The 56,828-nt window shown below is 37.8% G+C and carries 60 protein-coding genes (2 of these 60 cut by a window edge); 27 read left to right on the top strand and 33 right to left on the bottom strand.

What is annotated here, in order from left to right; all coding sequences use genetic code 11:
* Positions 1-1,456: the 5' portion of an excinuclease ABC subunit UvrC gene (gene uvrC, locus EG346_RS02755; RefSeq protein WP_123876931.1), read on the bottom strand. The gene continues 338 nt to the left of window position 1, outside the view; only the first 1,456 of its 1,794 coding nucleotides appear in the window; the start codon lies at positions 1,454-1,456; its stop codon lies off the left edge, out of view.
* Positions 1,457-1,544: 88 nt separating this feature from the next.
* Positions 1,545-1,835: a hypothetical protein gene (locus tag EG346_RS02750; RefSeq protein WP_181876110.1), complete on the bottom strand. Its 291-nt coding sequence runs from the start codon at positions 1,833-1,835 to the stop codon at positions 1,545-1,547.
* A 92-nt stretch (positions 1,836-1,927) separates the two neighbouring features.
* On the opposite strand from EG346_RS02750, the gene hutH reads away from it, so the two are divergent.
* The 4 genes from hutH (at position 1,928) to EG346_RS02730 (ending at position 6,041) form a co-directional block, all read left to right on the top strand.
* The gene (gene hutH / locus EG346_RS02745) at positions 1,928-3,418 is read left to right on the top strand and encodes a histidine ammonia-lyase (RefSeq protein ID WP_123876930.1); all 1,491 of its coding nucleotides are present in this window, start codon (positions 1,928-1,930) and stop codon (positions 3,416-3,418) included.
* A 10-nt stretch (positions 3,419-3,428) separates the two neighbouring features.
* Entirely contained in the window at positions 3,429-3,890 is a 462-nt protein-coding gene (locus EG346_RS02740) for a DUF2059 domain-containing protein (RefSeq protein WP_123876929.1), read from the top strand.
* 91 nt (positions 3,891-3,981) lie between these two features.
* Positions 3,982-4,428: a GNAT family N-acetyltransferase gene (locus EG346_RS02735; protein WP_123876928.1), complete on the top strand. Its 447-nt coding sequence runs from the start codon at positions 3,982-3,984 to the stop codon at positions 4,426-4,428.
* A 116-nt stretch (positions 4,429-4,544) separates the two neighbouring features.
* Entirely contained in the window at positions 4,545-6,041 is a 1,497-nt protein-coding gene (locus EG346_RS02730; protein WP_123876927.1) for a S8 family peptidase, read from the top strand.
* Between the two features lie 31 nt (positions 6,042-6,072).
* Here the strand turns inward: EG346_RS02730 and EG346_RS02725 are convergent, their stop codons facing one another.
* The 3 genes from EG346_RS02725 to EG346_RS02715 all read right to left on the bottom strand — a co-directional run bounded on the left by EG346_RS02725 (position 6,073) and on the right by EG346_RS02715 (position 8,773).
* Positions 6,073-7,242, bottom strand: coding sequence for a carboxypeptidase-like regulatory domain-containing protein (locus tag EG346_RS02725; protein WP_123876926.1), 1,170 nt, complete (start codon positions 7,240-7,242; stop codon positions 6,073-6,075).
* 49 nt (positions 7,243-7,291) lie between these two features.
* A complete protein-coding gene (ygiD, locus tag EG346_RS02720) occupies positions 7,292-8,119 on the bottom strand; it encodes a 4,5-DOPA-extradiol-dioxygenase (protein ID WP_123876925.1) in 828 nt (275 codons plus the stop codon).
* A 141-nt stretch (positions 8,120-8,260) separates the two neighbouring features.
* Positions 8,261-8,773: a YceI family protein gene (locus EG346_RS02715; RefSeq protein ID WP_073332078.1), complete on the bottom strand. Its 513-nt coding sequence runs from the start codon at positions 8,771-8,773 to the stop codon at positions 8,261-8,263.
* 526 nt (positions 8,774-9,299) lie between these two features.
* Here EG346_RS02715 and EG346_RS02710 point away from each other — a divergent pair.
* Together EG346_RS02710 and EG346_RS02705 are read left to right on the top strand one after the other, a co-directional pair.
* On the top strand, positions 9,300-11,441 hold the full coding sequence (locus EG346_RS02710) for a S9 family peptidase (protein ID WP_123876924.1): 2,142 nt from the start codon (positions 9,300-9,302) through the stop codon (positions 11,439-11,441).
* A gap of 248 nt (positions 11,442-11,689) precedes the next feature.
* A complete protein-coding gene (locus EG346_RS02705) occupies positions 11,690-12,715 on the top strand; it encodes an LLM class flavin-dependent oxidoreductase (protein WP_123876923.1) in 1,026 nt (341 codons plus the stop codon).
* A 35-nt stretch (positions 12,716-12,750) separates the two neighbouring features.
* On the opposite strand, the gene EG346_RS02700 is transcribed toward EG346_RS02705, so the two are convergent.
* A complete protein-coding gene (locus EG346_RS02700; RefSeq protein WP_123876922.1) occupies positions 12,751-13,002 on the bottom strand; it encodes a hypothetical protein in 252 nt (83 codons plus the stop codon).
* Between the two features lie 7 nt (positions 13,003-13,009).
* The gene (locus EG346_RS25290; RefSeq protein WP_262511631.1) at positions 13,010-13,144 is read right to left on the bottom strand and encodes a hypothetical protein; all 135 of its coding nucleotides are present in this window, start codon (positions 13,142-13,144) and stop codon (positions 13,010-13,012) included.
* An 83-nt stretch (positions 13,145-13,227) separates the two neighbouring features.
* Here EG346_RS25290 and EG346_RS02695 point away from each other — a divergent pair, with 83 nt between their 5' ends.
* Complete coding sequence (locus EG346_RS02695; protein ID WP_073332069.1) at positions 13,228-13,479, top strand: VF530 family protein; 252 nt, start codon at positions 13,228-13,230, stop codon at positions 13,477-13,479.
* A gap of 115 nt (positions 13,480-13,594) precedes the next feature.
* Positions 13,595-14,095, top strand: a complete 501-nt coding sequence (locus EG346_RS02690; RefSeq protein WP_073332067.1) for an FKBP-type peptidyl-prolyl cis-trans isomerase — start codon at positions 13,595-13,597, stop codon at positions 14,093-14,095.
* A 40-nt stretch (positions 14,096-14,135) separates the two neighbouring features.
* Here the strand turns inward: EG346_RS02690 and EG346_RS02685 are convergent, their stop codons facing one another.
* Entirely contained in the window at positions 14,136-14,513 is a 378-nt protein-coding gene (locus EG346_RS02685) for a YchJ family protein (protein ID WP_073332066.1), read from the bottom strand.
* A gap of 111 nt (positions 14,514-14,624) precedes the next feature.
* On the bottom strand, positions 14,625-16,766 hold the full coding sequence (locus EG346_RS02680) for a M3 family metallopeptidase (protein WP_123876921.1): 2,142 nt from the start codon (positions 16,764-16,766) through the stop codon (positions 14,625-14,627).
* A 59-nt stretch (positions 16,767-16,825) separates the two neighbouring features.
* Here EG346_RS02680 and EG346_RS02675 point away from each other — a divergent pair, with 59 nt between their 5' ends.
* Complete coding sequence (locus tag EG346_RS02675; protein ID WP_123876920.1) at positions 16,826-17,650, top strand: head GIN domain-containing protein; 825 nt, start codon at positions 16,826-16,828, stop codon at positions 17,648-17,650.
* Position 17,651: 1 nt separating this feature from the next.
* On the opposite strand, the gene EG346_RS02670 is transcribed toward EG346_RS02675, so the two are convergent.
* The 5 genes from EG346_RS02670 to EG346_RS02650 all read right to left on the bottom strand — a co-directional run bounded on the left by EG346_RS02670 (position 17,652) and on the right by EG346_RS02650 (position 22,080).
* Positions 17,652-19,538, bottom strand: a complete 1,887-nt coding sequence (locus EG346_RS02670) for a monovalent cation:proton antiporter-2 (CPA2) family protein (RefSeq protein WP_073332060.1) — start codon at positions 19,536-19,538, stop codon at positions 17,652-17,654.
* A 3-nt stretch (positions 19,539-19,541) separates the two neighbouring features.
* Positions 19,542-20,063: an NAD(P)H-dependent oxidoreductase gene (locus tag EG346_RS02665; RefSeq protein WP_123876919.1), complete on the bottom strand. Its 522-nt coding sequence runs from the start codon at positions 20,061-20,063 to the stop codon at positions 19,542-19,544.
* Positions 20,064-20,250: 187 nt separating this feature from the next.
* The gene (locus tag EG346_RS02660; RefSeq protein ID WP_123876918.1) at positions 20,251-21,066 is read right to left on the bottom strand and encodes a TPM domain-containing protein; all 816 of its coding nucleotides are present in this window, start codon (positions 21,064-21,066) and stop codon (positions 20,251-20,253) included.
* Positions 21,047-21,475: a TPM domain-containing protein gene (locus tag EG346_RS02655; RefSeq protein ID WP_181876109.1), complete on the bottom strand. Its 429-nt coding sequence runs from the start codon at positions 21,473-21,475 to the stop codon at positions 21,047-21,049. Before EG346_RS02655 ends, EG346_RS02660 begins: the two co-directional genes overlap by 20 nt.
* Positions 21,475-22,080 carry a LemA family protein gene (locus tag EG346_RS02650; RefSeq protein WP_073332050.1) on the bottom strand — a complete coding sequence of 202 codons (606 nt, stop codon included), beginning with the start codon at positions 22,078-22,080 and terminating at the stop codon, positions 21,475-21,477. The genes EG346_RS02655 and EG346_RS02650 overlap by 1 nt, the downstream gene beginning before the upstream one ends.
* Before the next feature lie 73 nt (positions 22,081-22,153).
* On the opposite strand from EG346_RS02650, the gene EG346_RS02645 reads away from it, so the two are divergent.
* Positions 22,154-22,648, top strand: coding sequence for a dihydrofolate reductase (locus EG346_RS02645; protein WP_123876916.1), 495 nt, complete (start codon positions 22,154-22,156; stop codon positions 22,646-22,648).
* A 75-nt stretch (positions 22,649-22,723) separates the two neighbouring features.
* A complete protein-coding gene (locus EG346_RS02640; protein WP_073332045.1) occupies positions 22,724-23,293 on the top strand; it encodes a hypothetical protein in 570 nt (189 codons plus the stop codon).
* A 71-nt stretch (positions 23,294-23,364) separates the two neighbouring features.
* On the opposite strand, the gene EG346_RS02635 is transcribed toward EG346_RS02640, so the two are convergent.
* From EG346_RS02635 to EG346_RS02615, 5 genes are all read right to left on the bottom strand, one after another.
* A complete protein-coding gene (locus EG346_RS02635; protein ID WP_073332042.1) occupies positions 23,365-23,997 on the bottom strand; it encodes a trimeric intracellular cation channel family protein in 633 nt (210 codons plus the stop codon).
* Between the two features lie 50 nt (positions 23,998-24,047).
* Positions 24,048-24,287 carry a four helix bundle protein gene (locus EG346_RS02630; RefSeq protein ID WP_262511666.1) on the bottom strand — a complete coding sequence of 80 codons (240 nt, stop codon included), beginning with the start codon at positions 24,285-24,287 and terminating at the stop codon, positions 24,048-24,050.
* A gap of 118 nt (positions 24,288-24,405) precedes the next feature.
* Positions 24,406-24,870 carry a pantetheine-phosphate adenylyltransferase gene (gene coaD, locus EG346_RS02625; protein ID WP_073332040.1) on the bottom strand — a complete coding sequence of 155 codons (465 nt, stop codon included), beginning with the start codon at positions 24,868-24,870 and terminating at the stop codon, positions 24,406-24,408.
* 3 nt (positions 24,871-24,873) lie between these two features.
* Positions 24,874-25,329 (bottom strand): hypothetical protein, encoded by a 456-nt coding sequence (locus tag EG346_RS02620; RefSeq protein WP_123876915.1) that lies wholly within the window; start codon positions 25,327-25,329, stop codon positions 24,874-24,876.
* A complete protein-coding gene (locus EG346_RS02615; protein ID WP_123876914.1) occupies positions 25,329-26,312 on the bottom strand; it encodes a D-alanine--D-alanine ligase in 984 nt (327 codons plus the stop codon). The genes EG346_RS02620 and EG346_RS02615 overlap by 1 nt, the downstream gene beginning before the upstream one ends.
* A gap of 155 nt (positions 26,313-26,467) precedes the next feature.
* Here EG346_RS02615 and EG346_RS02610 point away from each other — a divergent pair, with 155 nt between their 5' ends.
* From EG346_RS02610 to murI, 6 genes are all read left to right on the top strand, one after another.
* The gene (locus EG346_RS02610) at positions 26,468-27,565 is read left to right on the top strand and encodes a PASTA domain-containing protein (RefSeq protein WP_123876913.1); all 1,098 of its coding nucleotides are present in this window, start codon (positions 26,468-26,470) and stop codon (positions 27,563-27,565) included.
* A 72-nt stretch (positions 27,566-27,637) separates the two neighbouring features.
* Positions 27,638-28,711 carry an RluA family pseudouridine synthase gene (locus EG346_RS02605; protein WP_181876108.1) on the top strand — a complete coding sequence of 358 codons (1,074 nt, stop codon included), beginning with the start codon at positions 27,638-27,640 and terminating at the stop codon, positions 28,709-28,711.
* 51 nt (positions 28,712-28,762) lie between these two features.
* Complete coding sequence (locus EG346_RS02600; RefSeq protein WP_073332030.1) at positions 28,763-29,713, top strand: PorP/SprF family type IX secretion system membrane protein; 951 nt, start codon at positions 28,763-28,765, stop codon at positions 29,711-29,713.
* A 51-nt stretch (positions 29,714-29,764) separates the two neighbouring features.
* Positions 29,765-30,889, top strand: coding sequence for a radical SAM family heme chaperone HemW (hemW, locus tag EG346_RS02595; RefSeq protein ID WP_123876912.1), 1,125 nt, complete (start codon positions 29,765-29,767; stop codon positions 30,887-30,889).
* A 51-nt stretch (positions 30,890-30,940) separates the two neighbouring features.
* On the top strand, positions 30,941-32,530 hold the full coding sequence (locus EG346_RS02590) for a DUF4139 domain-containing protein (protein WP_123876911.1): 1,590 nt from the start codon (positions 30,941-30,943) through the stop codon (positions 32,528-32,530).
* Between the two features lie 42 nt (positions 32,531-32,572).
* Positions 32,573-33,403 (top strand): glutamate racemase, encoded by an 831-nt coding sequence (murI, locus tag EG346_RS02585; RefSeq protein ID WP_073332022.1) that lies wholly within the window; start codon positions 32,573-32,575, stop codon positions 33,401-33,403.
* Positions 33,404-33,459: 56 nt separating this feature from the next.
* Here the strand turns inward: murI and EG346_RS02580 are convergent, their stop codons facing one another.
* Positions 33,460-34,059: a nitroreductase family protein gene (locus EG346_RS02580; protein ID WP_073332018.1), complete on the bottom strand. Its 600-nt coding sequence runs from the start codon at positions 34,057-34,059 to the stop codon at positions 33,460-33,462.
* 85 nt (positions 34,060-34,144) lie between these two features.
* On the opposite strand from EG346_RS02580, the gene EG346_RS02575 reads away from it, so the two are divergent.
* Complete coding sequence (locus tag EG346_RS02575; RefSeq protein ID WP_073332015.1) at positions 34,145-34,495, top strand: winged helix-turn-helix transcriptional regulator; 351 nt, start codon at positions 34,145-34,147, stop codon at positions 34,493-34,495.
* On the opposite strand, the gene EG346_RS02570 is transcribed toward EG346_RS02575, so the two are convergent.
* From EG346_RS02570 to EG346_RS02555, 4 genes are all read right to left on the bottom strand, one after another.
* Positions 34,492-35,064 carry an RsmD family RNA methyltransferase gene (locus EG346_RS02570; RefSeq protein WP_073332011.1) on the bottom strand — a complete coding sequence of 191 codons (573 nt, stop codon included), beginning with the start codon at positions 35,062-35,064 and terminating at the stop codon, positions 34,492-34,494. The two genes, EG346_RS02575 and EG346_RS02570, sit on opposite strands and share 4 nt — an antisense overlap.
* 83 nt (positions 35,065-35,147) lie before the next feature.
* Positions 35,148-35,864 carry a DUF3822 family protein gene (locus EG346_RS02565; RefSeq protein WP_073332008.1) on the bottom strand — a complete coding sequence of 239 codons (717 nt, stop codon included), beginning with the start codon at positions 35,862-35,864 and terminating at the stop codon, positions 35,148-35,150.
* A gap of 18 nt (positions 35,865-35,882) precedes the next feature.
* Positions 35,883-36,377 carry a DUF8465 domain-containing protein gene (locus EG346_RS02560; RefSeq protein ID WP_073332006.1) on the bottom strand — a complete coding sequence of 165 codons (495 nt, stop codon included), beginning with the start codon at positions 36,375-36,377 and terminating at the stop codon, positions 35,883-35,885.
* A 31-nt stretch (positions 36,378-36,408) separates the two neighbouring features.
* Positions 36,409-36,906 (bottom strand): metallophosphoesterase family protein, encoded by a 498-nt coding sequence (locus EG346_RS02555; RefSeq protein ID WP_123876910.1) that lies wholly within the window; start codon positions 36,904-36,906, stop codon positions 36,409-36,411.
* A 135-nt stretch (positions 36,907-37,041) separates the two neighbouring features.
* On the opposite strand from EG346_RS02555, the gene EG346_RS02550 reads away from it, so the two are divergent.
* A complete protein-coding gene (locus EG346_RS02550) occupies positions 37,042-38,592 on the top strand; it encodes a serine hydrolase (protein ID WP_123876909.1) in 1,551 nt (516 codons plus the stop codon).
* 79 nt (positions 38,593-38,671) lie between these two features.
* Here EG346_RS02550 and EG346_RS02545 read toward each other — a convergent pair whose 3' ends face one another.
* From EG346_RS02545 to EG346_RS02535, 3 genes are read right to left on the bottom strand one after another with little or no spacing between them, the layout of a single operon-like run.
* The gene (locus EG346_RS02545; protein WP_123876908.1) at positions 38,672-38,932 is read right to left on the bottom strand and encodes a T9SS type A sorting domain-containing protein; all 261 of its coding nucleotides are present in this window, start codon (positions 38,930-38,932) and stop codon (positions 38,672-38,674) included.
* Between the two features lie 25 nt (positions 38,933-38,957).
* Entirely contained in the window at positions 38,958-39,842 is an 885-nt protein-coding gene (locus EG346_RS02540; protein ID WP_123876907.1) for an archaemetzincin, read from the bottom strand.
* Positions 39,823-40,299 carry a SixA phosphatase family protein gene (locus EG346_RS02535; RefSeq protein ID WP_123876906.1) on the bottom strand — a complete coding sequence of 159 codons (477 nt, stop codon included), beginning with the start codon at positions 40,297-40,299 and terminating at the stop codon, positions 39,823-39,825. Before EG346_RS02535 ends, EG346_RS02540 begins: the two co-directional genes overlap by 20 nt.
* 115 nt (positions 40,300-40,414) lie before the next feature.
* On the opposite strand from EG346_RS02535, the gene ruvX reads away from it, so the two are divergent.
* The 6 genes from ruvX to EG346_RS02505 all read left to right on the top strand — a co-directional run bounded on the left by ruvX (position 40,415) and on the right by EG346_RS02505 (position 44,933).
* Entirely contained in the window at positions 40,415-40,831 is a 417-nt protein-coding gene (gene ruvX / locus EG346_RS02530; protein WP_123876905.1) for a Holliday junction resolvase RuvX, read from the top strand.
* Positions 40,828-41,400: a peptide deformylase gene (gene def, locus EG346_RS02525; RefSeq protein WP_073331991.1), complete on the top strand. Its 573-nt coding sequence runs from the start codon at positions 40,828-40,830 to the stop codon at positions 41,398-41,400. The genes ruvX and def overlap by 4 nt, the downstream gene beginning before the upstream one ends.
* 79 nt (positions 41,401-41,479) lie before the next feature.
* On the top strand, positions 41,480-42,037 hold the full coding sequence (locus EG346_RS02520) for a DUF5606 family protein (protein ID WP_073331988.1): 558 nt from the start codon (positions 41,480-41,482) through the stop codon (positions 42,035-42,037).
* Positions 42,038-42,194: 157 nt separating this feature from the next.
* Positions 42,195-42,962 (top strand): nucleoside triphosphate pyrophosphohydrolase, encoded by a 768-nt coding sequence (mazG, locus tag EG346_RS02515; RefSeq protein ID WP_123876904.1) that lies wholly within the window; start codon positions 42,195-42,197, stop codon positions 42,960-42,962.
* Between the two features lies 1 nt (position 42,963).
* Positions 42,964-44,046, top strand: coding sequence for an FUSC family protein (locus EG346_RS02510; protein ID WP_123876903.1), 1,083 nt, complete (start codon positions 42,964-42,966; stop codon positions 44,044-44,046).
* Positions 44,047-44,048: 2 nt separating this feature from the next.
* Positions 44,049-44,933, top strand: a complete 885-nt coding sequence (locus EG346_RS02505; protein WP_123876902.1) for a YjiK family protein — start codon at positions 44,049-44,051, stop codon at positions 44,931-44,933.
* Between the two features lie 29 nt (positions 44,934-44,962).
* On the opposite strand, the gene EG346_RS02500 is transcribed toward EG346_RS02505, so the two are convergent.
* Positions 44,963-45,682, bottom strand: coding sequence for a hypothetical protein (locus tag EG346_RS02500; RefSeq protein ID WP_123876901.1), 720 nt, complete (start codon positions 45,680-45,682; stop codon positions 44,963-44,965).
* Positions 45,683-45,967: 285 nt separating this feature from the next.
* Positions 45,968-49,681: a metallophosphoesterase gene (locus EG346_RS02495; protein ID WP_123876900.1), complete on the bottom strand. Its 3,714-nt coding sequence runs from the start codon at positions 49,679-49,681 to the stop codon at positions 45,968-45,970.
* A gap of 26 nt (positions 49,682-49,707) precedes the next feature.
* Between EG346_RS02495 and EG346_RS02490 the strand changes: the two genes are divergently transcribed.
* Both EG346_RS02490 and EG346_RS02485 read left to right on the top strand, forming a co-directional pair.
* Positions 49,708-50,889, top strand: coding sequence for a Pycsar system effector family protein (locus EG346_RS02490; protein ID WP_073331972.1), 1,182 nt, complete (start codon positions 49,708-49,710; stop codon positions 50,887-50,889).
* Between the two features lie 15 nt (positions 50,890-50,904).
* Positions 50,905-51,828 (top strand): bestrophin family protein, encoded by a 924-nt coding sequence (locus EG346_RS02485; protein WP_073331969.1) that lies wholly within the window; start codon positions 50,905-50,907, stop codon positions 51,826-51,828.
* Between the two features lie 124 nt (positions 51,829-51,952).
* Here the strand turns inward: EG346_RS02485 and EG346_RS02480 are convergent, their stop codons facing one another.
* From EG346_RS02480 to EG346_RS02465, 4 genes are all read right to left on the bottom strand, one after another.
* Entirely contained in the window at positions 51,953-54,262 is a 2,310-nt protein-coding gene (locus EG346_RS02480) for a GAF domain-containing protein (protein ID WP_123876899.1), read from the bottom strand.
* A 128-nt stretch (positions 54,263-54,390) separates the two neighbouring features.
* Positions 54,391-54,642 (bottom strand): hypothetical protein, encoded by a 252-nt coding sequence (locus tag EG346_RS02475; protein WP_123876898.1) that lies wholly within the window; start codon positions 54,640-54,642, stop codon positions 54,391-54,393.
* 240 nt (positions 54,643-54,882) lie between these two features.
* On the bottom strand, positions 54,883-56,268 hold the full coding sequence (locus EG346_RS02470; protein WP_073331962.1) for an NADH-quinone oxidoreductase subunit N: 1,386 nt from the start codon (positions 56,266-56,268) through the stop codon (positions 54,883-54,885).
* 99 nt (positions 56,269-56,367) lie between these two features.
* Positions 56,368-56,828: the end of a complex I subunit 4 family protein gene (locus EG346_RS02465; protein WP_123876897.1), read on the bottom strand. The gene runs 1,033 nt beyond the window's last position; 461 of the gene's 1,494 nt are visible here — the last part of the coding sequence; its start codon lies off the right edge, out of view — the gene reads right to left on this strand; its stop codon occupies positions 56,368-56,370.

Here is a 56,828-nt window from a genome sequence, read left to right as displayed (position 1 = left end):
TAATTTTTCCGTAAAGCCCTAAAAGTTTTAAACTTTTTACAGCAGAAGAAAGCTGTCCTTTACCTCCATCGATCAGAATCAGCTGGGGAAGATCCTCTCCTTCGTCCAGTAACCTTTTATAACGCCGGTAGATCACTTCTTCCATCGTAGCAAAATCATTGGCGCCTTCTACCGTTTTTGGGTGAAAAATTCTGTAATCCGCTTTGCTGGGCTTTCCGTCTTTAAAAACAACGCAGGCAGAAACAGGATTCGTACCCTGAATATTCGAGTTATCAAAACCTTCAATATGTCTTGGTTCTATAGGCATTCTAAGCAGTTTCTGCATTTCAGCCATAATTCTGTTCGTATGTCTTTCCGGATCTACGATCTGTACCTGTTTTAATTTTTCTAAACGATATTCTTTGGCATTTTTTTCTGACAGTTCCACAATCCTTTTTTTATCACCCACCTTGGGAACGATCAGTTTTACATTAGGGATTTCTACAGACAAATGGAACGGAAGCAGGACTTCTTTGGAATCAGAGCTGAACTTCTGCCGGATTTCAATCAATGCTTCTTCCATAATATCCTCATCAGTCTCCTCAAGAATTTTTTTAATTTCTGTGGTAAAACTCTGGATAATATTTCCGTTTCTGATTTTAAAGAAATTCACATAAGCAGCCGTTTCATCACTCGTCATTCCAAAAACATCCACATCGTCAATATTAGGGTTGACAACCGTGTTTTTAGCCTGATAATCTTCTAAGATATCCAGTCTTTCCTTGATGATCTGTGCCTCTTCAAACTTAAGATTTTCTGCCTGTTTCATCATCTGATTCACAAGATATTCTTTTGCTTTCCGGAAATCCCCTTTAATAATTCCCCGGATGGCATCTATCTTTTCATCATAATCTTCTTTGCTTTCCAGATCCTCACAAGGTCCTTCACAGTTTTTTATATGATACTCCAGACAGACTTTATATTTTCCTTCCTCTATTTTGTTAGGTGAAAGATTAAGGTTGCAAGTTCTGAGCTTATAAATATGTTTAATAGTATCAAGTAAAATCTTTGCGGGACGCACTTTAGCATAGGGTCCGTAATATTCAGATCCGTCTTTGACCACATTCCGGGTCAGGAAAATTCTTGGAAAGTTTTCGTTTTTAATGCAGATCCAAGGATAGGTTTTATCATCCTTCAACAATACATTGTAAAAAGGGCGGTGTTCCTTGATCAGGTTATTTTCAAGTAAAAGCGCGTCGTATTCACTGTTAACGATCGTTGTTTCCAAGCGTACAATCTTTCCGACCATTATTTTGATACGGTAGCCGGGAAGATTTTTATTGAAGTAGGAGAGAACCCTTTTCTTTAAGTGTTTGGCCTTTCCTACATACAGCAATTGATCGTTTTTATCATAATAACGATAAACGCCTGGCTCTGATGGTAAAGTTTTAAGCTGTAATTCTAAAGAAGGATTCATATAACAAAATTACGGAATCCATCCGGGATTTAAAAGAACAAAAAAATTACAGAATTTTCTGCAGTTGTAGTGATATGATTAAAATATTTTATCCGTTGCTCATTGCCGTGTATTTGTTGATCAGGAAGCTTAAATAATCTCTTTCAACAGCGTTTTTAGGATATTTTTTCATGAATTCAGCATTGTCGACAAAAAGGAAATCGTAATGATCGTCAAAGTCATCCTTGTGAAGCCACATGACCTTGTCTCCTTTTTTTACATAATAAGATTTGATACCACCACCACCAAGCTGTGGATAGCCCATCATAGAAATAACTCCCGTTTCTTTAGCTCTCAGATTATTGATAATAGTTTTTAATTTTGGCTTTAAGAATAGCAAATTTGTTGGCGTAACGGGATAAAAATAGAAGACTGTGAAATTTAGCTTTTACAATTATTGTTAAATGCGTAATTTTAAGGAAATTTTTAGAAATGATATACGGTGTAGATGTTTTCACTTTCCATGATGTTCTGGAAATCTGTAAAAAGCCAAATAAAGCTAAACTTAATAAAGCAGCCAAAGAACAGATCCTAAAATCTCAGAAAAACGTTCAGAAAATAGTAGAGTCCGATAGATGTGTCTATGGCATCAATACAGGTTTCGGACCACTTTGCGATACTAAAATATCAGCTGACGAAACTGCCCAGCTGCAGTATAACCTTATTATTTCCCATGCAGTAGGTGTTGGAAAGCCTATTAATAAGGAGTTTTCAAAAATCATGATCATTGCTAAAGTTCATGCATTGTCTAAGGGATTTTCAGGAGTTTCCCTGGAAGTGATCGAAAGATTAATCCTGATGCTTGAAAAAGATATCATTCCTGTAGTCCCGGAGCAGGGTTCTGTAGGAGCATCCGGAGATCTGGCACCTCTTGCTCATCTTGTACTTCCATTGCTCGGATTGGGACAGGTTTGGGAAGGTGATGAAATCTTTGAAACAATGGACGTTTTAGAAAAACATGGTCTTGAACCCTTGGTTTTGGGTCCGAAAGAAGGTTTGGGACTGATCAACGGAACCCAGTTTATTCTGGCTCATGCAATCAAAGGTCTTGAGAAATTTGAATACTTACTGAACTTAGCAGATATGACTGCCGCGATGAGTATTGAAGCGTACAGAGGTTCTGAAAGTCCATTCAAAAAAGAGCTTCACGACATCAGACCTTTCGAGGGAAGTAAAAAAGTGGCGGCAAGAATGGTGAAGTTTTTAAAAGGTTCTGAAAACATGAAAGCGCACGAAGAATGTGAAAGAGTTCAGGATCCTTATTCTATGAGATGTGTGCCACAAGTGCACGGGGCCAGCAGAAATGCATTTGAACACCTTAAATTGATGGCTGAAACAGAACTGAATTCCGTAACAGACAACCCTATCGTATTAAGTGCTGAAGAATCTATTTCCGGAGGAAACTTCCACGGACAGCTGATGGCACTTCCTTTGGATTATGCTACGTTGGCTGCTGCTGAATTAGGAAATATTTCAGACAGAAGAAGTTATTTATTATTGGAAGGTAAATACGGGCTTCCAAGATTATTAACAGAAAGCTCAGGATTGAATTCAGGATTCATGATCCCGCAATATACCTCAGCAGCTCTCGTTACAGAAAATAAAACATTGTGTTTCCCTGCATCGGCAGATTCTATCCCTACAAGTTTAGGTCAGGAAGACCATGTTTCTATGGGAAGTATTTCCGGTAGAAAGTTCAATCAGGTTTTAGGAAATCTCGTCAACATTCTGTCGGTAGAATTAATGTTTGCCGCACAGGGATTAGAATTCAGAAGACCTTCTCAATGCTCGAAGATCATCGAAGAGAATTACGCTGTAATACGTTCTAAAGTTAAAAAACTGGAAGACGACAGATTGATCGGAAAAGATATGCTGGCAATTGCAGAGTTAATCAACGAAAGAAAATTCAACGTTGAAGTTTAGTTGGAGTAAAATGAAAAAACTAATCACTACAGTAAGCCTTTTAGTAGGAACACTTGTTTTCTCCCAGACATCAGAAGCTAAGGTTCGGGAGCTTATTAAAGTCATGGGTGCCGATAAAATGGCTATTTCGGGAATGCAGCAACAGATGCAGGAGATTAAGAAAAACTCTCCCAATATTTCGGATGAATTTTTTAATGAATTTGTAGCAGAAGTGACAACGGATAGAATCACTGAAGTTTATATTCCCATCTATGCTAAGTATTATACCGAATCAGAAATTGATGAACTTATCAAGTTCTATAAGTCTCCTGTTGGGAAAAAGACGATTTCCGTTTTACCGGACATTATGAAAGAAAGCATAGATGCAGGAGGGAAAATGGGAAGGGATATAGCGATTAAAGTGAAAGAAAAGCTCGATAAAAAGGCTGGTTATCAAAATCCACCACCACCGATGCCTGAAAAAAGTAAATAAAAACAAATAAATTCAAAGCTTCCTCTCACCGGGGAAGCTTTTCTATTATTTTAAATGTTTAAATTGTATTAAATTTTTAAATCAATACATAATGACTACAAAAAGAACTGATTCCTCAAACATCGACTTTCAGAATTTAGTCAGGCTCCTGGATGCCGATCTTGCAGTACGTGATGGGGAAGATCATGAATTTTATCACCAGTTCAATTCAATTGATATGCTTAAAAATTGTGTGGTAATTTACTCGGAAGATATTGCGGTGGGTTGCGGTGCTTTCAAACCTTTTTCTGAAGATACGGTAGAAATAAAAAGAATGTATACCCATACTGAAAGCAGGGGAAAAGGGTTTGCTTCAAAGATATTGGGTGAACTGGAAATCTGGGCGAAAGAAGAAGGATACAGCCAATGTGTTTTGGAAACAGGAATTAAACAACCGGAAGCCATTGCACTGTATGAAAAATCCGGTTACAAAAGAATTCCCAATTATGGACAGTATATCGGGGTTGACAACAGTGTCTGCTATGAAAAAGAAGTATAAACTTTTTTAAGATCAATACACCAATTGATATTCTTGTAATACTAAATTCATTTTTTCTAAGCTTTCAATTCACATCAAAGTGTTATATTGTGGTTCCAAACCATAAAAATAAAACTATGAAAAAAAGTGTACTGTACCTATTGGCACTCTTTTTTGTTTTGAATTCATGTAACAACAGAGATGACCTTCAAAACGAAAATCTTACCATTGAAAATGTTCAGAATGATCCTTTAACAGGGAAACAGATCAATGCAGAAATCAATAGCACGATCAAGAATACCGGTTCTTTCAACTGGAAAAATGCTTCCGACCATCTGCTCTGGAGTGCTATTTTCAGAGGAAACAGAATGGTATCCATCGGATTCGGATCTTCAAAAGATGATTTTGACAGAAGTCTTTCTCCGGATAATAAAAACATAGAAGCTGAAGTTTTAGGCCTTATAAAACAATATGAAGGCGTCGAACAGACGCGATTTCTCACCTCTTCAGATCAATATCTCAATCAGATAGATGTGATCATTGAAAAGCAGGAAACCATCACAGCGCTGAGAAAGATGAAAACCATTCGTTATGTGGAGCCGGGAGATTATCATTATTTTGAAATAGAAAACAGCCTTAATGCCAATGCAAAGTCCAGCGGTTCCTCATCAGGATGCGGATTTGAATCTACGGCTTTAAATGCTGCAGACTACACCACGACAGCTCCCAATGCCAGAGTTCCGTGGGCGTTTACCAAGCACAATATTCCAAATGCATGGAGCTACAGTACCGGAGCAGGCGTGACCATCGGACTTATTGATACCGGCGTTTCACCTGAGCAGACGTTATTGGGAAGCAATTTTAATACAGGAGCTTCTTCCGGAAGAACGATCAATAAATTTGGATCTTATGTGAATGGATCTACCACAGATGGTCCGGCTGACCAGTGTGGACACGGAACAAAAATGGCTTCTGTGATGGCTGCTCCAAAAAATAATGCAGGACTTCCGGTAGGAGTTGCATACAATGCCAATCTGATTACTTACCGTGCTGCCTCCAATGTAGTACTGGAAACAGCAAGCGAGCAAAACGGAGTTAAAACAGCATTTACAGATCTGGCTAATAATACCAGTGTGAAAATTATTTCCATGTCGATGGGGCACATTTTCTCTGTGGGAAAAATTGAAGATGGAGTAAAATATGCCTATTCCAAAGGAAAACTGATCTTTTGTGCAGGAGGAACTTCTACCAGCTTTACCAATTTCGTAGGCGTTATTTTCCCGGCAAGTATGTCTGAAACACAGGCTGTAACCGGAGTAAAAGAAGGAACTTCCAATCAGAAATGTGACGTGTGCCATTCCGGAAGCCAGATCGATTTTACTTTTCAGATGGAAAGAGCCAATGGAAATACAGTTCCGGTGTTAAGTTACTATAATAATCAGGCTGATTATGTAGGAGGTTCATCGGTAGCTACTGCTGCTACTGCGGGTATCGCTGCACTTGTTTGGTCGAAAAACCCATCATGGACAAGAGAACAGGTTCTGAATAAAATGAGACAGTCTGCCACCTATTATCCTACCGTCAATTCAAGCTATGGATACGGGAACATAAATGTTTTGCAAGCAGTACAATAATAAGTTTTAATAAAATCTAAAGGGGAATATCTCAGTCTCCCAGCTGATAATCCAGTGGAAGCATGTTTTCAATTTTGTTTTTTGAAAAATCGCCTTCATTGATGAGCTGGTCCGGATTGGTGATATTCCCTTCTTTTGAAACCTCAAATACCTCACCTTCCGGATGCAGAAAAGAGGTCAGTACGACAGGCATGTTACCTTTAATGAACTCCTTTCCTTTAAGCTCGTAGAAATATTTCTGATAATTGACCTGAAGCATATCCTTAAAACTGAAAAGAACCTTCCCGTCTTCTCTGGTTACATAATCTGAATCCGGAATAAGGGTTTTTACGATCGCCAGTGCGTAGGGCTTCTCGCTGTTCTTCCTTTGTGAAATATCACGGATATTGTCAGGAATGTTTACCATCGCTGAACTTCTTACGATTTGTTTAAAATCTTCCAGCAGTTTCAGTTCTTCTCCTGTAGGATATTTTGGGTTGGGTACTTTTACCACATGATTGACCACAAATTTATCCTGGGAGATCTTATTGTCGTAAATGCTTCTGAAAAAATGCAGCATACTTCCGTCGTAAGCATTCATTCGGTTAAGTTTTGTTCTATCCGTGTTTTTTGTTTCCGTGAAAAAGCTCGTTCCTGTATAATTGACTGAGTTTTTATTTAAATCAAGAGAATAGCTGATAAGATTGTATTGGATCTCATAGCCCAGATTTTTATTTTCGATGATTAAAGTATTGGGCGCTTTTACTTTCAGAAACCTATTCTTTTTGTCGTAGGAAAATTTCAGGGTCTTCTGATTTTTGATCTTTACATGTTCGCGGTCGGCACCTATAAAAGTGTCGAGAAAATAATTAATATAATTCCTGTAGGCTTCTGAAGTATACGGAATAAGCCTGATTTCTTCAATCGCATTGGTTTTATTCAAAACCACTTTCAGATTTTTATTCACAACCTCTGAAACAGCTGTTGCAAAAGTGTCATACTCATCCTTTTGGAAAATCACATTTCCCTGGCTTCCTGAAGAAATACTTAAGCTAAAACTTCCGTCCTCCTTTGAAATGGTTCCTGTTTGGGTGCCATCGATATAAATATTCACACCGGAAATCTTATTTCCGGAATCGTTCACAATATGCCCTTTAATGATCTGAGCCGTTATACTATAAAAAGGGAGTATAAATAAAAATAGTAATATCGCTTTTTTCATGGTAAAACAATATTACTAAATTTCTAGTGATAAAAAAAGAACAGCACCATTATCCGATCCTTACACTGGTCATGCTTAGTGATCCGCCAATCAGCTCATCATTAAATAAAGAAAGGTTTTCAGCCTGATCTTTTAATCCTAAGGTATATATCAGCGGAAGATAATGATCCGGTGTAGGAACTGCATATTGCAGGAATGTGCCTTGATTCTGGTAATCTATTATATTGTGGAAATTTCCATCCAGAAGCCAGTTGTTTGTCTTTTCTCTTGCTTCCACAGCCCAATCCCAGCCGGCGCCAACGGTGTCGATATTTTTCCAGTCGATCAGGCGAAGATTGTGTACAATATTTCCGCTTCCGATGATCAGGATACCTTTTTCTCGAAGTTTATTCAGCCTTTTGGCCAGATCAAAATGATATTGTGGTGGTTTTGTATAATCTATGCTTAACTGAATCACAGGGATGTCAGCTTCCGGATACATATGTTTGATGACCGACCATGCGCCGTGGTCAAGTCCCCAGTTGTGATCTTCCTCCACCAACACAGGAGCTAAAAGTTCAACGGTTTCTTTCGCCAGTTCCGGATTTCCCGGAGCAGGATATTGCACATCGAACAAAGCTTTTGGAAAACCACCGAAATCATGGATTGTTCTAGGCATATCCATCGCAGTGACAAAAGTTCCCTGCGTATACCAGTGTGCAGAAATACAAAGAATAGCATTAGGCTTTGGGATTTCCTGAGCCGCTTTTCTGAATCCCTGGACAAACTGGTTTTCTTCAATAGCATTCATCGGCGAACCGTGCCCAAGAAATAAAACAGGCATTCTTTGGGTATTTCCAAAATTGTTACTGATGTTTTGCAGATCGTTAAGATTCATAAATAAGGGGGAAATTAAAAAAAGGTTCAAGGCTTTTAGAAAAATACCTGAACCTTCTTATGTTGTGAATAGGATAATTTTTGTTTAAATGCTAAGTTGCCAAAAATTGACTCCTTACCGTTACACAAAAATTCCGTTTTATTATGCCTGTTTTACAAACTGTAATTCTCCGGCAATTTTTACTTCTTCGCTTACCATTACGCCCCCTGCTTCAAGAGCAGCGTTCCAGTTCAGTCCGAAATCTTTTCTGTTAATCTTTCCTTCAAAAGAAAAACCTGCCTTTGTATTTCCCCAAGGGTCAACGTTGATCCCACCGAAGTCTACATCTAAAGTGATAGGTTTTGTGATCCCATTAACCGTAAGATTTCCTGTTACTTTATTATTCAAAGCCTGAGATTCAAAGGTAATAGAAGGATGTTCCTCTGTATTGAAAAACTCTGCAGACTTTAAGTGATTATCTCTGTCTGTGTTATTCGTGAATACAGAATCAGTCTGGATCGTAGCAGTTGTTTTAGCGTTGCTAAATGTATCATCTTCAGATTCAATTTCAGCAGTGAATGTTCTGAAGTTTCCTTTAATATTTGAAATCATCATGTGTTTTACTTTGAAAGTAATTTCACTATGCGTTGGGTCTAGGTTCCATTTTGTTGCCATTGTATTGTATTTTTTGTTTGTTATTGATACTGCAAATTTAGGGTACATGACCTATACCAGTCATTGATTTAGGATAAGAAATGTTTTTTGTGTGAATGGCGAATTTTGCTACGCAAGTTAATGGTTGATTATTGGGGCTAGTAAAATTCACAATTCACTGTAGCTTTCATTTTCGTAGTGAATTTTGCTTCGCAAGTCAATGGTCAATCGTTAGCGGCTATAAAATTCACAATTCACTGTGGCTTTTATTTTAATGGTCAATTTCGCTTCACAAGTCAATAGTCAATTATTTGTGCTGGTAAAATTCACAATTAACGATTCACTGTAGCTTTCATTTAATGGCCAATTTTGCTTCGCAAGTCAATGGTCAATCATTGTTACGGGTAAAATATAGCCAACTATTTATACCATTAAGTTAAGAATTAATTTTTATCCATCTATTAATCCTATTTTATGAATGTTTTAATTTAACATTTATTAACGGATGGTATTTATTTCTTATTTTTGAGGGATTCAATTTTATACAATGAAATTACATAAATTTTCTTTATTGATGCTGGTTTTGGGCAGTTCTGCATTTGCGCAGACCCAAAAATTCACCATGGCGGAGGCAGTAAACGGACTGAGAACGAATCTTGCTGTGAAAAATATTTCCCAATTTTCATGGGCTCCGGACGGTAAATCTTATATCCAGGCTGTAAAAGGAGGGTATCTGATGACCGATCTTAAGACCAATAAGCAGGACACACTAGTATCTTTGACCCAATTGAACAAATCATTCTCTGATGCTAAACTGAAAGCAGTTCCTCAGATTAAGTTCATTAGTGGTTCAAACGGTTATTTTAGTGCAAATGACAAAATGTTCTGGATCGAAAAATCCGGAAACGACTGGAAAATAAAAACAACTACATCTGTCGATGGAAATGCTTCCAACATAAAAATGTTCGGAGATAACCAGACTTTTGCCTTTACCGTAAAGAATAATTTATTTGTCAACAAAAACGGGAAAACAATCGCTGTAACCAACGACTCTAATGAAAATATCATCAATGGAGGGGCAACGGTTCACAGAAACGAATTCGGAATTGATACAGGAATTTTCCCCGCTCCCAACTCTGAGGCGGTAGCATTTTACAGAATGGATCAGACGATGGTAGCAGATTACCCTGTTATTGACTGGTCGGTAACGCCAGCGGTCAACCACAACATCAAGTATCCGATGGCAGGTCAGAAATCCCACGAGGTAACTTTAGGTGTTTATAATATTAAAAATCAGTCGACCACTTTCCTGAAAATTGAAGGTGAAAAAGATCAGTATTTAACGGCAGTTACCTGGAGTCCGGATTCAAGATATATTTTCGTAGGCGTTCTGAACCGCGGACAGAATCATGTAAAAATGAATCAGTACGATGCAGCGACAGGAAATCTCATCAAAACTTTATTTGAAGAAACCAGCGACAAATATGTAGAGCCTCAGCATCCGCTTACCTTCTTCCCGAATTCCAATACAGATTTTATCTGGCAGAGTCAGAGAACAGGATACAACCATATGTTCCACTACAGCCTTGAAAAAGGACTGGTCGCTCAGATTACAAAAGGAGACTGGCTGGTAACCGATATTTTAGGCTTTAATGATAAGAAAAAGGAAATTTACTTCACTTCTACGAAAGAAACTCCTTTGGAAAAACATTTATACAAAATCAACTGGACGAACTTTAAAATGCAGCGTTTGGATGATGCAGCGGGAGTACATACAGGTGTACTGAGCAATGACGGAAATTATTTATACGATATCTATAGCAATGCAGGAACACCAAGGTCAGCCAATATTATTAATACAGGCACTGCAAAGTCAACCAATATTCTTACCGCTGAAAATACATTGAAAAATTATCAGAGACCTGAAATTAAAAATGTAGAATTAAAAGCTGATGACGGTACACCTCTTTATGGAAAGATCATTCTTCCTACAGATTTTGATGCCAGCAAAAAGTATCCGGTGATCGTTTACCTTTATAACGGGCCACACCTGCAGCTGGTGACCAATACATTCCCGGCATCCGGAAACCTTTGGTATGAATATATGGCTCAAAACGGTTACATTATTTTCACAATGGACGGAAGAGGTTCTTCGAACCGTGGACTGAAGTTCGAGCAGGCGGTCTTCAGAAATCTGGGAACAACAGAAATGAACGATCAGATGAAAGGAGTAGACTATTTAAAATCACTTCCTTACGTTGATGCTCAGAAAATGGGAATCCACGGATGGAGCTTTGGTGGATTTATGACCACAAGTTTCATGCTTCGTAAGCCGGATGTATTTAAAGTGGGCGTTGCAGGAGGACCGGTGATCGACTGGAAAATGTATGAAATCATGTACGGAGAAAGATATATGGATACACCGGAGGAAAACCCTCAGGGATATGCTACCGCTAATCTTTTGGATAAAGTTCAGAATTTAAAAGGAAAATTACTGATGATCCATGGTGCTCAGGATGATGTCGTGGTATGGCAGCATTCTATTAAGTTTATCAAGTCTGCGGTAGACAACGGAGTTCAGCTTGACTATTTTGTATATCCTGGACATCCGCATAATGTGATCGGAAAAGACAGGGTTCATCTGATGCAGAAAGTAACTGACTACTTTGATCAGTATCTGAAGAAATAACAATGAAATCCAGCTGCAAGGCTGGATTTTTTATTTAACAGAGAATATGTAAAGTGGATTAATCATAAAATTATCTGATAACACATTCCGTTGCTGATTCTTTTCAACTCTTGTAGTATCTGTGCAGGAAACCTGTCTTAAAGACAATGATCCTATCTTAACAAACATCAATGTTTTTCACCTTTTTCATCCGTAATTTTGTTAATCTAAAATCTAAAATCTAAAATCTAAAATCTAAAATCTAAAATATGGAATTAGGAATAGGAATGTTTGGTGACCTGGCTTTTGATCAGGCAACCGGAAAATATAGAGATGCAGGCGTAAAGATCCGTGAGATATTGGATCAGGTAAAATTAATGGATGAGGTAGGCATTGATGTTTTTGCAATGGGAGAACATCACCGTCCGGATTATGCAGTTTCTTCACCGGAAATGGTGCTGGCTGCTGCGGCAAGTATCACCAAAAATATAAAACTGGCAAGTGGAGTGACTGTTTTAAGTTCTTCAGAACCGGTAAAAGTATATGAGGATTTTTCAACCTTAGACCTGATATCAGACGGAAGAGCTGAAATATTCGTCGGAAGGGGAAGTTTTATCGAGTCATTTCCTTTGTACGGATATTCACTGAATGACTACGAAGAACTTTTTGATGAAAAACTGGAATTGCTTTTAAAAATCAATTCAGAAGAAAATGTAACCTGGTCAGGAAAGCTCCGTGCACCCATGCAAGACCAAACGGTTTATCCGAGAGCGAAAAATGATGGGAAACTGTCGATCTGGAGAGCAGTAGGAGGAACTCCGCAGTCTGTTTTAAGTGCTGCGAAATTAGGAATGCCTTTGGTGGTAGCCATTATTGGGGGAATGCCGGTACAGTTTAAAAATCTGGTAGAATTTTATAAACAGGAATATCAGAAAGCCGGGCATGATATGGATAAAATGCAGATCGCTATTCATTCTCACACTTTTGTAAGCGATGATCAGGCCGTTGTAGATGGGTATTTCAATAATTATAAATCCCAGATGGACCGAATCGGGGTAACAAGAGGTTGGGCTCCTTACACGAAAATGCAGTATGACGGTGGAAGAGGAAGAGAAGGCGCATTATTCATCGGAAATGCGACAGAAGTTGCTGATAAAATTGCCTATATGAAGGAGATTTTTGGAATCACAAGATTCATCGGGCATATGGACATTGGAGATCCTGCTCACGACATCATGATGAAATCCATTGAATTATTTGGAGAGAAAGTAAAACCGGTTATTCAAAATCTATAAAAAGAAACCTCCGTTGAATAAAAGCGGAGGTTTTTTTATGAACAAAATCCATTTTGTGTTGATCCTTCCAAAGGTTGATAATAAGCAATGGCCACTTGCGGATGGAATGCAAACATGAACGTTTCAAAACTAATTTTACCTGTGGCTCCGTGACTCACGAGATCCCTGCCATCAATAATATCAATCAGAAAAAGATCAGGTGTGTAAAAAGTAAGTCCTATTTTGTGTTTGGAAAGATCTTCAATATGAGAACTGATCAGATCCAGCTTAAAACTTTCATTAAACAACGGTTACTCAAATCTCTGAGAAAATCAGGAGTGCATCTTCACTTAAAGCTTCAAACTCCAGAGTTTCCAGTCCGTTAAGCAGAATTACATCTCTGCTCTCCATCAACCTGTTTTGAAATTCAAAAGCTCCGTTGATGAACATTTTTCTGTTGACCCGCTATCAGCATATACGGGGGAAGATTTCCATATCAACTTATAATATTCTACTTTTACAAAAAAATAGCAATGCACGAACCGTCCAAAGATCCATTACACGGAAAAAGACTCGATGCCATTCTCGAAGAACTGTTAGAATACTATGAAGGCTTTGAGAAACTTGGCGAGCAGATCAATATAAAATGCTTTACAGACAATCCAAGTATAAAGTCTTCACTGAAGTTTCTGAGAAAGACAGATTGGGCAAGAACGAAGGTGGAAAGTCTTTATCTCTATGTACTGAGACAGAAGAAGCGGGATGAATCAAAGAATCAAAAGTAAAAAACGATGATGCTTTAAGATTTTTGTTTTAACGTGATTTTCATAATCAATCATTTCAAAAATACTATCTTTGTGCCGTTAATCGTGAAAAAACATCACGAAAAAAAGAAAAAATATGACAATTGAAAACAACCATGTTGTAGCAGTAAGCTATATACTTCATACGATCGAAGAAGATGGAAGTAAGATTCTTGTAGAAGAAACAACAGCCGAAAATCCACTTACATTTTTATATGGTGTAGGAATGATGATTCCAAAATTTGAGCAAAATATCCTTGGCTTAACAGCTGGTGATAAAGCTGCTTTTATTATTCAGCCGGAAGAAGCTTACGGAGAGAAAGATCCGAATTCAATCACCCAATTGCCTATCGATATGTTTCAGGAAGCTGGAATTCCTCCTGTAGGAGCTATTTTACCATTATCCGATGGTCAGGGGAATAATTTCCAGGCATTCGTAGTAGACGTAACTCCTGAAGCAGTAATTGCAGATCTTAACCATCCAATGGCTGGAAAAGTTTTAGATTTCCAGGTGGAAATTGTAAACACACGTCCTGCGACAGAAGAAGAATTGGCACATGGTCACGCTCACGGTGTTGACGGAACAGATGCTCACTAAAAACGATAATGAATGTCCGAATTTTTTTCGGACATTTTTTTTATTCTAAAAATTCTCCACTCACATAAAACCAACGGTTTTGAATCATTTTGAATTTTGATAATTCGTGATGAACTTCTTTATCTCCTTCCTCGTTGGTATAAAAGGCTTTAAATTCAACCTTGCTTACGGAAGGGGTTGCTACAATTTCCAGCCTGGTCCACTTATTAATTTCACCCCATTCCTGAAGATCTTCTCTATTGTGAAATTTCCTTTTTGCCGGATAGGTAGTTTCCATCAGGTATTCTCCGTTCGGAATCGCGAATGCAGAAAACCGGGAACGCATCAAAGCTTCCGCCGTAGGAGCATGCCTTTCTCCTGTATGGTAAGGCTTACAGCATTCTTCATAAGATTTTCCTGAACAGCAGGGACATTCCATATTTTTCAATTTTTTTTGAACGACAAAAATAAACCTTTTATCAATAGAAATAAGCTTAGCTCTTGTATCCATAAAAAAAGAAGCACTCTTTCGAATGCTTCTCTGTAAAATTTATTTTATAAAGCCTCTGTTTCTCAATAAAGGTTTGATATCCGGATCGTGTCCTGTAAAATCTCTGAATGCCTGGTTCAGGTCTACAGAATTTCCTACGGAAAGAATATATTTTCTGAAACGGTCACCATTTTCTCTTGTCAGACCTCCATTGTTTTTGATCCATTCCCATGCATCATTATCAAGGGTTTCAGACCATAGGTAAGCATAATATCCTGCAGAGTATCCTCCACCCCAGATGTGGGCAAAATAAGGCGTGTGATATCTTGGAGGTACGGTAGCCAAAGTAAATCCGTGGCTGGCTAATGATTGCTTTTCAAAATCCAGAACCGGAATGAGCTGACTTTCGTTGGTTACTGTATGCCAGTCCATATCCAGAGCTGCTGCAGAAACAAGTTCTGTCGTCATATATCCCTGGTTGAAAGTGGATGCCTTTTTTATTTTTTCAACGAGAGCCTGAGGAATCGGCTGCTTCGTTTCGTAGTGGATCGCATAATTTTTAAGAACAATAGGATCTAAAGCCCAGTGCTCATTGATCTGCGACGGGAATTCCACAAAGTCTCTCGGAACACTTGTTCCTGAAAGCGATGGGTATTTCTGGCTTGCAAACATACCATGGATAGAATGTCCAAACTCATGGAACATTGTAGAAACATCATCATAGCTGATCAACGATGGTTTTCCCGGAGCCGGTTTCTGATAGTTATAACAGTTGACGATAACAGGTTTTGTTCCTAAAAGATAAGACTGCTCAACAAAGTTACTCATCCAAGCACCACCATTTTTAGAATCTCTGGTATAGAAATCAAGATAATAGATGGCAATAGACTTTCCGTCGTGATCAAAAACCTCGTAGGTTACTACATCAGGGTGATAAACCGGAAGATCAGTTCTCTTTTTAAAAGTAAGTCCGTAGAACTTTTCAGCGGCATAGAAAACACCTTTTTCCAAAACAGTAGTTACTTCAAAATAAGGTTTGATCTGGTTTTCATCAAGATCATACTTGGCTTTTCTTACCTGTTCTGCATAGAAATTCCAGTCCCATGGCTCTACTTTGAAACCACCTTTTTGCTGGTCGATCAGATCCTGAATATCTTTGGCTTCCCGTCTTGCCGTTTCTACTGCCGGGGTAGCAATCTGGTTCATTAGTTTCGTTGCTGCCGCCGGCGTTTTGGCCATCTGATCCTGAAGTTTCCATTCAGCGAAGCTTGCTTTTCCCAAAGTCTGAGCTTTTTTAAGTCTTAGCTTGGCTAATTTTTCAATCGTTTCACGGGTATCGTTTCCGTCTCCTTTTTCAGCTCTAAGCCATGATGCCTTGAACAGTTTTTCTCTGGTAGCTCTGTTTTTCAGATTCTGAAGAAGAGGCTGCTGAGTTGTGTTTTGAAGAGCAAGAAGATATTTTCCCGGCTGGCCTGCCGTTTTAGCATCGGTGGCTGCTGCTTCGATCTCATCAGCAGAAAGTCCATCCAGTTCCTTTGCATCAGAGAAAAATACGCCTCCCTGTTTTCTTGCTTCCAATAGTTTATTGGCATATTGCGTAGAAAGTGATGCCAGTTCCTGATTGATCTGCTTTAGTTTTTCTTTGTCAGCTGATGAAAGATTAGCTCCTGCAATTTCAAAGTTCTGTTTGTAAAATTGGACAAGTTTTTTACCTTCCGCATCAAGACCGTCTTCTTTGATTGATTTGATTCTTTTATATAAATTTTCGTTCAGGTACATTTTATCGGAATGGGCTGCAAAAATAGGAGCATATTCCTCGTCTAAAGCCTGAAGGGTAGGGTTGGTGTTCGCGCTTGTAAGATTAGAAAATACGATAGTGGCTCTTTTGAGAACTTCACCACTTTTTTCCAAAGCAACAATTGTATTTTCAAAAGTGGGAGCTTCCGGATTATTGGCAATTTTCAGGATTTCAGCATCGTGCTGTTTCAATCCAAAATCGAAAGCAGGTTTGAAATGTTCATTTTTAATTTTATCGAATTCCGGAGCTTCATACTGAAGCTTGCTTTTCTTCATAAAAGGATTTGAAGATAAGGATGGATCGGTAACAGGAACCTCCTGTTGAGTATCGGTTTTCTTCATTGTAGTACAAGATTGGTTAAGTGCCAGCGCAGAAATTAACAATACCGATGAAATATTTTTCATAAATTAGTTGTTATTAAAGTATAAAGATATTAAAAACTTAATTTATAAACATAGTAAACATGAAATCAACAACTCTTTTTATGTTGTCAGCCTTCGCGCTGATGGCATCATGTAACGAAAGACATGATAAAAGAAACAACGACAATAATAATGATAATGGCTGGGTTGACAAGGTGATCGATAAGGATAACGGCCCGGTTAAAGAGAAAACATTCAACGGTGATTTTGACGAAATAGAAGTTTCCCAGGCGATTGATGCTGAGGTCATTAAATCTGACGTAGAGAAAGTGGTTATTTCCGCACCAGAAAATATCATCAACGAAATTCTTGTGGACAACGACGGCGGAAAGCTTCATATCCATTACAAAAAAGGGATCAGAGTGATGAACAGCCATCATGTAAAAGCTAAAATCTACACAAAAGATTTCTCAAAAATTATAGCTAATTCTGCAGCAAGCATTACCATAAAAGATAAATTCACACAGGAAAAAGTTAGCATTGATCTATCCAGTGCAGCCAGCGTGACAGGAGATCTGGAAGCCAATGATTTCGATATCTCTGCGGGAAGCAGCAGCAGTTTCAGTGGTAAAATATGGGCTGTAGATCTTGATATTGAAGCATCTTCGGCGGCAAGTCTTGATATTTCTGGGAAGAGCAAAAATGCTGATATCACTTCTTCATCAGGCAGCAGTGTATCAGCGAAAGATCTCATTGTAGACCATCTGAAAGCGGATGCCTCCAGTGGTGCAAGCCTTCAGGTAAGCGCTGTTGATTCAGTAGATGCCGAAGCTTCTTCCGGTGGAAGTGTGGATGTTTCTAAAAAAGGAGAACTTAAAAACGTAACCAAGCAGGAAAGTAGTGGCGGCAGCGTCAGTATTCAATAAATCAATCTGGAGTTTCCTCGTCATTATCATCATCTACTGACGAGGATCCTTCCCAGTCTCTGTTATCAAAATTAAGATTATCAAAAGCCAATAATTCCTCCTCACGCTGGAGGATTTCTTTTGTGGTAAAAGATAAGATCTCGTCATCACCTTTTGCTTTGGCCAATCTTCGGATGGAAGCTTTGTCTATTGCCATAAATCGTTGACCAAGACGTCTTGCCGCATATTTTCTCATCCCGGTCTCATGAAGAACATCTACCGCCATATCTACGGCAGTTCCTAATGTTTCCCGGTAAATATTTTCAATACCGTTGTTGAGGTAGTCATAGGCGTCGATTCTGTTTTTAGCCCTTACAAAAATTTGCACCTTCGGATAATGTTCCCGGACCAGATCTGCAATGAATTTATTATCATTCCGGTCATCAAGACATAAAACTAAAATTTCAGCATCTTCAATTCCCGCAGCTCTTAAAATAGGAATTCGGGTAGCATCACCGTAATACACTTTAAAACCATGACTTCTCAGAATTTTTACCCGGTCAGAATCTCTGTCCAGAACGGTTGCTGAGATTTTATTTGCTTTTAAAAGACGTCCTACTGTACTTCCGAAATGCCCGAAACCAACAATAATGATCTTCTTTTGGCTTACATCATTGTCCAGAATATTGAAATCATTCTCTTCATCAGGTATTTCTCTTATAAATTTGGGAGTAATGAATTTGTCGTTAATAATTAGAAGGATAGGAGTGATACACATCGTTATCGCCGTAACAGCCATCATTTGTGCATTAAGTTCAGGCGTTAAAAGATAAAGATCCGACGCATAATTGATCAGGACAAATGCAAATTCCCCTACCTGAGAAAGAGCAAAAGCATAAAATAAACTTTGTGGCGTATCAATTTTGAAAAACTTTCCGATGGCATAAAGCACCACAAATTTTACTGCAAGTACTGCAAAAACAGTAGAGAAGATAAACAGAGGATCCTGCTGAATAATATTAAAATTAATAGTGGAGCCTACACTGACAAAGAATACAGCTAAAAGAAGTCCCTTAAAAGGATTGATCTGTGCTTCAAGTTCATGCCTGAATTCACTGTTGGCAAGCATGACTCCGGCAAGGAAAGCTCCCAAGGCAGGTGAAAGGCCTATGGCAGCCATAAGCTCCGAAACCCCTATGACAAGGAATAAAGAAGAAGCGGTTAGGAGTTCTGTCATTCCCGACTTTGAAACATATCTTAAAAACGGTACGAATACATATCTTCCCAGCAAAATTAGAATAGCAACGCCTAAAATAACGGTTCCGGCCTGAAGCCATTCCGGAAGTTTCTGAATGATAATCTGAATTTCGTTATCCTGATGACTCGCTTTATAATTGGCAATGATTGGCAGGATAGCAAGAATAGGGATCACCGCAATATCCTGAAACAAAAGGGTAGAGAAAGAAGCTTCTCCAGCCATGGTTTTAAAGTTGTTTTTTTCCTGTAAAGTCTGCAATACAATAGCAGTAGAAGAGAGTGCGAAACACATCGCAATGGCAATCGCTTTATCTATTCTCCATCCTGCACTGATGAAAACCAGAAAAAGGAGTGAAATAGAAAGCAGCATCTGCGTAAGCCCAAGACCCATTATTTTTTTCCGCATTTCCCAGAATTTACGGGGTTCCAGTTCCAGTCCTACCAAAAAAAGAAGCATGATCACTCCAAACTCACTGGCATGCATAATATCATTAACATCTTTTCCAGTAAGCCGAAGAACATAAGGCCCGATGATGATACCGCCTAAAATATATCCGATCACTGAACTCAGTCCAAATTTTCTCGCCAGCGGAACCATGATAATGGCTACACCTAAGAAAATTAATGTATTCATTGCTAAGCTGGACTCCATAGGCTATTGATTGAGTAGTTGTGTAAATTCTTTTTTACGTAAAATAATATCTTTTTTGCTCAGTTTATGGGCTTCGTAAACGATCTTGATATGTTTGATATCAGCTTTGAAAACCTTTAAAGAGACAATCAGCCCGCTGATCAGCTCTTCCACCGTATATTGATACGTTCCGTTTTTGCTGAAAGATCTTTCTTTTCCTCCTGTTGTAATCAGAATGTAGATCTCTTTGCCTTCAAGTGGATTGGTTTCACCTTCCCGCAGCCAGTCTCTGTCAAAAACTTCATCGATCCACAATCTTAATAAGGGAGGCATTCCGAACCAAATGAGCGGAAACTGAAAGATAAAACGGTCATAATTCCTTAATCTTTTTCGCTCCCTGAAGGCCGCAATATGAAAATCCGGATATTCCTCGTAAAGATCTCTGAGGGTAAAATGCTGGTGACGGACATAGAAATTAATGAGCTCTACATTGGAGTTAGAGTGCTCTAAATAGGGATGTGCAAAAACTACCAGCGTCTTTTTCATAAACCTGTTTTCAGTAAATATAATGAAAAATTATTGGATAAAAGACGGTTTTTAGGTAGTTTTGTTAACTTTTTAATAGGTGAAGTTGAATTTAGTGTTACAATAAACTAAAGAAACGATTAGATTTTAGCATTTTAAATAAAAAAATCGGGCAGTATGCCCGATTATATTAAAAGTCGTTATTTTTTTACCATCCGCCGGAAGCCCCTCCGCCACCGAAGCTTCCTCCGCCGCCGAAACCGCCGAATCCACCTCCGCCACCAGAACTTCCACCACCAAAGCCACCGCCTCCTCCAAAGCTGCCCGGAAAAGGGAAGAATCCGCCTGGATAATTTCTGCGTCCTCTTCTGGTGATGATCACATCATCGTCATCATTATTGCCGCCACCACGTCCTCCGCCTCTACCCCCGAAGAGAAAGGCCAGAATGATAAAGATGACAAAGGCAATCAGAATAATTTTAAATGCACTTCCATTGCCTGAAGGTGCTGAGGTTTCCGTAGGTTTGAATTTCCCCTGAACTGCCTCCATAATAGCTGAAGTGCCCCTGTTGATCCCTTCGTACCACTGTCCCTGTCTGAAATTGGGAGTGACGATATAGTCAAGGATCTGTCCCGCCACAGAAGCGGTAAGATACTGTTCCACGGCCCGTCCCTGCTGGATGGACATGGTCCTGTCTTCTGTAGCAATAAGGAAAACGACCCCGTTATCTACTCCCTTTTTTCCGATTTTCCATTGCTCACCGAACATGGTTGCGAGAAAGTTCACATCTTCCCCTTTTGTGGAACGAATAATGATCACTTCAATTTCCGTGGAAGTAGAGTCTGCAAATTTGATCAGCTTATTGTTCAGCTCGTCTTTTTGCTGTTGAGTAAGCAATCCTGCTTCATCAAACACAGGATATAAAACCGCCGGCTTTTGGGGAATCGTATACTGTGCTGATACAAAAGTGTAAAAGCAGAGGAGTAAAAATGAAAATAACAGTTTAAGAGAACGTAATTTCATTAGAGAGCTGATTGGGATTTTTTCCCTGAACAGGAAAATATTTTTTTAATTCGAGACCCGTTTCCAGGATGCCGCTTTTTAAAGCTTTATAATAATTTCCTTTCGCAAATTCAGCAGTAATATAGTCGTGGAGGTGATCCCAATACGACTGGTGTACCCTTTCATGGATTCCGATGTCACCAATGATGGTAAGATATTTCTGTTCGAAATTCACATGAAAAAGCACCGCATTTCTGTCAACAGTTTTATTCATACAGAGTTCCCTGAAAACTTCAAATGCAGTGTTTGCATTCTTGTTTTCCGTGTTCGAGTCAATATGTACTCTGATCTCGCCTGTAGAATGTTCTTCTGCCGACTGTATCGCTTCCACCAGGGAAGTGATTTGCTGATTTGTCAGAAAACGATTCATTATTTAAATACTTCAGGTGCTTTTTCTGCACCGGCTTCAGCCTTGAAGAAAGGTTTCTCTTTAAAGTTGGTAAAGTTGGCCAGAATATTATTCGGGAACGTTTTGATCGTAGTATTGTAATCTTTAGCAGCGTCATTATAGTAAACCGTTTCGGTTCTGATGCTGTTTTCAATTGCCGTAAACTCTCTCTGGAAATTGATGTACTGCTGGTCCGCTTTTAAATTTGGATAAGATTCCACAACCGCCATTAATCTGCTTAATGCTCCGGATAATTCTCCCTGTGCAGACTGGAATTTCGCCAGATCAGCTTCTGTCATATTCGTAGGGTCGATTTGGATGGAAGTCGCTTTAGAGCGTGCTTCAACAACTTTCGTTAAGGTTTCCTGTTCAAATTTTGAATACGATTTAACCGTTCTTTCAAGGTTTGGAATAAGGTTAGCCCTTTTTTGATAGACCGTTTCGATATTAGACCATTTGGAATTGACGTTCTGTTCTTTTGAAACAAAATTATTATAACCGTTTTTCCCCCAAAAGAATAGTACACCTACAATGATAAGCAGAGCAATACCGATAGTTCCTGCGCTCAGGCAGCCTTTATTTTTCATAGTTTATTTTTTTTAATTTTTTGTGCTGATCAAATATACAAATTATGTGCTAATTTTGTAAAAAATTATTAGAATGACAACAATAGTGGTGGCAATGGGAGAGAAGAATGAGATCGGTTTTGACAACAAACTGCTCTGGCATCTTCCTACAGACCTGAAACACTTTAAAGATCTGACTTCCGGACATCCTATCATCATGGGACGAAAAACCTATGAAAGCATTGGAAAGGCGTTACCTAACCGTACAAATATTGTTATTTCCAGAAAGAAAAACTGGTTTGAAGAAGGAATTTTAATTGTAGGAAGCATCAAAGAGGCTTTGAAATTTGCCAAAAAGATTGATGAAAATATCTTCATCATCGGGGGCGGAAAAATTTATGAGCAGACGATCGATATGGCTGACAAATTGGAAGTCACTTTGGTAAAAGCCGATCTTGAAGCTGATACTTTCTTCCCTAAGATCGACATGGCGATCTGGAAAAAAACGGAAGAGACCTGCCATGAAAAAGATGAAAAAAATCAATACGATTTTTGTTTTCAGACTTTTGAAAGAATCAAGACTCAGTAGTTATGAAAATTCTAACTTCTTACCTCTAGCTTCTAACCTGTAAATTTTCTATCTTTGCACTCTTAAAATTGAATAATGAATAAGTACATAAAAATTGTAATTGCAGCAGTTCTTATACTTCTAGGACTTTATATGATGATTTTCACAAGAAATCTAGGCTGGGGAATTGTAGTTTTCCTTCTTGCAGCACTGCCTGTTTTACTTTTCATCAAAAACGAATATATCCTTCTTGCCTTCTGGCAGCTGAGAAAACAAAATATGGAAAAAGCCGCAAAATGGTTAAATGGGATCACCAATTACCAGGCGCAGCTTCATAAATCACAGTATGGGTATTTCCACTATTTGTTGGGACTTACCCAGGCTCAGGAACATCCAGCGAAAGTAGAACCTCTGATGAAAAAAGCTTTGGAGTATGGCTTGAATATGAAACATGACCGAGCTATGGCTACATTAAATCTTGCTGCAGTAGCCATTTCCAAAGGAAGAAGACAGGAAGGGCAAAAGCTTCTGGAAGAGGCTAAAAGATTAGACAGTGCAGGAATGATGGCGGATCAGATTAAAATGATGAAAGATCAGCTTAAAATGCCTTCTATGCAGAAGCATATGCACAACCCGAATATGAGACAGAGAGGGAAATCCTTCTAAGAAAATATATACAAACAACGAAAGCACCTGATGGGGTGCTTTTTTTATTTTGTAAACGGTAAATAGAGTGTTTACATTTCAGAATTCTGATCATATCCATAAAACTTAGGCATCTGCCAATGGTATTTTACGGCAAGCGTTCTGATGGCCACAATCAATAAAATCGTAAAGATTTGTATGAAGGTGTACGAAAGTGGAATTAATTTAGTCATTAAAAGAAAGGCAGATCCTCCAACGATACATGCCGTAGCATAGATTTCTTTCCTGAAGATCAGCGGAATTCTGTTCAGGAGAATGTCCCGTATAATCCCTCCAAAGCAGCCTGTGATGGTTCCCAGTGCGATACAGATCAGCGGGTGAATATCGGCATGAAGTCCTTTCTGAACTCCGATAATAGTAAACAGTCCCAGTCCGAAACTGTCAAAAATAAATAAAGTCACCTTGAAGTTTTTTTCAATAGACTTGAAAATCATCGCAAAAATACTTGTTCCCAGAATGAGGGCACAGGTAAGAAGATCGTGCATCCAGAATACCGGAATATCAAGCAATAAGTCCCTTACCGTTCCTCCTCCAACAGAAGTAACGAACGCAATAATCAGTACCCCGAAAGGATCAAGGCGTTTCTGCATAGCCGCAAAACTCCCGGACATGGCAAAGGAAATCGTTCCGAGTACTTCTATGGCAAAATTGAACTGTTCGTGCATATATTTATGAGTAATAGGTAATGGGCAATGAGTAATAAAAATTAGGCCATTTAAAGTTGGGATAATCTAAATTTATATTTAGTCATAACCTCTACAAGTTCTTCACATTCTGATTTTAAATGTATTATTTTTTCAGGACTTAGATATTCCAGTTCTTCAATGATTTCAAGCCAAAGTTGAGTCTCATCAATTTCTTCTACAACAATGCAGAGTTTCGCAAATTTTTCCTTTTCAGATCTTGCTCTTGAAACAGCTCTGTAATTTGCTGCCACTGAAGTGGAAGATCTTATGATTTGCTTTCTTATGACCGAAACATCATCTGAATAAGGTAATGATGAGAGATTTAATCAAAAGAATGGAAAAGTTTTTAGTTCTTTCCCAAATTACTCATTACCTATTACTCATTACTTATTTTTTTACCCTAACAGAGTCTGGAACCAGCAGTTCATATTCTCCGTCATGGTTGATGATCTCTCTTACAATGCTGCTGCTGATGAAAGATTTTCCTGATGAAGTTAATAAAAATACAGTTTCCAGCTTTTTGTGGGCCAAAGTCCGGTTGGTATGAGCAATGGCTTTCTCAAATTCAAAATCGGCAGGGTTTCTTAAGCCTCTCAGAATGTACTGAGCATTCTTTTCGAAACAGTAGTCTACCGTTAACCCTTCAAAAAAGTCAACTTCCACATTGGGAAATTCTGCCACAGAATTTTGAATAAATTCCATCCTTTTTTCCATCGGAAACATATATTTTTTTTGGGAATTCTGCCCGATGGCAATAATCAGTTTGTCAAAAAGCGGAGCCGCTCTTTCAATAATATCATAATGTCCCAGAGTAATAGGATCAAAAGATCCGGGGAAAACAGCAATTTTCATATCCTAGTTGTTTTCGTTTGATTTTTCGTAGAACAGCTTTAAATTTTCAATATTTAAGCTGCAGTTATTATTTAGAACCTGATTGGAAGAAAGATTTAATATTAAGTCATTTCTTCCTATTATTTTTGAATTTTTATAAAGCTTTTCAATAGGATGCAAATTAATGATGCCTTCAAAATTTCCGCTTTCATTTTTTTTTACAATTCCGGAAAATAATATAGTGTTATCCAAAGAAAGAATCTCAAAATAGTTGGGAACCTTTTCATTGTTTATAACTACATCTCTTTTTTTGATATAGTTAAAGCATTTTTTTTCATCCAAGTAGATGGCGTCATCAGAAAAATTGATATTCTTAGGCTCCAGCCCGCTCTTGGAAATATCTAACTCAAGTGTTTTTGTATACTTCTGAGCAAATGTAACAAGAGGAATTAATAATAAAATAGAAAATAACTTTACCATTACTTATGAATTGCTTTTTCTACTTCGTTTCCACACAGATCCATGATGGAGATTCCATAATGTCTTGCCTGTTGCGGAAGAATGCTGGCAGGGGAGAATCCTGGATTGGTATTCATTTCAAGCATATAAGGAATGCCGTCCATAAGGATAAATTCACTTCTTGAGAAACCGCTCATTCCAAGAGAATTGTAAGCTCTTTTTGAAATTTCTTCCACTCTGATTCTGGTGGCATCGTCAATTCTTGCCGGGGTAATTTCTTCTGATGCTCCTTCATATTTAGCTTCATAATCGAAGAATTCATTCGTAGGGACAATTTCAGTAATCCCTAAAACCAGGGTTTCACCTTTGAAATCAATAACACCTACGGAAACTTCCATTCCGTCCAGAAAGCTCTCAATAAGAATTTCATCATCTTCTTTAAAGGCAATTTCAGTAGCCGCGATCAGTTCCGACTGCTCTTTAACTTTAGAAATCCCAAGAGAGGATCCTGACTGGTTGGGTTTAACGAAGACCGGAAGGCCAAGACTTTCAACGATTTCATCAGCATTAATCTCTTCTCCTTTTCTTAGATAAATACTTTTAGCAGAAGGAATTCCATATTTTGACAACACCGCCAAGGTGTCTTTTTTATTAAAGGTCAAAGCACTTTGATAGAAATCACAACCTGTATATTTTTGTCCTATGGCATCCCAATAGGCCTGAAGAATTCCATTTTCACCCGGTGTTCCGTGGATAATATTGAAACAGACATCAAATTTCAGGGTTTCATTATCATCTAATGTCACTGAAAAATCTCCGCGGTTGATTTCATATTTTTTATCATTATCCCCTAAAAAATACCATTCATCTTTAAGGATGACCACTTTATATACATTATAAAGATTTCTGTCCAGAGAATCGTAGATCAACTGACCGCTTTTTAAGGAAACGACATATTCGTCTGAATAGCCTCCCATGACAACGGCAACACTTTTTTTGCTCATAACCATTATAGTATCAATTAAAGCAAATTTAATCATTTTATGTAATGCAATAAGGGAAATTCAGAAATTTTAAAATTGAAAATGAATTGTGTTAAATAAAAGTACATTTAAAATTATTAGCTATATTTGCCGTTATAATTAAAGTATTTTTAAGTATGCTTAAATCACTTTTCAATTGGAAAGTTTTACTGAATTTAGTAGTCGCCATCGGTGTTTTTGTGGGATTGGTGTGGCTTACTTTCCGTTGGTTGGAGTATCATACCAATCACGGTCAGGAAATTCCCGTGCCCAATGTCATCAATAAATCTGTTTATGATGCCGTAAAAATATTGGAAGATACAGGACTGGAATATGAAGTAGACAGTGCGGAGTACAATCCTAAATATAAGCCTTTTCAGGTTTTAAAGATGCATCCTATATCCAGTTCGAGGGTAAAACCGGGATCGCTGGTAAGAATTGTAGTCAACCCAAGAACCTGGGCTCCTATTACTGTTCCTGATGTGATCAACCGATATTCGGGGCTGGCTTTCCAGAGACTGGATCAGGTGGGCCTTAAGATCGGAGACACTATTTATGAACCAAGTATTCAGAAAGATGCTCTTTTAAGAGTATTATATAAAGGTAATGCTGTTAATCCGGGATCACGTCTTCCGAGATTCTCTGTCATTGATGTGGTTGTAGGATCAGGACCTATGAGGAATATTTCAATTCCTAGTGTCGTAGGACTTACCGTAAAAGAAGCAAGGGCAGTGATCTCGAAAAGTATGTTTGAGATAGGATTGGTAGAACATGAAGATGGAAGTAAAGATGAATCTGATATTATTTATTATCAGGATCCGGCTTCCGGAGATGTAAGAGATCAGGGAATGCAGATCGATCTTTGGGCAAGTAAAAGAACACCTGCTGAGCTTAGAGCAAAAGTAGAACAGCTGAACTCTATTTATCGTATGAAGGTGGATACTTCATTGCCTCCGGTACATTATGATGAAGTTCCCAACCATGTGGAACCCAATTACGATCCACCTGTAGCAGCACCTGTACCTAAAAAAGAAATTCCAAAATCTGAACCGGCCAAAACGGAACCGGCCAAAACCAGTACAGCTGCTGGGGCTAAACCTGCCGGAACCGGAGCTGAAAAACCTAAAACTACTGCAACAGGTAGTCAGGGTTCAGGAAATAAGACGGCGACTTCTGGAAATACAGCACAACAGCCAGCTCAAAAACCAAAAGCTAAAAAAGTAGTAGTAGAATAATAACGGTTTATGATATAAAATATAGGCTTCAACTGCAAAATGTTGGGGCCTTTTGCGTAAAAAAATAAAATAATGGCAGAAGATAACGAGGATTTTTTAGATGAAGAATTATTAGATTCCGACAGTATGGAGAATATCGATATTGATGAGGAAAATAAAGGTTTGTACGAGCATCTTAACATCAAAGTTGATAAAAAACAGGAGCCGTTAAGAATCGATAAGTTCCTATTAATATACAGACAAAACTCTTCACGGAATAAAATTTCGCAAACCTGCAGGGCGGGGAACGTGATCGTAAACGGAGCTCCGGTAAAACAGAATTACCGTGTAAAACCGGGAGACCAGATCTCTGTGCTTCTTACCCATCCGCCGAGAGAGAATGTGATCATTCCTCAGGATATCCCTGTGAATATCATTTATGAAGATGATGATTTGGTAGTGGTGGATAAAGAACCCGGAATGGTTGTACATCCCGGCCACGGAAACTGGGATAAAACATTGGTGAATGCATTGGCTTTCCATTTTGAAAAGAATGGCCAGAAATCTGATCTGGACAGGGTAGGTCTTGTGCACAGAATTGATAAGGATACTTCCGGACTCCTGGTGGTCGCAAAAAATGAATATGCACTGAGCTTTTTAGCGAAGCAGTTTTTTAACAGAACCACCAAAAGATTGTACTGGGCTTTTGTCTGGGGAAATCCTTCAGAAGACGAAGGTACTATTAAAGGGCATATAGGAAGGCATCCGAAGAATAGAATGCAGATGTCCGTTTATGAGGACGGAAGCCACGGGAAGCATGCTGTTACACACTACAAGGTGCTGGAACGCTTCAAATATATGACGTGGGTGGAATGTAAACTTGAAACAGGAAGAACGCACCAGATCAGGGCCCATTTCAAACATATCGGCCATACTTTGTTTAACGATGAAAGATACGAAGGACATACCCCTCTCAGAGGAGTGAATCTGCCTAAGTATAAGCAGTTTATAAAAAATGTTTTTGAAATTCTTCCCAGACATGCACTTCATGCGCATACTTTAGGGTTTATACACCCAACCACAAAAAAGGAATTATATTTTGAGAGCCCAATGCCGGAAGATATGGCGGATGCCGTAAAAAAATGGAGAAATTATTTAGAAAACTAAAAATATATTGAGAATTTTTTTATATTTGTTGAATTGAAATCAAGATTTGTTATGAGAAAACTATATGCTATCGTATGTTTAGCTCTTTTGTCAAATGCATACAAAGCACAAGAATCACTACCATACTATCAGCAATATCTTTTGGATGGTGAATTCCTGTTCAACCCAGCTCAGTACGGTAAGACAGATTACGTACAGCTTAATGCTAATTACCACAAACAATTTGACAAGTTTAGCGATTCTCCAAATACGCAGTCTATAGGAATTAACGGGAACATCTTCGACAGAGTAGGAGCAGGGCTCTCTATTTTTAGAGACAGTAATGGACCTATTTCTGCAGGCGGTATTACAGCGGGAGCTTCATACTTTATTCCACTAAGCAGTGAAGGAGAAAGAAAAGACCAATTCTCTTTCGGTACTAGTGTTTCATTTTATAATATGAACTTTGACTATACTTCAGTGAATGTTGAAGATGGTTACGATCCTTTATTGATCGGAAAGGAAGGGAATATTTTTATGGCTTATGCCAACTTTGGTGCTGCTGCAACGTATAGAAACATTTTTGCAGGGGTTTCTGTAAACGATATTGCGCTAAGTAATGACAAGGCAATCGTTAACGGAATCGAGCCTTCACCAATTAAATTCTTCTTAAACTTAGGATATGACTGGCATTTTGCTGACAATATCTTTGTAACGCCATCAGCGTTGATCAACCTGAATACCAATTCAACAAGAATGATCGACTATAACCTAATGGCTACTTTCTTTAATGACATCAATTCATTCTCTGCCGGTGTAAGCTACAGAACGGTACAGAACAGATTCGACAGCCAGCAGTTACAGGTGGCGCCGGTAGTTAAAGTTAGAATTAATAAATTAATGATCGGAGCAACTTATAACATCGGAATGTCTGATATCCAGACTTATGGTGGAAACAGCTTTATGCTGAGCTTAGGGTATAACTTTGATAACTTTATTAATCATAGAGGATATAGATATTAATCTGATTTAATTTAAATAAATTTGAGCTCTGAAATTTTCAGAGCTTTTTTTATGATATACATTCACATTCCCTTTTGCAAGCAAAAATGCAGCTATTGTAATTTTCACTTTTCTACATCTTTGAACTTTAAAGATGAAATGATCAGTGCCATGAAGACTGAAATCAGGCTCCGGAAAAACGAATTAGAGAACAAAAGTTTACAATCACTATATTTTGGAGGAGGAACTCCTTCCATACTTTCGGCAGATGAAATCACCTCAATGATCGATGAAGTAATGAAGTATTTCAGTTTTGACCGTGATATTGAAGTCACTTTAGAAGCCAATCCTGATGATCTGGACAAAAATTTCTTACAACAGCTTTCGAAATCTCCTGTTAACAGACTGTCGATTGGTACCCAGAGCTTTTTTAATGAGGATTTAAAATTGATGAACCGTGCCCATAATGCTTCCGAAGCAGAAGGTTCCATCAAAAGAGCCCAGGATTTTGGGTTCGAAAACTTAAGTATCGACTTGATTTATGGTTCGCCGACCTCCAATCTGGAGATCTGGAAAGAGAATTTAAACAAAACCATTGCCCTGGAAGTACCTCATATTTCATCTTATGCATTGACTGTTGAACCGAAAACAGCTTTGGAAAGCTGGATCGCGAAAGGTAAAGTGGCCAGTCCCCTTGAAGAAGAACAGAATAAAGAATTCTATTATCTCTCGGATTTTCTGAAAGACAACGGATTTGACCATTATGAAGTCTCCAATTTTGCAAAACCCGGCTTTTATTCAAGACATAATTCTGCGTATTGGAAATATAAAGAGTATCTGGGAATAGGACCTTCCGCCCATTCATACAACGGATTTGATGTCAGAAGCTGGAATGTTGCGAACAACCAGCAGTATATTAAAAAACTTCATACCGGAATACTTGCCAAAGAAGAAGAGATCCTTTCGCAAAATGATCAGTTCAATGAAATGATTATGATCGGTCTTCGAACGATTTGGGGAGTAGATATTGAAAGTCTGAAGAGTAAATTTGATGTCCGGACCCATGAGCATTTCCAGCATGAAATACAATCGAAAATTGAAGAAGGCATTCTGGTGATTGAAAATAATCATCTTAAAATTCCCGAAAAACATTGGTTCATGGCGGATGGAATTGCTTCTGATTTATTTTTGGTATAACGTTTATTAATGTATATTTGAAAGTATACTTTAAATAAAAAATGATCAACCATGAGAAAAAACTTACTATTATTTTTTCTTTTTTTTAGTGCTTTCTATTTTTCCCAAAAACCGATTTTTACAAAAGCAAAAGTTAATGCTGTGAATGTGTACAGATCTTCTGCTGAACTACAGAATTCGGTGAGCGTTTCGCTTCCTTCAGGAACGTCAGAGGTTGTTATAACTAATATTTCAGATGAGATTGTGGAAAAATCGATACAGATTAATACAAATAATAAAGATATTTCTATCCTTTCTGCACAATACAGAAGCAGCTACAATTCGAATTATTTTGAGAATAATAATCCTAATGGGAAAAGAATTAAAGACAGCATTGCTATCTTAGAAAATCTCAGCACGAAAATCAATATTGAGCGACAGACGAATGAAAAGACATTGGAACTGTTAGACAAAAACCAGGGACTGTTGGTGGGGAGCAATACCTCCACCGTAGCCCAACTGATGCAACTTACCGAATATTATAAGACCAAAAGAAACGAAATAAGCATAGCACAGCTTGATATCAATAAAAAATATACACAAACCATTCTGAAACTTGAGACTTTGAGAAGTCGGCTGAAAGCCAACACAGAAGCTGAAGAAACTTTTTCTGATGGCGTTCTTGTTTTGAGAATTGTAAGTGGTGCGGGAGGAAATGCAAAAATGGATCTGGGGTATTTGGCGGAGAATGTTTTTTGGGAACCGTTTTATGAAGTGAAAGGCAATAAATTGACTGAGCCTTTAGATGTGACTTTTAAAGCAAAGGTAAGGCAGGATACCGGACTTGACTGGAAAGGAGTAAAGCTTTCGCTGATCAATGCAAGATCTTCAAGAAATAATGAGGCTCCAACTATGAATCCGTGGTTTTTGAATTCTTACAAGAATGAAGAAAGAGAAACCTATAGTTATTCCAGCAAAAAAGATACTATGCGATCGCAGAATATTGAGGAAGTTGTCATGGTAGGCTATGGCGTTAAAATCAATGAAAATCAGTTAAATGTAAGTTTTGATACTGATATTCCTTATGATATTCTATCAAACAATGAAGATCATTTTATCAACCTAAAACAAATAAAACTTCCGGCGGAATATAAATATTATACTGTTCCAAAATACAATACTACGGCCTATTTGGTCGCAGATATTAAAGATTTTAACAGGTACAATCTGATTTCAGGTGCTGCCAGTGTGATTTTTGAGAATATGTATGTAGGTGAAACAAGAATCAATCCCAATCAGACAAATGATAAAATGAGTATTACCCTTGGTGATGACAAGAAGATTAGTATCCGTAAAGAAATGGTAAATGATAAGGCAAGCGAAAAATTATTCTCTTCCTATCAGGAAAAAACAATTACTTACGATCTTGTTATCCGAAATAATAAAAAAGAGGCTATCAATATTGAGATCCGGGATCAGATTCCTTTGAGTAAGGATGAATCTGTAAAGATTGAACTTCTTCAAAGTGATAACGCAGACCTGGATAAAGAGAAAGGATTTTTACTGTGGAACGTTAAAATTTCATCATCTGAAACAAAAAAATTCAGGGTAAGCTATAAAGTAAGATACCCGAAAGATTTTTCAATCAGCAATCTTAATTAAATAGACGATTATTCACTATTTTTGTATAAAATTTCAGCTCACTTGAAAACTAAAAAACAAGACTATTCACATCTTTCACCAAGCCAGCCTATCGGTATTTTCGATAGTGGGGTGGGAGGACTTACCGTAGCCAAAGAGATCAAAAGACTCCTTCCACACGAAGATCTGATCTATTTCGGTGATACCAAGCACCTTCCTTATGGTGAAAAGTCGAAAGATGCGATTATAGAATATTCCACCAAGATAACCAATTTTCTGCTTCAGCAAAACTGCAAAGCTATTGTTATTGCCTGCAATACGGCCACAGCTAATGCTTTGAACGAAGTCATGCAGTCTGTGGATGGAAAAGTTCCGGTTATCGATGTTATTAATCCCGTTGCTGAGAAAGTAGCTTATGAAATTCACAATAATGTTGGGGTGATTGCGACGAAAGCAACTGTCAATTCAGGGTTGTATAAAAAAAGCATCAGGAAACAGAATAAATGGATCAAAGTAGATGAGCTTGCTACTCCGCTATTGGTTCCTGCTATTGAAGAAGGGTTCAAGAACCATCCGATCACGCATGCTATCATTTATAATTATCTAAGCAATAACAAGCTGAAAAACATTGAAACCCTGATCCTGGGATGTACTCATTACCCTTTATTGATTGATGAAATTAAGCAGTATTATGGTAACAGGGTCCGCGTGATTGATTCCCCCAACATTGTGGCCAATCACCTGAAGATCATTCTGGATAAATATCATCTTCTGAATGATAATAATCCAAAACCCAATTATCATTTTTATCTTTCGGATCTGACGAAAAACTTTGAAAAGATCTCTAAAAAATTCTTTGGAAAGACCATCGATTTAGAATTGAAAGTATTATAATACAAAAGCTGTTTCCAGAGAAACAGCTTTTATTTTATGGCTAAAGAACAGAGCTATTAAGACTCTAAAATCACCATTTCACTTTTCAGTCTTCTTTTGGGAGTGACTTCCGGATGGTTACTGTCGTTGTCAGCTCTTTTTCCGATCGCAACGGCGAAAAGTGTTTCGTAAGAATCGTTTTTCAGAATTGCATCATATTTATCAGTTTCAATTCCTTCCATGGGAGTAGAGTCAATTCCCATTGCAGCACAAGCAGAAAGAAGAACACCCAGCGAAAGATATACCTGGTGCCCCATCCATGAACGGATCGCAGCGTCACCATTAGGTTTTACCATGGTTCTGTAATAATTAACGGAACCTTCAGGAAGATTTTCTTCGATCTGTTTTTCAAATTCTTCCGGATTTTTCATGACCTGGAATACAATCACATGGCTGCTTTCCAATACTTTATCCTTATTAAAATAAGATGCTTCTGCCAGTTGCTCTCTGATGTCAGGAGTATTAATGAAAATAAAATTCCATGGCTGGCTGTTAATTGAAGATGGGCTTAAATTAAGGATTTCTTTCAGTTCGGCAATCTGTTCTGCACTGATTTTGCCTTGAGGATTATACTTTTTTACAGTATACCTGTTTTTCATTTGTTGTAAAAAGTTCATAAATTATTGTACTATCATTTTTATAGTTACAAAAGTAATTTAAGTTTATTACCTTTGCAATAACGGTAAAAAATGATAGTATAAAATGTATACAATAGATAACAAAGAATATCCTTGCTGTACCAGCGTAACGATGAAGTTTATAGGAGGAAAGTGGAAGGCAGTTATTTTATTTCACCTGATAGATGGTGCTAAAAGATATAACGAATTAAGAAAACTAATTCCGACGATTACAGAAAGGACCTTAAGCCTTCAGCTGAAACAGCTTGAGGAAGATCATATCGTCAACAGAAAGGTCTATACAGAAAAACCTCCTTTAATGGTAGAATATACCTTAACCGATTTTGGAAAGACTTTACTGCCGGTACTGGAAGCGATTACCAATTGGGGCATTGCTGCACCGGATCTTTCCGTAAAAAAAATAATCAGGAATTAAATTTCCTGATTATCTTCTTTATTCGCTTCGAAAAAACTGAAACTTACATTTCCGTATTTTCGGGTGTCTGTTAAATTCGGGTGCTCAAGTTTCATTCTGCTCTGATGTTCTATAATCAGAACGCCGTTCTGTTTAAGATATTTATTGTTCAGAACTAAAGACAGCAACTCATAATATTTCTTCTCCTCCATTTCGAAAGGAGCATCAGAAAATACAATCTCAAAACTTTTATTGTTTCTGAATTTTTTAAGCCAGTCAAAAACATCGCCTCTCTGAACACTGATCTGTTGTGACATATCCAAATCTGAAGCTGTAGCATTGATGAAGCTTGTGTGTTTGGGGTTCAGTTCAACTGAAGTGACATCCTGACATCCTCTGGAAGCAAATTCAAAGGTGATAGAACCGATGCCCGCAAAAAGGTCAAGTACCGAAATCGACTGCATATCATATTTGTTTTCCAGGATGCTGAATAGCGCTTCCTTGGCAAAATCTGTAGTAGGTCTTACATCAAAGTTTTTAGGAGCGGCTATTTTTTTTGCTTTCCACTTGCCTGAGATTATTCTGAACATATTTATTTAGTTGTTAGATCGCAGATCACAGGCGGCAGGTAGTTGCAATTGGAAACTTATTCCTGCTACCTGCAGCCCGTAACCTAATTAAGTATAAAATTCTTATTGGGAATGTTGTCAAAGACAATCCTCATATTTTTAACGAATTTCTGAAGCTCAGAAATAAAAGTTTCATTTTCTGTCGTTTCACCATAAGCATAAAAGCTGGTTTCATTAATTCCGAAACCTATTTTGCTTAACGTAAACATTACGAAATAAAGGAAATCTACTTCAGAATTCACATCCAGGTTGTTATATAAAATCACCTTCTTGTTATCAATGGCAAAAAACTCACACTGGTTATGATAAAGATTGATATGGATTTCTTTATTGTTTTTATTATTAATAGAATTTAAAAACTTTTCTCCAGAAAAATTAAAATGAACGGGAACGGCCAGTTCTTTTATTTTCTTATAAAAGTTTTTAGGGAACGTGTAATAAAACTGTACACCGAATCTTTTGTTGACAGAAAGCATGAGTTCTTCTTTTTCTCTGTCTGCTGGAGCATTAAAAGCAATCAGTTCAAATCCTGCATCATGTTCTGAAAATCCTTCAGGCATCAGCGTAAAATGATTCAGCGCAGAAATCACATGGATCTCTTCAAACCTTTGTTTCAGTAAAATTTCATCAAGTTTATCCTCAATTAAATTTTCTGGTGTTTCTTCGGTAACGAAATAAGACTTTTCCTCCAGAATGCTTTTGTTTTTTGCGATCTGGTAGATTAATCCGTCTTTGGTAAAAAGTAAATTAAGTACGTTCATATTTCAATTGAGGCAAATTTAGTGAAATTCTATCATAACGGCACCTGATTGATGATGAAGTATTTCTTTATTGTAAAAATCGATATCTGACTGGCTTTCCAAAACATCCATAACCATCCTCTGCAATATTCCGTCACCAATCCCGTGAACGATCTCCAGCCTTTTCAAATGATGTTTTCTGCAGAAGTTCAGAACTTCCATCAGTTTTGCCTTTTGCATAAAGAGTCTTTCGAAACTGTCATAATCGCTTGGGTTTTTAACCAGATGATGAAAATGCAGATCCAGGACCATGTGATTTTTCTGGTGCTTTTTGGAAACCACTTTTTGGGGTTCCGCTTTTTTAATGATCCGAATATTTTCATAAAGATCAGCATCTTTAGGAACCAGCTTCTCTTTCGGGTACTGATGCGTAAACCCATACTCATCTTTGAAAACAACAATATTGCCTTTCACAGAAGTAATGACTCCGCTTAAATCCTCATCTACTACAGAAACTTTGTCTCCGATTTTCATGTACTTGCTGTTTCTTTTATTGTTTTCAAAATTAACTTTTCGGCCCCAGTTCAATGATCTCAAGATCCTTGATCTCTTCTCCTTCCACCACGAAACGCATCATGGTTCTCATTGTATGCCATCCCTGCTTACCGCAAGCGCCCGGATTCAGATGCAGAAGATTATTTTTTTTGTCAAACATAGCCTTCAGAATATGAGAATGTCCTGAAATAAATAGTTTGGGTGCCTTTTCAGAAATCTCTTTGTTGGTGATTGGGGTATATTTTCCGGGATATCCACCAATATGAATCATCAAAACTTCCAGATCTTCACAGAAAAAACGGTTTACCTCAGGAAACTCAGCCCTGATTTTGGCGTTGTCTATATTTCCGTAAACGCCTTTTAACGGTTTTATTTTTTCCAGTTCTTCAATCACCTCAATACTTCCGAAATCTCCGCAATGCCATATTTCATCAGCTTGCGACGCATATTCTAAAATGCGGTCATCTATATAAGAATGGGAATCGGAAAGAAGAAGGATTTTTGTCATGAAGCTCTGAAAATTTTTGCAAAGTTAGGAAAGATTTATTTTTTATTAAGTTTTAGTTTTCTTTTAAATAAACAAAGTTGTAGAACGGAGACCGGCATCCCCTAATATTTATTAAATTTGAGAAAATTATAAAAAATGAAGCAGAAATTTTCTTTTTTACTTTTTCTTGCCGCAGTAGGGCTCTTCAATGCTCAGGTTGAAGAGAAAAAATTGGATGATTTGATCCAGAATACTTTAAAAACATTTGACGTACCGGGTATGTCAGTCGGGATCATAAAAGATGGAAAAGTGATCTATTCCAAAGGTTTCGGACAACGTTCTTTAACCACAAAACAGCCGATGGATGATAATACATTGGTGGGAATTGCTTCAAACTCAAAAGGTTTTACATGTACCGCTTTGGCTATTTTAGCTGATGAAGGAAAGCTGAACTGGGACGATAAAGTTTCAAAATATATTCCTGAATTTCAGATGTACGATCCGTACGTTTCTCAAAATGTGACCATCAAAGATCTTATCACGCACAGAGCAGGATTAGGTTTAGGACAGGGGGATCTGATGTTTTTCCCTGAAGGCGGAGGTCTTACAGTTAATGATATTGTACACAATGTGAGATATCTGAAGCCTGAAAATCCTTTCAGAACGACCTTAGACTACAATAATGTAATGTTCATTGTAGCCGGAGAAGTAATCCACAGAATTTCCGGACTGAGCTGGGCAGAATTTATTGAGCAGAGAATTATGAAGCCTGTGGGGATGAATTCAAGCTTTGGAAGCTACAGTAGAGCCAAAGCGGTATCCAACAAGATTGATGCCCATGCTCCTGTAGATGGTAAAGCCATTGCGGTTCCTCACGACTGGAACGAAACAGGTAATGCAGCAGGAGGAATTATGAGTAATATTAAAGACATGACTGTTTGGGCTGAATTTCTTTTAAATAATTTCACGACGAAAGACGGTAAAAAGCTGGTGTCAGATCGAAATGTACAACAATTATGGAGCTTACAGATTCCAGATAGAGTCGCTATGAAAAACCCTTATGATACAAGTTTTTATGGTTACGGATTAGGTTGGTTTCTGAGTGATGTAAAAGGACACAAGCAAATTCAGCATACCGGAGGACTGATTGGTACCGTTACTCAGTTTACCCTGATTCCGGATATGAAATTAGGAATTGTAGTCCTTACCAACCAGCAGTCCGGAGCAGCGTTCAATACCATTACGAACACCGTCAAAGATTCTTATCTGGGAGTAGCAGACAGAAACTGGCTGAAAACATATGGCGAAAGAATGTCAAAAGTAAATGCCGAATATGACCAACAGAAAAAAGAAGCTTTTGCAAAATCTGAAGCTTTTAAAAAGGAGAAAAATATTCAGCCGAAAGCAGAACAATTTGTAGGGAAGTATCATGACCAATGGTTTGGTGATGTAGAAATTGCCCAGCAGGGAAGTACCTACAGGATCTCCTGCAAAAATTCACCAAGACTGAAAGGAGAGTTGCTTCCTTATTCCAATAATTCATTTATTATTAAATGGGACGACAGAAGTTATGATGCCGATGCCTATATTATTTTTAATTATGATGAAACCGGAAAAGCAGAATCTGCCCAATTAAAACCTATCTCTGACATTACAGATTTTAGTTTTGATTTTGACGACTTGGATCTGAGAAAGGTGAAGAGCTAATAAAGAAATTAATAATATTCAATAGAAAAGAGCTCCGGTATTCCATGGAGCTCTTTTGCTTTTTGGATGACAGAAGTGATTAATCTTTAATGAACTTCTTAATAACATCTCCGATTTGAATAATGTAGACTCTTTTTGTCAATCCGCTTACATGAATTGAATCTCTTTCCAATGAACCTGAAAGGCTAAGATTTCCTACCATGCTGAAAATTTTATACTCCTTTGAAGGTGCATTTTGAATCGTCAGTGCTTCTTTTACAGGATCAGGATAAACCGATGTTTTACGTTCATACTTTTTCTGATCTGAAACTGAATAGTAAAATTCATGAAGGTCTGACAAAATTCGTGAGTGGAGGAAAAGTGACCTACTTTAACAAATTAAGATCTTGCTCTGTGCGGGAAAGCTCAGCATTTAAATGTTGTTTTTCAAAGAAATGCTTAAGAGCAGTCAGGCGTTTCTTTTGATCATACCGAAGGGTTGAATTCAATTTTTGCTGGCAGAGTGAGCAGGCTCTGGCAAAATGAAAGTCGGTTTCAGAAAGCGAATTGGTTCCGTTCATCACGCAGTTTGCATTCAGGCAGTGGCTGATTCCGAACATATGCCCGATTTCATGTGAGCTTATCTTGATCAGCCTCTCAAGACTTTCATTAAAATTGGATTCAGAAAGATTGCCGTTAGAAAACCTGTACATGGATGTGACGCCCACCCCGTCTTTGTAAGAGGCCTGCCCGAAAACGTAATTCCATTCAGGTCTCGGAAAAAGATCTTTTTCTGTGATTCCCATTAAAACAACACCATCTTTAGGCTTTCTTTTGATCAGTATATTCTCCAGAACATAACCTGCCAAAATCTGCTCCTGACCATCTTTAAAAATTCGCCTTGCCATTTTGGGGAAAATAGTATTGGGTAAAACCGGAAGGACTTTTGTACTGAGCTGAAAATACGTACTCAAATAGTCTCTGGTACGTTCTATTTCTTTCTTCTGAAGTTCATTGAATTCTCCTATGGGTTGAAGGTAAATCGTGTTTTTTCCAGGTTCTGGTTTTATTTTGTCCAGCTTTTGAAAATCTTCAAAAGTCTGAAAGGGCTCATCACGGGAATATCTCCAGTCACCGGGTTTGGCTTTGGTGAGCTGAACATCATTGAGCGCAACAGTTTCAATATAGGTTTTCTCCTTTTTTTGACATGAAAAAAAGAGTAGGAGAGGAATCAGATACAAAAAGATAAAATTATATTTTACCGGGCTCATAAAAGAACAGGAGTTTCTTTTTGGCACCGTCAAATTCAGACCACGAATTGCAGTCGATCTCAAAACCGGCAACTCCGCAGGTCGGGAAATGAAAAATATCTTCAGAGATAGAATTCGCAAAATTGGAAATTCCGTTGTTATGAGAGAAAAGGGCTACAGAACCCACGCTGTCATCCAGGTCGTAGATCACCGATTCAAAATTTCTTTCGGAGGGATTATAAAGCTTATCTTCCGTAGAGACGTTTAGTTGATAGGTCTGGTTAAAAATTTTGCACGTATTCAGTGCACGGACCGCCGGGCTGGAAACAAAATGATCAATGGAAATATTATTGCTTTTCATGAATCTGGACATGTTCATCGCATCTTTTAATCCTTTGTCTGCCAACGGTCTGTCGAAATCCTCCGTTTCTTCCGGCCAGTCGCTTTTCGCATGTCTTACGAGGATGAGTTTCTTCATATTTTCGTTTTTTGGAAGATTAAAATTATAAAAAAAATAATGGAATAAAACATGATTTTTATAAAAAAACTGCGTTATGAATAAAATCATTAAATTTTACTAAATTTGCACACTTATGGGACAGATCCTTGCAATAGACTACGGAAAGGCACGCTGCGGTATCGCTGCTACAGACGATATGCAGATTATTGCAAGTGGCCTGGATACCGTTGAAACCCGGTTTTTGATGGAATTTCTGAAAAAATATTTCACCGAAAACAAAGTGGATGATGTGGTAGTAGGTCTTCCTACAGATCTGAAAGGAAATGTTTCCGCAGTGGAGACGGATATTTTAAAATTCATTGAAGAATTTCAGAAAGAATTTTCCTGTATTCCGGTCCACCGCCTGGATGAAAGATTTACCTCCAAAATGGCTTCTTTTTTTATTTCCCAAAGTGGAAAAAGCAAGAAAAAGAGACAGGAAAAGGGGTTGATAGATAAAGTAAGTGCAACTATTATACTGCAGAATTTTTTAGAACAAAGAATAAGATGATTTTACCGATAAGAGCTTTTGGGGATCCTGTTTTGAGAAAAGTAGGGAAAGATATAGAAAAAGATTATCCCGGTTTACAGGAACTTATAGATAATATGTTCGAAACAATGTACAGTGCAAACGGGATTGGTCTGGCTGCACCGCAGATCGGACTGGACCTGCGTTTGTTTGTCATTGATGTTACTCCTCTTGCAGAAGACGAAGATTACGAAGATATCAAAGACGAGCTGGCCAACTTTAAAAAAGTTTTCATTAATGCTACGATTCTTGAAGAATCAGGCGAAGAATGGAAATTCAATGAAGGCTGTCTTTCTATTCCGGATGTAAGAGAAGATGTGAAAAGAAAGGGAACGATCGTCATTGAATATTATGACGAAAATTTTGTGAAACATACAGAAACTTTTTCCGATATTAGAGCCCGCGTAATTCAGCATGAATATGATCATATTGAAGGGGTTTTGTTCACAGACCATTTAAGCGTATTGAAGAAAAAATTAGTAAAAGGTAAGCTGACGAAAATCTCCAATGGAGAAGTAAGCATCAGTTACAAAATGAGATTTCCAAAGTAATTTAAACAAGGATTAAAAAACAAAATAATAAACAGCAAAAAGCCCAGTGCTGATTGCAGAATTTACAAAAAATAAAATTATGCTGTTAGAAAAAATAATTTCAATTTCTGGAAAGCCAGGACTTTTCAAATTAGTTTCTCAATTAAGAAACGGTTTTATCATTGAAGATGTTACGACTAAGAAAAAAGTAAGCATTGGAAACTCCAGCCAGGTGAGTTTGTTAGATAATATTGCCATGTTTACATTTGATAAAGAAGTTCCTTTATTCGAGGTTTTTGAAAATATTGCTAAAAATTATGATTATAAAGAAGCTATTTCTCACAAATCTTCTGATGATGATCTTAAAGTTTTTATGACGGCTTCTCTTCCTGATTATGATACAGACAGAGTATATGCTTCAGATATCAAGAAATTGGCTCAGTGGTACAATATTCTTCAGAAAGCCGGATACATCACTCCTGAAAGCTTCGTAAAAGCAGAATCTGAAACATTGGATGGTGAACAAGGGGAAGTAAGCATTGATAAAGATGCTCCTAAAAAAGCAGCTCCAAAAGCAGAAAAGCCTGCTCCTGCAAAAGTAAAAGCAACTTCTGCAGCGAAAGCAGCTCCAAAAAGTACACACACTAAGAAAGGATAATCAATCCCGAATGGTACAATATAAATCCCTGGCAGAACTTCTGCCAGGGATTTTTTTGTTTTTTATTTGACCAAACCAGATCTGCGATTTCAGGACAAAAGAACTTTATTCATAAAGATTTACCCTAAATTTGCAATACTTGAATTTTCAAAGACCTATGAATACCAGACAAGAAAAATTAGAAGCTTTCGGAAGATTATTAGACATCATGGATGATTTGCGTGAAAAATGTCCATGGGATCAGAAGCAGACCCTGCAATCACTTCGTCATTTGACGCTTGAAGAGACCTATGAACTTTCAGATGCAATTTTGCAGGAAGATTTACAGGAAATCAAAAAAGAACTTGGTGATGTTTTACTTCATTTGGTGTTTTATTCTAAAATAGGATCTGAAAAAGGAAGTTTCGATATCGCTGATGTCATCAATTCTTTAAATGAGAAACTGATTTTCCGTCATCCTCATATTTACGGTGATACGGAGGTTAAAGATGAAGAAGAGGTGAAACAGAACTGGGAAAAGCTGAAACTGAAAGAAGGCAATACCTCTATTTTGGGTGGCGTTCCGAAAAGTCTTCCAAGTTTGGTAAAAGCCTACAGGATTCAGGATAAAGTAAAAGGAATCGGATTTGAATTCCACGATGCAGAAGATGCCTGGAAAAAAGTAGATGAAGAGATTCAGGAATTCCATGAAGAAACCGATTTAGATAAAAAAGAACTGGAACTTGGCGATGTCTTTTTCTCACTCATTAATTATGCAAGAATTTCAGGATTGAATCCGGATTCTGCATTGGAAAGGACGAATTTAAAATTCATCTCAAGATTTCAGACAATGGAAAAGCTGGCTGAAGAATCCAAGATCAGTCTGGCCGATATGTCCCTGGAAGAAATGGATGTTTTGTGGGAGAAAGCAAAACTGATGTCATAAAATGAAGGTTCAGCGTCCCGTACATCATCGGTTTCAGTATCTGCTGGAATTCAAGAAAACAGAAAGAAAGTGGCATTTTCCATTTCTTGCGGCACTTTGTATCGGAAGCTGTCTTTTTATAGGCTATTTTTTAGGAAAACCCAATTATGGCAGCTTGTCCAGTTTGGGAGCTCTGACTATTTTATACTTCACTTCAGCGCCTATCACTCAAAGGATGATTCATCTGGCGGTCTGTGCTTTCGGGATGATTTTTTCTTTTACCATCAGCCTGTTTTTTAGTTTTAATGTTTATGCGGCAGGACTGTCTTTGGGAATTATTTCTTTTTTGGCTCATTTTATTACCTCCTATTTTAAAATTCCCCCGCCCGGAAATTTTTTCTTTATCATGCTGGCAGCCATGGCGAGCACTTATCAGTTCGATCTTGAAATGATCCCCATAAGAGTAGGTCTCGTAGCCATGGGAGCTATATTGTCATGTACACTGGCTTTTCTGTACTCTGTTTTTATAGAAAAAGAAGAGGTCTTATCGCTTCCAAGAAGAAGAAGTTTTAATAAAAGACGGTATACCAAATTTGTAGAAAGCAGTATTATCGGTTTTTTTATGATGCTGACGCTGATCACAGGGCATCTTCTGAAATTTGAAAATACCTATTGGATCTCCATTGCGGCAATAGCCATCATACAGGGACGGAATTTTGAACATGTCCGACAACGTAATATGCACAGAATTCTCGGTACTTTTATTGGAATAGGTTTTGCATGGCTGATCCTGTTGTTGAATCCTGCCAAGATAGAAATGATCATCATGATCACGGTCCTGCAATTTATTATAGAACTTCTGATTGTAAGGAATTATGGTTTTGCGGTGATTTTTATAACGCCTTTAACGATTCTTTTAACGGAAACCGGAAGTCTGGTACATCATAACGTTGAAAATCTGATGCATGCAAGACTTCTGGACACGATTGTCGGAAGTTTAATAGGGCTTGCGGCAGGTTTTTTTCTTTACCATCAGCAGATTATTAATAACTTAGAGAAAAATATACGGTACTCGTATTTTCAGTTTAAAAAATTAAAAAAATAGCTATGTTGCGCATTCTTACCCTATCGGCCTTTTTATTGTGGAGCTGTAATCCAAAAGCTCAGGATTCCCCTAAAACTGATGATTTGAAAGTAGAGTTTTCTTTGCCTAAAAAGCTGAAAGAAGTTTCCGGGATCGTATTGTCTCAGGATAAAAATACCATTTGGGCTATAGAAGATCAGGGAAATAAAAATGTAGTGTATGGTTTGGATATGCAGGGTAAACTGATAACCGATATTCTGGTTGATAATGCTGAAAATCACGATTGGGAGGATATCACGAAAGATGGGCAGGGAAATATTTACATTGGTGATTTTGGAAATAATGACAATAACAGGCAGAATCTGGCTATTTTGAAATTAGACTTAAAAGATACTTCCCAAAAGACAACAAGAGCCATCCAAACTACAAAATTTCATTATGAAGGACAAACAGAGTTTCCACCGAAAAAGTCGAACTGGCTGTACGACTGTGAAGCTTTCGTAGAGATGAACGGGAATTTCTATCTTTTTACTAAGAATAGAAGCAAAGGTTTTGACGGAACTTTCCTGGTATTCCAGGTTCCGAATAAAGAAGGTGATTTTGAAGCTAAGCTCATCGGAAAATTAAAGCTTGAAGGTAAATACAGTGATGCGGCCATTACTTCAGCAGCAGTGAGCAGTACAAATGATACAATCGTTTTGCTGACCCATAAAAATATCCATGTACTTTCAGGATTTACAGCGGATAATTTCAATTCTTCAAAGGTTGAAAAAATACCGTTAAATCATAACTCTCAGAAAGAAGCAGTTGTTTTCCTTGATGATAAAACCCTTTTGATTGCTGATGAAAAAGATAAAGAGACAGGAGGTAATGTATATAGATTTGAATTTAACCCTCAGGCTAAATAATAGCAAAAGGGTTAAACTCAAAAATATCTTTACGGAGTAAGATAAGAAATGTGAATGTTTCCAGCGGATAATCTGAAACTTTGGGTATAAACACATCGTATCCTGAAGGTATCATCCTTATTAAAATACGTAATGGAAGACAGGTTGTGGTTCACAGCCAGGGTCCGCTCGCCATGCCCTGTAGAAATGGAGGCCAGTGTTTCCGTTGCCGGAGAAACCTTCTGAATAGACGACTTTGCTGTTCCTGCTGTATATCCATCACCATTCAGGCTAAGATCATACGTAATATAGGGAACAATGTTGTAATATCCTGGTTTAACCACGGTGAATAATCCCGTGCTGGTATTATACTGCAGATACGTATTGTCTATTTTGTTGCTTACATTATAAACATAGCTCTTCGCGTAGCTGTCATGAGTGCTTACCGGATTGCTTCCTGTACCGGTATAACTTCCTGAACTTGGATTTGTATCGGTTTTATTGCCTACAAATACTACTTTTAAAAAATTCTGAGATTCAATAGTTCCCCATGTAGGGGCAGCTCCGGCTCCGTTGGACATCAAAACCTCACCCCGGTTTCCCGAATTTCCTTTGGTTTTGGCAGTTCCGCCTACATTAAGGTCTTTAACGACCTGAAGGTTTCCGTTGACATGTAATGTGTGTTGTGGAGTTGGAGTCTCGATACCCACCTGTGCGTGCGCATGTGAAGACATGACAAATAATGCCATGTATAATAGCGTTTTTTTCATCCTATAGTTTTGTTTTTGTTGAAATAATTTAAAACAAATATATATTCTTTTTAAAACATTGAATTTTTAAAAGATGTACAAACATATAGTTCTATGGATGTGTTTATTGAAAGTTGTGGAAAATATGAGTTCGTTTTATAAATCGTATTTGCTTTATTTGTAGTGATTTACGAATGAAGTGTATGAATTTTTAAATTTCTTTTATATTGATATTTAATGTATAGGGTGAATATTTCTCCACAGTTACGTGTAAAATTTAAAGTATAAGTGATAAAAAAGATCAATTTAGAAAGTCATCCCAACGCCTGCAGAAATTCTGCCTCCATCTGAACCATAGAAGTAATTCAGCCTGGCAGAAAACATATCGACGACGCTCATCCAGAAGCCTGCTCCTACAGATTGATGCCACTTTTGGGAATCTTCATTGTCATTCCATACGCGACCCAGATCATAGCCTATCAAAACCCCCATATTGGCAGGAATGATATTGTTTTTTACCCTTCCGAAATCCCATCGGATCTCAGAATTGTTGGTGAAATAAGATTTCCCTGAAAACCTGTCATTTCTGAAAGCCCTCATTCCATTATTTCCACCAATACTTGCTGCCTGGTAAAATTCAAAATTGTTATTGCTGATCCACATCGCATGACTGGAATTGGCAAAAACAAAATTGCCTCTTTTGTCAATTCTGTGATCTATACCCAGCGTTCCGTTCAGGGTAAAATAATTTCTTTCGGTATCGGCAAGATTCGTTTTCCAGTCTGCTTTTACAAGGAGCTCCAGGCCTAAGGTAGGGAAAGCCTTATTATCTAAGTTTTTGAAGCTGAAAGTATAATTGGCTCCTGCAAACTGCTGGCTTTTGAAAACCTCAGGTCTCACATCCGGCGACTGGTCTACAAAACGGTCATCATTACGCTGAACCTTATTATCCTCAAACGTAAGCTGGAACTGATGCTGAAGGTTCATCCAGCTTTTTTTAGAAATAGAAGGTGCAAAATTAAACTTGGAGATTCTTGCTCTGTTGTATTCTCTTTCTGTATTTTCTTTATCATATAAACTTTCGTTGGATAATCCGAAGAAATTTTCGGCAAATCTTGGCGTAGTAAAAGCGGCATCAAGATTGAAATCCCATCCCGATATTGCTTTTTTGAAAATTCCTTTATAGGCCACATTGAATCCTCCAGTAGCCGTATAAAAATTAGCCTTAAGACTATGTTTCTGAGTATAAGGATCACGGATGAAATTATTCACTGTGTAATTAGCCAGAACCCCTAAGATTACCCCATCATCCGGATTGTAATCTGCATTCGGATAACCGGCAAAGAAATTATACTTCGGATGCTTATAATTGTAGGTATTGACATCATAATCATCAGAAATATTTTTCGTGGCAGAACCATTGTAAGTATTTTTCTGAGATTTAAAATCATAAATTTTTACGCTTTTTCCATCAGCGATATTATAAACATCATGATTATATCCTCCAATGAGCCTGATGTTCATTTTCGGTCTTCCTTCACCCGAAACTTCATACATATCGTCATCTTCAAGACCGTAGATCCAGAGCTCTTTCGTTTTTGAATCTTCGTAGGTCTTTTCGAAAACCAATTCAGGATTTTCTTTGTTCTTATCCAGTTTATATTGTTTTACATTAACGGAATGTCCGTCTTTGGTAATCACGAATTTATCTGGATTTACAGTTCCTGCGAGAGGAACTTTTTTCTGCAGTACATCATAATACTGTGCTGTATAGTCCTGAAGTTTTGTTTTTCTGATTTTTAGTTTTCTCTGGATATCAGCGATCGTTTCATCTTTTACTTCTTTTGGAAGATTGGTAAATGCTTCATCAATATCTGCATCCGTAAGATGTTCCTGAATATATCTGGCCTGCGCAGCCCATTCCTCCGGAGTTGCTCCTTTTAAAAAGATAAGATCCAATGGATACGGTTCCATATTCATCCACTTTACGTTTTTGATCTCTTCCTTAAAAGTTTTCATGTGGCGGATGGCCGGAACATTCATAATAATTTTAAAAGCAGCCCCATCATATTTACTGAACGCCTGATCTCTGTCTTTCGGGATCGGTTTATAAATGACTTTATCACCGTCCTGATATTCTGCCCATTTCCACTGGTCGGAATGTCTGTCCCAGTCACCAATCAGCATATCAAAGATTCTTGCCCGGATATAGGATTCCCGGTCTACAGAATATTTGTAATTTTTGGTGAAATTTTTCAGAACATCATCTGTGGAAAGGATGTCTTTGGCATTGTCGAGTGAAGCGAGTGTTTTAGGATCGGAAGAAAAGCGTTCTTCGATCATATACATTTCGTCACCGTAATTTTTGTTGTACTCTCCCAAGGCATATTGCTTCGGAATATAATATAATTTCGGATTGCTGTGGAAGATATTCAGCTTATCTGCCATATTTCCTACTGAAAAAGGGGTAAACGGATGATTGGTCGTATAAAAATCAAGCAGGAACTTTTCAGGGAATGTATTGTTCAGTTCATTTCCGAAAGTGCTTTTTTTGAAGGCCATATTATTAAGGAAACGTACCGCGCTCTTCTTCACGCCACGCATGACAAATTCCTGGCCGTCTGCTGCTTTTAGTCTTAAACTGTTGGATTGGTTTCCTCCGCCTTCTCTGAAAGGTTTAAACCCGCCATTCAATGAAGCCAGATCAGCAGTAGGGGCATCAACCGGGATTCCATAATATTTTCTGTAGTGTTCTCCCCAAAGCCAACGGTAGACTTTGCCTTTTTGGGTAAGTTCTACAGGATAAACGCTGGATTGAACGGTGGGGGGAAAGGACTTTGGGTAATTATTGACAAATACATCCGGTTTTGAAATCACCGAAATATGCGTAAGTTTTTTAAGCTGGTTATCTTTTGTAGAGAAGTATTCAACGTCGGTGCTCTGGTCTTTTCTGATATTCAGAACGGCAAAACCACTGCCTCCGTAAGAGAAATCGGTCTTTTCAGCAATGGTTGAAGGGTCTGTTTTAGAACCTGCACCGCTGATAATCTGTCTGATGTTTCTTTCTTCATGATACTGTAGATTGTGATCATGTCCTGAAACAAAAATAATATTTTCTTTATCCTGAACGATGCTTTTCAACCTGTTGGCCAGGTCTGCGTAATGTTGATTATTAATGTCTTCAAGACTTGCTCCGGAAGAACTTCTCAGTACATTGATCACACTGGCTACTACCGGAACCGGAATTTTGCTTTTTAACGGATAAAGATGTGATTTTGCAGAATTGAAGCCTGCATGAGTTCCACTACTGATGATAGGGTGGTGCAAAGCAACAATGATTCTTTTATCCTGATTTTTAGTCACAAGATCTTTAAATTCTGTGAAGAAATCTTCGCGGGTCTTGATCGGACAGTTTTTGTTCACGCCAGGATACTGATCCCAATTTACCAGAGCCCACTCGGTGTCAATGACAATAAGCTTGATGTCTTTAGACAGATTAATATCATCAATACCACATGAATTTTTAGGCAGGAAAGATTTTTTATCATTGAAATAAGTCCTGACAAGATCTTCCTGTGCCTTTAATCCTTCTAGGCCATTATTCCAGTCATGATTCCCTGGAATGACTAATGTTTTTCCTTTGAAATTTTTGGTGATGGACAATTGATTCTCCAGCTTCTGTTTCGCTGATGCGTAATCTTTATCTGATTCTTTAGGTAAACCGTTGGGATAGATATTATCGCCCAGGAAGATCAGCATAGATTTGCTGTCTGCGGAATCCAGTTTGTTTTTGAGTAAATTTAAGGTGTGCTGCGCCTGAGGTTCGTTCGTATTTCCGGCATCCCCGATCAGGAAAATTTTAAAATCATTTTCAGATTTTATATCAGAATTTTCCACTTCAAATAAGTTTTTACCCTTTTTTACGTTATATGTTGCGCAGGAATAAAGAACTCCTGCAGACAATACTGCTCTAAAAGCAATAGAAGTATTTTTTAAATGAGTTTTAAAGGATAAATTCATAAATTTACATTAACAAAAAATCAGGAATGAGCATTTTACACAAAGCTAAAGATTATGTCGAAATCTTATTCAAAGATAAGTTATCTTCTGTATACTTTTACCATAATTTTATTCATACGACCTATACTGTCAATAAGGCTGAGGAGATCATGCGAAATACTTCTGTATCCGAAGAAGATCAGGAAAAAGTTCTCCTGGCGCTGTGGTTTCATGATACCGGATATGTAGAATGTGCCCAGAACCATGAAGAAAAAGGGGTGACCATTCTTGCCGATTTTCTGAAACAGGAAAATTATCCTGAAAGCTATATCGAAGATGTTTCGCGATTGATTCTGGCGACAAAAATCACCTACGAACCACAGAACCTTCTCGAGAAGATTGTGAAAGATGCAGATTGCAGTCACTTCGCGAGCCACGATTATAATGATATCTCCGATGCCCTGAGAAAAGAATGGGAGCTTACCAACGTAAGATGCTTCTCCAATGAAGAATGGAATGCCGGAAACCTTGATATGCTTAAAAACAGACACCATTATTACACCGACTATGCAAAGGAGAACTGGGAGCCGTTAAAAAAGAAAAATATCAAAAAGATAGAAAAGAAGCTGGAAAAAGAGGAGGATAAAAAAGAAGACAAAAAAGAATCGTCCGATAATAAGAAAGAACCTAAAGAAGCAAAATCTGACCGTAGCGTTGATACCCTGTTCAGAGTTACTCTGAATAATCATACGAGACTGAGTGATATTGCAGACAGCAAAGCGAATATTCTTCTTTCCGTTAATGCCATTATTATTTCAGTTTGTCTTTCTGTACTGGTTCCTAAACTGGATACTCCTAAGAATGCCCACCTGATCATTCCAAGTTTTGTGTTGCTGCTTTCAAGTGTTTTGACGATTATATTTGCGATACTGTCTACAAAACCGAATGTAACCAAAACTAATTTTACAGCTCAGGACGTTACAGACCGGAAAGTAAATCTTCTGTTCTTCGGAAATTTTCACCAAATGATATTCAATGACTATCACACGGCGATGAAAGATCTTATCAAGGACAGGGATTACATTTACGATTCTATGGTAAAGGATCTTTATTTTCTGGGAAAAGTTCTTGACAGAAAATACAAGCTTTTATCAATTACGTATAAGATTTTTATGGCCGGAATCATTATTTCCGTGCTTTCTTTTGCCTATGCTTTTCTTACTCTTTAATTAAAAAAAATACAGATGATTGTCAGACAGCGGACCAATTGGCTGAAAATGTTGTTTATATGGAGAGGTTCCGTACTGAAGAAAATTATAGTCCAGCTGAGTGTTATTTTGTTATTTTCACTGTCGATTTATTTTTTTAAGGGAAAGATCTTTGATTATAAAGTACATCTTAATCCTACCATTTTTACCTTGCTGGGTCTCGCGCTGGCTATTTTCATGGGGTTCTGTAATTCCGCAAGTTATGACCGTTTCTGGGAAGGCCGTAAACTCTGGGGATCACTGGTGATTGAAACCAGATCGCTGACAAGACAGATTCTTTCCCTGGTCAATGATCCATCAACAGGATCAAAAGAGGAAAAGGAAAAGATGATTAAATTGATATCGGCATTCGGCTGGTCTCTGAATTACCAGCTAAGAGACAAATCGGGGACCGAGCATTTAACCAGGCTTCTTTCTCCGGAGCATGCAGAACAGCTGAAGGACAAAAAATTTATTCCGAGCATTATTCTGGGGTTTATTGCAGACTGGCTGAATGAGCAACAGCGAAAAGGCAATATCGACACCATCGTAATGACTTCTATGGATCATCAGCTGAACCAGTTTTCCAATATTTTGGGAGGGTGTGAAAGAATCCATAATACACCACTGCCATTTGCTTACAGCGTTTTGCTTCACCGGACAGTGTATCTGTACTGCTTCTGGCTGCCTTTTGGATTGGTGGATTCACTGGGGTGGATGATGCCTTTGATCGTTCTTCTCATCAGTTATACCTTCATTGCACTGGATGCCATTATTCAGGAAATAGGAGAACCGTTTGGAGAAGAGGAAAATGATCTGGCGCTGAACAGTATATGCAGAACCATTGAATATTCTATTTTTGAACAGGCGGGAATCCCACAGGATGAGCTTAAAAAGCCGGATTCTTACTGTATCGATTGATGGTTTTTTATTTTTGTTGAAAAGATGACATTATGAAAATTCACAATACTAAAAAAATATAAGCAATAATAATCTCTAATGTGCTCTAAGAATTTCTTCTTTTGATTTGGTGTTTCTTTCGGGCTTATGATTCATCAGCTAATGAAATCCTCAATGCTAATAGTCCGGTAATTCCCTGTAGATCTTCAACTTTTAAAAATTCCACATCATTCTGCAAAATTCCTTTTTTCTGGAGCTTGTTGATATATTCCAGATATTCTCTCTGATTTTCCATACCGAAATAAACAATGGTGATCTTTCCGGGACAGGTGATTCTTTCTGAAGAGTCTTTAACATGGGCTTTATCCAGACGTTTTTTTATAATTTCGTAATAGGAATTGTAGGCACCGTCTACATCGAAGCGCTTTTCATCCATTCTGAAGCGGATGTCTATTTTTTCATTATAAACAAAGATCAGTGAAGCAATATCTAACTGGATGGGAAGATCTCTTTTAAAGTTTTGAAATTCACGTTCCATATTGCACATCGTCTTAAGCTGCCAGTATCTTAATTTGTGGACTTCTTTTGAAGTATAATTAAGATCCGGTGCAATATTGTGTCCAATGTACAGATTGTGTTCTACACCGTCAGATTTAAATCTTTCATAATAATGTGGGAAGATCTGCTGTGCTTTAACCTGACTTTCATCCAGCATATCGGCCAGTTTTCTGTTAACCAGTGTTATAGAATCATCCAGACTTTTTCTGTTGGCGTAAAATAAATCGGTTTGTGTAAAGACCTGTACAAAATAATTTTTGATCCTGGTCTTGATATTTTTGTCCGTCTTCATTTCCAGTTTTCCCTGCAGATAAGGATGGATTTCCTCTCTTAAAAGTCTTTGGAGACGCTGTTCCGTATCAGCTTTGATCTCGTTGTTCAGTTCATTTTCAAAAACATCCAGTGCCAGGAGATATTTTTCTGAGTCAGAATTGATCAAGGTAAATAAATCCTGAAGCGTTTCAATTTGCTGGTTGAGGTCTTCAAGCATCAGATTAAAACGTTTTTCTGAAGAAGAACGGATATCGGAGAACCCAAACAATGGAGTCAGGTTTTTAAAAGAGATCTGTTTCAGCGTATACATTTTCTTTCCCAGTGAAGCATTGAAATATTTCTCGGCTTCGTTTCTGAACTTCCACACCACACTGTCGTGGATGGAGGTATATTCGCGCTGGATAATAGCTTCTATCTGGTAGTTTTTTTCAAAGCTGAATCTGTTCAGGGAGAAAAGAATCATATCGGTGAAAAACTCCATTTTTTTCAGCTTTAATCCGTTGAAGCTGTTGGCTTGTGGAGAGGTGAATTCCATGATGGCCAGAAGATCATTGTCTTTCATGATAGGAATCACCATGAAGCTGTTGATATTATTATCTCTTAAAATACTGAAGGAAGGAAGTGCTTTGATACTTTCATCCAGATTGTTGACATTCGAGATGACAATCGGTTTGGAATTGTGGTTTAAATTGGTAAATGTACTCTTTCGGGTTTCTTCGTCAAATGCATTGATCCAGAAATCCAGAACATGATGGGTGAAAATATTTTCATAGATCGGAAGTCTTCCCAGTTTCTGATCTTTTTTATCGAAAAGCATCAGTCCGAAATTAAGCTCCGGTACATCAAAATAAGATTTAAAAATTTCAACAAGATTTTCATTCGGGCTGAGATCTTCGGGATCGATTTCTATCATACTCGACTTGAGGTCAGAGAGTGCGACTTCTGAAGTACAGTCTACCAGAGAAATAATAGCAAAACCTTTAAGCACCCACGATTGCGATGGGAAGTATTTTTTCCAAAGCTGGAAATCATCGAGATTTTCCAACAGCATATCCAGTATGTCATCAGACGGAATCTTTGCCGTTTCAGTAGGATAAAGATCCGTAAAATCTGAATTGATTGTGATCTTATAATGTTTCATGATTCCCAGCCTGTTCGGGATATCATAATAAAGAGGCATGCTACTTTTGATGTCTCTTTTGAAATAAGTTTGTACGATGAGGCAGCAACAGAATACATAAAATTCATCGTCATCGATATTTCTCAGCTCTATTTCAAAATCTTTTCCTGCATCTTTAAGGATATTTTTAAAACGTTCCGTATAGTTAAAAGTGACATTGGAAAGCGGAATACTGGCTGCCTTAATCTCATTATTGGTCAATCCCGTCGGGAAAAGATCGGCAAGCAACAGTCTGATGAGGTCTTTATGTTTTTCGAGAAGGGAAACATCCTGAAAGCCGTCTTTCAGTTCCTGAAAGTTTTTGGTACTGTCAATCAATGATTCAGCATAGTTGGCACGGTATTCCAAACGATCGTTATAACGGATATGTTCCAGCACATCCAAATATTTTTCGAATGAGATAAGAACCTGAAAGGGAGCGTCTTTTTTATAAAGATTGGCCAAAAGCTGAAATTTAAAGTAAAGTTATGAAAAAAAGAACACTTCCGGATTGGGTATAAATTAGTGAAAAACTATCTTTTATTGCAGCTTTACTTCTTATTATCAAACAAAATCCTGAAATCGGTAGAGCATTATCTGTAGTTGCTTTTCTTTTTAAAATAATCTACAGTTTTATGAAAAAGATTAGGATAGAATTCTGATGTTCCAATCTTTAACTCTTTGGTTACCGGAAACAAAAATTTCATTAATGGGACGCTAAATATAATAGCAACTGCCGCTACAAGCATTCCGTAATTGCCCACATCTGTTTTGTCTTTGCTTACATAAAAAACAACTGCTGCAATGATTGAAGATGTCAATAGAGTGATAAGATTTTTTTTCATGGTGGTCAATGTTATTCAAATTTAACTGTTTTCCGGCATATTTAAAATAAAAACCCAGTGTTTCTGGTATACAGGTTTATAATTTTTTATAATTATATTTTGATGATAGTAACTTTCACGTTCGTTGTGTAAAATAGTATTTCTTTGATTGGTTTTATCTGAAAGTCTTCATCGAATAACTGTTCATCACAAAAAAAGCACAACTGAAAAGTTGTGCTTTGTATATTTTTATGTTAGATCTTACAATCCGAATTGTCTTGCGAAAATATCCGGGAAAATACCCAACAGAATAATAGATGCAATGACGAATACCGCTACGATATTGTAGGTAAGGGTTACTTTTTCTGAAGATTTAAATGTAGAATCTTTAAAGAAGAACATAGAAATGATCAGTCTTAAATAATAGGCAATAGACACTGCAGAACCTAATACCGCTACCAATACTAAGAAAACGCCATGCTTGGAATTCATCGCCTGAGAGAATAAAGCAAATTTCCCCATGAAACCTGCAGTTAAAGGAACTCCTGCCATTGATAGCATTGAGATCGCTGCAACAGTTGCCAGTAGGGGTTCAGATTTTGCCAATCCTTTGAAGGCTCCGAAAGACGTTTCTCTCTTTAGCTTTTCTACATAGATCAGACACATGAAAACGCCTACCGTAGATAATGAGTAAGCAAATAAATAGAATGCCAGGTTATAGGTAGAAAGGCTGGTCATTCCGAAGAATACCAATCCTATGTATCCCGCGTGAGATACAGAAGAATAGGCCAACATTCTCTTTGCATTGGTCTGGGCAAGACCCATAACGTTGGCTAAAAGCAATGTGATGATTAAGAATACTCCAAAAACATTAATCCACTGTTCCGTCACGCCTCCAAATCCGATGGTCATTAATCTGAACAAAGCAAAGAATCCTGAGATCTTTACCACACTCGCCATAAATGCCGTGATCAGTGAAGGGGCTCCGGCATATACATCCGGACTCCACATATGGAAAGGGGCTAATGCTACTTTGAATGCCAGTGCACACAAAATAAGAAGAACACCTAAAATGAACATGGCATCTTTTGGATTTTTAACTCCAAAATCCTGGATTTTATACAGGTCAAAGCTTCCGCTGCTTCCGTAGATAAATGCAATCCCGAACAGTAAGAAACCTGTCGCAAAAGCACCCATCAGGAAATATTTGATCGAAGCTTCGTTTGATCTTAAATCAGTTTTGTTGGCACCCGCCATTACATACAACGGGATGGAAAGAATTTCTACCCCTAAGAAAAGAGTAACCAGATTCTGGTATCCGAAAAGGACGATTCCTCCGCATAATGCAAAAAGCATCAGTGCATATAATTCTGACTGGTGGCTTCTGTGATTGCTGAATGCAAAACCTCCAAGGAAGAATAACAATAAGGTTGTTACAATAGATATTTTGGTGAATAAAGCAGTATTTGCAGTGTATTCATACATGTGTCTGTACTTTTCAAAGAAAGCACATTCCGGTAAGAAACTTACATATAAAGCGATGATCAATCCTAAAATCCCAATGTATCTTGCGAATTTTCCTTGTTCAAAAACTCCTGAAAATAACGCAATAACTGCCGTTAGGAAAACAATAATTAAAACACTCATAATATAGATTTGAGATGTGAGACGGGGGAGATGAGATAAAATTTCTGATTCCTCATTTCTTAATCTCTTAATTTTTTAATTTTTAAATCTTTTAATCTTCTAATTAGCCATTGCTGTGTAGATAAACGTCAGCGAACTATTCACCATATCGATTACCGGCTGTGGGAATATACCCAGCAAGATCACGAAAACCGCTAAACTTGCCAATACAGAAAATTCCACAGCGGATAAATCTTTTGCTGTACTTAAAACGGCTTCGTTTCCTTCACCAAACATTGCTTTTCCGTAGAATCTCAACAGGTAAACAGCACAAAGAATAACTGTAAGACCGGCGATAACTGCTGCCAATCCGTTAAAGTCATAGACCGATTTCAACAAAATAAATTCTCCGATGAATCCATTCGTTAATGGAACTCCCATTGAACCTAATATAATGATCAGGAACAACACGGCAAATTTAGGAGCCACTTTCGCTAAACCTCCCATTTGTCTGATGTCTCTTGATTTAAATCTCTTGTATAAAATATCACAACAGTAGAACAGTCCCACTACGTTGATAC

Source organism: Chryseobacterium carnipullorum (genome assembly GCF_003815695.1).
Lineage (GTDB): Bacteria > Bacteroidota > Bacteroidia > Flavobacteriales > Weeksellaceae > Chryseobacterium > Chryseobacterium carnipullorum.
This window is presented reverse-complemented; position numbering and strand designations above follow the sequence as displayed.

Bases quoted from the DNA above. Each gene is read 5' to 3' on its own strand.
- EG346_RS02680 (WP_123876921.1), bottom strand. From the start codon at position 16,766: ATGAAAAATATTTCATCGGTATTGTTAATTTCTGCGCTGGCACTTAAC.
- EG346_RS02500 (WP_123876901.1), bottom strand. From the start codon at position 45,682: ATGAAAAAAACGCTATTATACATGGCATTATTTGTCATGTCTTCACAT.
- EG346_RS02605 (WP_181876108.1), top strand. From the start codon at position 27,638: ATGGCAGAAGATAACGAGGATTTTTTAGATGAAGAATTATTAGATTCC.
- EG346_RS02495 (WP_123876900.1), bottom strand. From the start codon at position 49,681: ATGAATTTATCCTTTAAAACTCATTTAAAAAATACTTCTATTGCTTTT.
- mazG (WP_123876904.1), top strand. From the start codon at position 42,195: ATGAATACCAGACAAGAAAAATTAGAAGCTTTCGGAAGATTATTAGAC.
- EG346_RS02645 (WP_123876916.1), top strand. From the start codon at position 22,154: ATGACAACAATAGTGGTGGCAATGGGAGAGAAGAATGAGATCGGTTTT.
- EG346_RS02475 (WP_123876898.1), bottom strand. From the start codon at position 54,642: ATGAAAAAAAATCTTATCACTCTATTGACATCTTCAATCATTGCAGCA.
- EG346_RS02560 (WP_073332006.1), bottom strand. From the start codon at position 36,377: ATGAAAATCGGAGACAAAGTTTCTGTAGTAGATGAGGATTTAAGCGGA.
- EG346_RS02670 (WP_073332060.1), bottom strand. From the start codon at position 19,538: ATGGAGTCCAGCTTAGCAATGAATACATTAATTTTCTTAGGTGTAGCC.
- EG346_RS02470 (WP_073331962.1), bottom strand. From the start codon at position 56,268: ATGAGTGTTTTAATTATTGTTTTCCTAACGGCAGTTATTGCGTTATTT.
- EG346_RS02650 (WP_073332050.1), bottom strand. From the start codon at position 22,080: ATGAAAAATAAAGGCTGCCTGAGCGCAGGAACTATCGGTATTGCTCTG.
- EG346_RS02620 (WP_123876915.1), bottom strand. From the start codon at position 25,329: ATGGTAAAGTTATTTTCTATTTTATTATTAATTCCTCTTGTTACATTT.
- EG346_RS02510 (WP_123876903.1), top strand. From the start codon at position 42,964: ATGAAGGTTCAGCGTCCCGTACATCATCGGTTTCAGTATCTGCTGGAA.
- EG346_RS02600 (WP_073332030.1), top strand. From the start codon at position 28,763: ATGAGAAAACTATATGCTATCGTATGTTTAGCTCTTTTGTCAAATGCA.
- EG346_RS02580 (WP_073332018.1), bottom strand. From the start codon at position 34,059: ATGAACTTTTTACAACAAATGAAAAACAGGTATACTGTAAAAAAGTAT.
- EG346_RS02685 (WP_073332066.1), bottom strand. From the start codon at position 14,513: ATGGAATGTCCCTGCTGTTCAGGAAAATCTTATGAAGAATGCTGTAAG.
- EG346_RS02725 (WP_123876926.1), bottom strand. From the start codon at position 7,242: ATGAAAAAAGCGATATTACTATTTTTATTTATACTCCCTTTTTATAGT.
- EG346_RS02575 (WP_073332015.1), top strand. From the start codon at position 34,145: ATGTATACAATAGATAACAAAGAATATCCTTGCTGTACCAGCGTAACG.
- ruvX (WP_123876905.1), top strand. From the start codon at position 40,415: ATGGGACAGATCCTTGCAATAGACTACGGAAAGGCACGCTGCGGTATC.
- EG346_RS25290 (WP_262511631.1), bottom strand. From the start codon at position 13,144: ATGTTCATCAACGGAGCTTTTGAATTTCAAAACAGGTTGATGGAGAGC.
- EG346_RS02490 (WP_073331972.1), top strand. From the start codon at position 49,708: ATGAGCATTTTACACAAAGCTAAAGATTATGTCGAAATCTTATTCAAA.
- EG346_RS02505 (WP_123876902.1), top strand. From the start codon at position 44,049: ATGTTGCGCATTCTTACCCTATCGGCCTTTTTATTGTGGAGCTGTAAT.
- def (WP_073331991.1), top strand. From the start codon at position 40,828: ATGATTTTACCGATAAGAGCTTTTGGGGATCCTGTTTTGAGAAAAGTA.
- EG346_RS02550 (WP_123876909.1), top strand. From the start codon at position 37,042: ATGAAGCAGAAATTTTCTTTTTTACTTTTTCTTGCCGCAGTAGGGCTC.
- EG346_RS02710 (WP_123876924.1), top strand. From the start codon at position 9,300: ATGAAATTACATAAATTTTCTTTATTGATGCTGGTTTTGGGCAGTTCT.
- EG346_RS02735 (WP_123876928.1), top strand. From the start codon at position 3,982: ATGACTACAAAAAGAACTGATTCCTCAAACATCGACTTTCAGAATTTA.
- EG346_RS02610 (WP_123876913.1), top strand. From the start codon at position 26,468: ATGCTTAAATCACTTTTCAATTGGAAAGTTTTACTGAATTTAGTAGTC.
- EG346_RS02730 (WP_123876927.1), top strand. From the start codon at position 4,545: ATGAAAAAAAGTGTACTGTACCTATTGGCACTCTTTTTTGTTTTGAAT.
- EG346_RS02705 (WP_123876923.1), top strand. From the start codon at position 11,690: ATGGAATTAGGAATAGGAATGTTTGGTGACCTGGCTTTTGATCAGGCA.
- EG346_RS02665 (WP_123876919.1), bottom strand. From the start codon at position 20,063: ATGAAAAAGACGCTGGTAGTTTTTGCACATCCCTATTTAGAGCACTCT.
- EG346_RS02520 (WP_073331988.1), top strand. From the start codon at position 41,480: ATGCTGTTAGAAAAAATAATTTCAATTTCTGGAAAGCCAGGACTTTTC.
- ygiD (WP_123876925.1), bottom strand. From the start codon at position 8,119: ATGAATCTTAACGATCTGCAAAACATCAGTAACAATTTTGGAAATACC.
- EG346_RS02635 (WP_073332042.1), bottom strand. From the start codon at position 23,997: ATGCACGAACAGTTCAATTTTGCCATAGAAGTACTCGGAACGATTTCC.
- EG346_RS02555 (WP_123876910.1), bottom strand. From the start codon at position 36,906: ATGACAAAAATCCTTCTTCTTTCCGATTCCCATTCTTATATAGATGAC.
- EG346_RS02655 (WP_181876109.1), bottom strand. From the start codon at position 21,475: ATGAATCGTTTTCTGACAAATCAGCAAATCACTTCCCTGGTGGAAGCG.
- EG346_RS02640 (WP_073332045.1), top strand. From the start codon at position 22,724: ATGAATAAGTACATAAAAATTGTAATTGCAGCAGTTCTTATACTTCTA.
- EG346_RS02485 (WP_073331969.1), top strand. From the start codon at position 50,905: ATGATTGTCAGACAGCGGACCAATTGGCTGAAAATGTTGTTTATATGG.
- coaD (WP_073332040.1), bottom strand. From the start codon at position 24,870: ATGAAAATTGCTGTTTTCCCCGGATCTTTTGATCCTATTACTCTGGGA.
- EG346_RS02535 (WP_123876906.1), bottom strand. From the start codon at position 40,299: ATGAAGAAACTCATCCTCGTAAGACATGCGAAAAGCGACTGGCCGGAA.
- hutH (WP_123876930.1), top strand. From the start codon at position 1,928: ATGATATACGGTGTAGATGTTTTCACTTTCCATGATGTTCTGGAAATC.
- EG346_RS02690 (WP_073332067.1), top strand. From the start codon at position 13,595: ATGACAATTGAAAACAACCATGTTGTAGCAGTAAGCTATATACTTCAT.
- EG346_RS02615 (WP_123876914.1), bottom strand. From the start codon at position 26,312: ATGAGCAAAAAAAGTGTTGCCGTTGTCATGGGAGGCTATTCAGACGAA.
- EG346_RS02570 (WP_073332011.1), bottom strand. From the start codon at position 35,064: ATGTTCAGAATAATCTCAGGCAAGTGGAAAGCAAAAAAAATAGCCGCT.
- EG346_RS02565 (WP_073332008.1), bottom strand. From the start codon at position 35,864: ATGAACGTACTTAATTTACTTTTTACCAAAGACGGATTAATCTACCAG.
- EG346_RS02695 (WP_073332069.1), top strand. From the start codon at position 13,228: ATGCACGAACCGTCCAAAGATCCATTACACGGAAAAAGACTCGATGCC.
- EG346_RS02740 (WP_123876929.1), top strand. From the start codon at position 3,429: ATGAAAAAACTAATCACTACAGTAAGCCTTTTAGTAGGAACACTTGTT.
- EG346_RS02715 (WP_073332078.1), bottom strand. From the start codon at position 8,773: ATGGCAACAAAATGGAACCTAGACCCAACGCATAGTGAAATTACTTTC.
- EG346_RS02590 (WP_123876911.1), top strand. From the start codon at position 30,941: ATGAGAAAAAACTTACTATTATTTTTTCTTTTTTTTAGTGCTTTCTAT.
- hemW (WP_123876912.1), top strand. From the start codon at position 29,765: ATGATATACATTCACATTCCCTTTTGCAAGCAAAAATGCAGCTATTGT.
- EG346_RS02675 (WP_123876920.1), top strand. From the start codon at position 16,826: ATGAAATCAACAACTCTTTTTATGTTGTCAGCCTTCGCGCTGATGGCA.
- EG346_RS02540 (WP_123876907.1), bottom strand. From the start codon at position 39,842: ATGAGCCCGGTAAAATATAATTTTATCTTTTTGTATCTGATTCCTCTC.
- EG346_RS02660 (WP_123876918.1), bottom strand. From the start codon at position 21,066: ATGAAATTACGTTCTCTTAAACTGTTATTTTCATTTTTACTCCTCTGC.